Raw genomic sequence first — 55,037 nt, 5'->3', positions numbered from 1 at the left:
GCGCTGGTAGGCGCCGATGGCGCGGCGGGCGCGCGGGCCGAACGCATAGAAGTACAGGACCACCAGCCACACCACCGGCGCCACCGCGCGGCGGCCGACCCGGCGCGCGGCCCAGGCGGTCAGTCGCATCAGCACGGGGCTGCCGCGTTCGGGTTGGTCGGCCCAGTGGGAGTCGGCCGCGCTCATGGGCGCCCGCCAGCGGTGAGGCGGCGCAGCAACAGCGCCGGCGAGCGCGCCAGCATGCCGAAGAACAGGCGCGCGTGCATGCGGCTGATCAGCAGGTTGTCGCGCAGGGCCTTGAAGTGCGAGACGCCGCCTTCCGGGTAGACCACGCGCGTGGGCAGCCAGGCCATGGGCACGCCGCGCCAGTGCAGGCGCACCAGGATGGCGATGTCGAAGTCCATGCGGCGGCCGACCTGCGTGGCGTCGATCACCCGCAGCACGGGGGCGAGCGGATAGACGCGGAAGCCGCACATGGCGTCCGGAATGTCGAGCGACAGGGTGTTGATCCAGACCCACACGCGCGTCAGCCAGCGGCCGTAGAGGCGGCTGCGCGGCACGTCGTCGCCGTATAGCGGCGCGCCGCAGATGACCGCGTCGGGCCGCGCCCGCGAGGCCTGCGCGAAGCTGGCGGCGTCATCCAGGGCATGCTGGCCGTCGGCGTCCACCTGCAGCGCGTGGCTGTAGCCCAGGTCGCGCGCGGCGCGCAGCCCGTCCTGCACCGCCGCGCCCTTGCCGCCGTTGGCGGCGCGGCGCACCAGGTGCGTATGCGGCAGCGCCGCCAGCCTGTCCAGGACGGCGGCGCAATCCGCGGCCGAGCCGTCGTCGACCAGCACGCAGGGCAGGCCCAGGGCCGCCAGCCGCGCATGCACCGCGGCCACGGTGGCGCCGTGGTTGTAGACGGGGATGACCGCGCACAGCCTATGCGGCGTCATGGCGGTCTCCGTGCAGCACGCGTCCGGATGAGCAGGGCGCCTCACCGAGGGTGTAGGTGAAATACAGCTTGCGCTTGCCGGCATCCCAGCGCAGCGCCAGTTCGGCCACGTCGCCGGGACGCAGCAGGCGCTGGAACTTCAGCGCCTCCATGCCGGCAAAGCGCAGGTCGGGCAGCAGGTCGCGTTGCGCCAGCGCCAGCGCCCAGCCGATCTGCGCCACGCCGGGCACCACCGGGGCGGTGGGGAAATGGCCGCCGAAATAGGCCAGGTCGCACGGGATTTCCATGCGGTAGCGGCGCTCGTCGGCGCCGGCGGCCGGCAGCGGTTCGGCCATGGGCTGCAGCGGGCGCGGGCCGGCGGCCGCCTCGAAATCGGCCTGGGTCATCTTGCCCTGGCTGTTCCAGGGCAACTGCCGCGCCAGCCGCCAGCCGCGCGGAATCGCCAGCGATTCGAAGCCGGCCGCCAGGTGCTGGCGCAGCGCATCCACCACGGCGCGCCGGCCCTGGTTGCGCAGCGCGTGCAGGCCGGCGGGGTTCAGCGCCACCAGCGCGGTCAGGCGGGTGGCGCCGGCGGCGCGGCCGACGCGGGCCTCGGCCACATGGGCATGGCGCGCCAGCGCCTGTTCCAGCATGGGCAGCGCGATGCGCTTTTCCTCGATCTTGACGATGCGGTCCTGCCGGCCCAGCAACTGGAAGCGGCCGCCGGACAGCTCGGCGCCGTCGGCGGTCTGCGCGTCGGCGGCCTCGACCCAGGGCGAATCCACCCGCAGCGCGCCGTGCGCGTCCAGGCCGACCGTCACGCCGGGCAGGGGTTGCCACGGGTCGGCCCCGCCGCGCCAGGCCACGGCGCCGGTCTCGGAACTGCCGTAGATCTCGGTGGGGCGCAGGCCGAGCTGGCGCGCGATGGCGTCGGACACGTCGGGCGGCAGCGCGCCGCCCGATGAATAGATGCGGCCGAGCCTGCCGCGCAGTTGCGCCCAGTCCAGCCGGTCGCCCAGGCGGCGCAGCAGCGCCGGGCTGGCGATCCAGGTGAAGGCCGGATGGCGCAGGCTGGCCTGCTGCAAGTCTTCGGGGTAGAGCCGCTGGCGCCGGTCGAGCGCACGGCCGGCGCACAGCGGCCACAGCACGCGGAAGGGCAGGCCGTACATGTGTTGGGCCGAGACGCTGCCCAGCACCGGGCCGGTGGCGTCGGGCCATTGCGCCTGCAGGGCCTGGACCTCGCGCGCCAATTGGCCCCAGCGCTTGGCGATGCGCTTGGGCGTGCCGCTGGAGCCGGATGTGCACAGCACCAGCGCCTGGTCCGGATCGAGCGCCGCGGGCGCCAGCGGCGGCGCGTCGCGCAGCGCTTCCAGGCGCCAGCGCGGGCGGGCGGTGGGCGGCAGGTCGGTGTCGGAGAGCCAGGCGTCGACGTCGGCGTCGAGCAGGGCGCAGGTGTCGGGGCGCGCGTCGCCTGGCAGGATCGCGGTCACGCCGGCGCGCCAGCAGGCAAACAGGGCGATGGCGAGCGCGGCGGCGTCGTCGAACCAGAGCGCGGCGCGGCGAGTGGCGCGCGCCTGGAGCGCGCCGGCGGCGGCCAGGCAGTGCGCGGCGAAATCGGCGTGCGCCAGCGCGGGCTCGACGGCGACGGGCGCGTCGTTGGCGCTCGCGGCGCGCGGCAGCAGCAGATGCGTCAGGTCTGTCCAGGTCACCGCTCAGGCCGCCTTTGCCGCGGCCGGCCGCAGCAGCCATTCGCCGCCCATCAACAGGCCCATCAGCGCGTAGCTGATGGCGCCGTTGTAGGCGGTCCACCAGCTCCAGGGGCCCCACGCGGCCAGCGCCGCCGCGACGGCGCCGTTGACGGCGAAGAAGCCGCACCAGACGCGCGTGACGTTGCGCGTGTAGCGCACGCCGGCGGCCGGCAGGTCGGGGTGGCGCAGGCGCGCCAGCCGTTCGACCACGGGGCGGCCGCGCCGCAGGCTGGCGCCGAAGATGGCCAGCAGCATGGCGTTGACCATCACGGGGTACCAGCGCAGCCACTCGCTTGAATTGGAGACAGCAAGCACCAGGCAGAACGCCACCGCGGCCAGCGGCAGCAGGCGCGCGCCGGGCTGCGTGTCGCGGCCGGCCAGCCCGCGGGCCAGCCCGCGGGCCAGCCACAGCACGGCCAGCGGCAGCGCCAGCCAGGCCGCGCTGACCCGGCCCAGCGTCGCGTACACGACGAAGGGGTAGGCCAGGCCGGCCACGGCCAGCGCGGGCGCCAGGCCGCGTTTCATGCGCCGGCGTCCTGCTGCTTCTGGCACATGGCCTGCACCACGTCTTCGACGGTGCGCACGCTGCGGAAATCGTTGGCGTCGAGCTTGCGCCCGGTTTGGCGGCGCACGTGGTCGATCAGGTCGATGGCGTCGATGCTGTCGATTTCCAGGTCGGTGTAGAGGTTGGCCTCGGGGGTGATGCGTTCGGGCTCGATCTCGAACAATTCGCTCAGCGTGTCGCGCAGCGTATTGAAGATTTCATCGCGGGTCTGCATGGTCAACTCCATTGCCTCAGTTGCGGCGCTGGGCCGCGACGAATTCGGCCAGGTTGGCGATGCTGGCGAAGTGCTCGCGCATGTTGCGCGTTTCGGGGTCGATGGCGATGCCATAGCGCTTTTGCAGCGCCAGGCCGAGTTCCAGGGCGTCGACCGAGTCCAGGCCCAGTCCGTCGCCGAACAGGCTGGCCTCGCGATCGATGTCGTCGGGGGCGATGTCTTCCAGGCCCAGGGATTCGATGACGAGCGTCTTGAGCTCAGTTTCCAGTTGATTCATCCAGCTTGGACTCCACTTGCGGCGCGATTCGCGCTTGTTCGTTGTCGGGGCCGGCGGCGGGCGCCGGGGCGCCGGCCGGCGCGTGGCGCGTCAGCTCGGCATCGAAATAGGCATGCAGGTAATCGTTCATGCGGCGGCCGGCAATCGGCAGCGGGTGCGCATTGGACCATGTGGCGGGATCGATGTCCTCGCCGACCTGGATCACGTAGCGCATGCGGCACGGCGGAATGCGGTACCAGGGCTCGCCTTTGGTCAGGCTGCGCGGGTTCATGCGGATGACCACCGGGGTCACCACCCGGGCGCCGCGCAGCGCAATGGCGCAGGCGCCGCGATGAAAGCGCGGCAGGCTGTCCTGGGGGGTGCGCGTGCCTTCCGGGAACACGATCAGGGTTTCGCCGTTGCGCAGCACGTCGGCGGCGCGATCGAACATGTCGAAGCTTTCGTCGTTGGTGATGTAGCCGGCGTTGCTGACCGGCCCGCGCGTGAACGGATTGCGCGCCAGGCCGTGCTTGACGATGCAGTTGGCGTTCTTGACGTGGCCCACCAGGAACACCACGTCCAGCAGTGACGGGTGGTTGGCCAGGATCATCTGGCCGGGCCGGCCCAGGCGTTCGGCGCCCTTGAAATCCACCGTGAGGATGCCGACGCGCACCATGAAGCGGATGAAGAAGCGGAAGGTGCGGTTCAGCGCCCAGCGCGCGCGGCGCTGGCGGTCGGCGGCATTGCCGGGAATCAGGCGCTGCGGCGGGAACACCAGCAGGCGCAGCAGCAGCCCGCCGACGCCGAACATGGTGAAGGCCATGCCGGTGGCGACCAGGCGCCACAGCCAGAAATCCTGGCGGGGCGGGGGGGCGGCGGAGTGGGTGCTGGAAGGGGTCATGCCGAGCGGGTCCAGAGCCATTGGCGGGCGTGGTTGGCATGCCGCCAGCTGGGCGTTTGCAGGTTCAGGTGACGCAACAGGTTCAGCGCGTTGGGCCAGGGCCGCGGCGCGGCGCCGGCGCCAGGGGAGGCCTCGAGCCGCCAGTCGGCGCCGGCGCGCAGGCGGAACGCCGCCGCGTAGGAAAAGGGCACGTCGTCGATCCAGGGCGAGTAGGGCGCGGGCGGCCGCTCCTCGGCCAGCACCACCAGCACGTTGTCGTGGCCGTCGGCCAGCAGCAGCCCCGCTTCCAGGAAGGCGTGCTCCAGACCGTCGTCCTCGGCCGAGAGCGCGATCGATTCGGTGGTTTCGCGGCGTATGATCGACCACTGGCCGGCCAGGGCGTTGTGCACCGACAGGCCGAACGCGGTGGGCGACAGCGGTTCGCCGGCGGCCAGCGATTGCAGCAGGTCGAAATTGCGGGTGGTTTCGCCATGGCGCGAGGCGTAGACCAGCGGCATGGGCGGCTGGCCTTGGGCGACCGGCCAGGCGCATTCGAACACCGCGCGCGCCATCGGGCTGAGGCGGCGGCGCTGCATCGGGGGCAGGAATTCGAGGCGCGGCGGGCTGGGTTCTCCAACGGGACAATAAGGATGTTCAGCCCAGTACGACCAGCTGCTCGCGTCTTGCATACCCGATGTCCAACCCTGCCATTGCGCAATGGAAAAGGTCAGCATAGCGCGCGATCTTACACTGATCGCAAATTCATTAATTGTTTTTAGACGTTACTAAAGCAGTGAAAACGCCCGATATTTTACATTTTGTTTTACCAAATTGTGACGTGAAGCCGTGATTCCTGGGGAACTTTCCTTGTGGTGGGCAGACCAAGGCGCGGCCGCTGATTATCAGCCAGATCTGCTTTCGGCGGCGGACGCGCGACGCGCGTCGGCGCTGCGCTCGGCCAAGGCGCGCGATGACTGGCAGGTCAGCCGCGCCTTGCTGCAGCGGGTGCGGGCGGACGCGCACCCGGCCCATGCCCTGTCGCTCAGCCATAGTGGCGGCCACGCCCTGTGCGCCCAGGCGCCGCGGGACTGGGCCGTGGGCGTGGACCTGGAGCGGGTGCGGGCGCGCGATACCGCCGCGCTGGCCGCCTGGGTCTGCAGCGAACCGGAACGGGCCTGGCTGGCGCAGGCCGCCGATACGGCCGCGCGGCTGGAGCGGTTCTATATGTTGTGGACACTCAAGGAAGCCTTCGTCAAGGCGGCCGGGCTGGATTTTCCGGCGGACATGGCGTCGATCGGCCTGGCGCCGGCGGCCTCGGGCCGGCTGGCGCTGCGTCCGCCGGCGGGCCGCTGGCAGGCGATGTGCTGGGGGCTCGGCGGCGACTGGGTGATGGCGGCGGCCTGGCGCGGCGCGGACCCGGCGCCGGTCCGCATCGGCTGGCGCGCGGCGGCGGGATGTGCCTGGCCAGCGCGCCGCCTGCTGGGCGAATGGACGGGGCAGGCCGGTTGAGGGCAAGGATGGTTTTGTGCGCCGCACTTAAACATGTATTATTAATGCATGTTTAAAAAAGGGATGGCGCCGGCGCCGTCCGCAGCACAAGGAGCAGTCGATGTTGAGCCCGCAAATCCGCGCCATGGTCAAGGCCACGGCCCCGGTCCTGAAAACCCATGGCGTGGCCCTGACCCGCCACTTCTACACCCGCATGTTCCAGCACAATCCGGAACTCAAGCACGTGTTCAACCAGGGCCACCAGGCGGGCGGCGAACAGCAGCAGGCGCTGGCCGGCGCGGTCGCGGCCTATGCCGAACACATCGACAATCCCTCGGTGCTGGCGCCGGTGGTGACCCGCATTGTCCACAAGCACGTCAGCCTGGGCATTCGCCCCGAGCACTATCCGATCGTGGGCAAGCATCTCTTGGCGTCGATCCGCGAGGTGCTGGGCGAGGCCGCCACCGACGCCCTGGTGGATGCCTGGGCCGCCGCCTATGGCCAGCTGGCCGACATGCTGATCGCCGAAGAGGCCCGGCTGTACCGGGATTCGGCCGCCAAGCCGGGCGGCTGGACTGGCTGGCGCGCCTTCCGCGTGGTCGGCAAGCAGCCCGAAAGCGCCGAGATCACCTCGTTCTACCTGGCGCCGGCCGATGGCGGCGCGGTGCCGGCCTATCTCCCCGGCCAGTATGTGTCGGTGCGCGTGTACGTGCCGGAGCTGGGCCTGATGCAGCCGCGTCAGTACAGCCTGTCGGACGCGCCGGGCCAGGACCGCCTGCGGATCTCGGTCAAGCGCGAAGCGGGCGGCGCGCACGGGCCAGCCGGACGCGTGTCCAATGCGCTGCACGAGCGCCTGGAGGAAGGCGGCGTGCTGGATGTGGCGCCGCCGCAGGGCGACTTCCACCTGCGCCAAGACAGCGCCGCGCCGGTGGTGCTGCTGAGCGGCGGGGTTGGGCTGACGCCCATGGTGTCGATCCTGAATCATCTGGTGGCGACCGACGATCCGCGCCAGATCCGCTTCGTGCATGGCTGTCGCAGCCAGGCGGTGCACGCCATGAAAGACCACGTCAATGCCATCGTCGCGAGCCGCGGCAACGTGCGCAAGGCGGTGTTCTACGAGGAAGTCGGCGGCGGCGACCGCCCGGGCCGCGACTACGACCATCATGGCCGGGTCGACCTGCGCGCCATCCGCGACGAGGCCATCGTGCCGGATGCCGATTACTACCTGTGCGGCCCGTCCGGTTTCATGCGGGCGCAGCGCGAAACGCTTTTGGAGCTGGGCGTGGCGCCGGACCGCATTCACGCCGAGGCCTTCGGCAGCGGCGGCGCGCCGGCCTGACCGGTGTATCCTGGCGCCCATGCAACTGACCCGATTCACCGACTTCGGCCTGCGCGTCCTGATGTACCTGACGCAGTGCCGCGACCGGCCCGCGGCGGTCACCATTCCGGAGATCGCCACGCGCTTCGACCTGTCGCGCAACCACCTGGTCAAGGTGGTGCACTTCATGTCGCAGCGCGGCTGGGTCAGCACGGCGCGCGGCAAGGGCGGCGGCCTGGCGCTGGCGCGCCCGGCCGCCGAGTACCGGCTGGGCGACCTGGTGCGCGAACTGGAACAGCAGGGCCCGCTGATCGACTGCGGCGAGCCGCCCTGTGCGCTGGACGGCGCCTGCCGCCTGGCTGGGGTGCTGGCGCAGACCCTGCAGGCGTTCTACGACGCGCTCAATGGCTATACCCTGGCGGACCTGGTGCGCGATCCGACCGCCGCGGCCATCATCAGGCTGCATCGCGCCGCCTGATTCCCGCGCCGATCGCCCGCGCCGGTTGCGCGGGGCTGGTGGTCCAAGTCGGTCGTCCGGACGGGGACCATGAGGCCGGGTTATGGGTGCTGGGGTTTTGGTGATTTGCGGTCATCCGTCCCCCGCTTCAGAATAAGACCGTTGCCATTTTCTTATTTGGAAGCAGGGTATGCGCGTTTGCGTAATCGGTGCCGGCGTGGTGGGCGTGACCTCCGCTTACTTCCTGGCGCGCCAGGGCCATGACGTCGTGTTGGTCGACAGCCACGCCCATCCGGCCGAGGTTTCCAGCTACGCCAACGGCGGCCAGCTCAGCTACAGCTACGTCGCGCCGCTGGCGGGGCCGGGCGTGTTGCCGAGCGTGCCGGGCTGGCTGCTGCGCGAGGATTCGCCGCTGCGTTTCCGGCCGCGAATGGACCCGCACCAGTGGCGCTGGTGCCTGCGCTTCGCGCTGGCCTGCCGCGCCTCGGTGGCGCGCGAGTCCACCGCGCAATTGCAGGCGCTGTCGTTTCTCAGCCGCGACGCCATGCATGCCTTGCTGGAACAGGAAAACCTGGAATTCGGCCATCTGCGCAACGGCAAGCTGATCGCCTACCGCAGCGCGGCCCTGCTGGACAAGGCGCGCGCGCTGGTCGCCTACCAGGCGGCCCACGGCGCCGAGCAGCAGGTGCTGGACGCCGCCCAGACGTTGCAGCGCGAGCCGGCGCTGGCCGGCATGGGCGCCAGCCTGGCCGGCGCCATCTACACCCCGAGCGAAGAGGCGGGCGACTGCCGCCAATTCACGCAGGCGCTGTTCGAGCGGCTGCAAGCGCTGCCCAACGTGCAGTGCGCCATGTCCAATCCCGTCGCCGGCCTGCAGCGCGAGGGCAGGCGCATCGTCGCGGTGCGCGCCCAGGACGGCGACATTGGCGCGGACGCGGTGGTGCTGGCCACGGGCATCGGCACGCGCGCCTTGCTGCGACCGCTGGGCCACGATGTGCCGCTGTATCCGCTCAAGGGCTACAGCCTGACCGTGCCGCTGGCGGACGACGATACCGTGGCGCCGCGCATCAGCGTCACCGACTACGAGCGCCGCATCGTCTATGCGCGGGTCGGCGGGGTGCTGCGGATCGCGGCCATGGTGGACATCGGCAGCGCCAATGCCGACATCGATCCGGCTCGCATCGCGCTGCTCAAGCGCCAGGTGCGCGAGGCGTTTCCGGCGCTGGACCTGGCGCAGGCGATTCCCTGGGCCGGGTTGCGTCCGGCCACGCCCACCGGCAAGCCGCTGATCGGACGCAGTTCCGCCGCCGACAACCTGTGGCTGAACATCGGCCAGGGCGCGCTTGGCTTCACCCTGGCCTGCGGCAGCGCGGCGCTGCTGACGGCGCAGATGGGGGGGCTGGATACGCCGCTGGATCCGCTGCCGTTCAGACCCTGAGGGTGGGGCTGCGCCGCGGGGGGCTGCGCTTCGCGGGCCGGCACTTCGCGGGCCGGTATTTCCCGGACCTCCGCTGCCTGGGTCTCTGCTCCCCAGGCATGCATTCGCCGCCCACGACGGCCTGGGATATGGCGGCCTCGGGAATGTCCATTTCAAGATAGTCCCTGCCTGTTCATCGGCAGACGGGCGCTCGCACGCTCAATAGGATACCGGTCATCCGCCACCTGCGCGGCGCCGCGCGCCGCGGCGGAGAGCCGAATCCCCTTCCGCGAGTGAACCCATCATGTCCTACCTGTTTCCATTGTTCGCCATTCTGTTCTGGGCGGGCAATGTCATCGTCTCGAAGATGGCGGCCAGCGCCATTTCGCCCACCGCCATCACGTTCTACCGGCTGATCCTGGCGCTGGCGATCATGGGCCTGTTCACGGCCGTGCCGGCCTGGCGCAACCGCCATGTGATCCTGCGCCACTGGCCCAAGCTGGCGCTGTACGGCGGACTGTCGTCGGCGCTGTTCCAGGCGCTGTCGTACCGCGCCGCCGAGACCACCACCGCCACCAACATGGCGATCCTGACCGCGTTGATCCCGCTGCTGAGCATGCTGCTGAGCGTGGTCATCCTGCGCGATCCGCTGACCCTGGGCATGGCGGCCGGCGGGGCGCTGTCATTCCTGGGCCTGCTGTACCTGGTGGGGCAGGGCGAGATGCTGAGCGTGTTTCAGCACGGCATCCACGTGGGCGACGGCCTGATGCTGATGGCGGCGTTTTCCTACGCGCTGTACGGCGTGCTGCTGCGCCACTGGAAAGTGCCGCTGCCGGCGTGGCAGTCGACCTTCGTGCAGTCGATTTTCGCGCTGCTGTACATGCTGCCGCTGTACCTGCGGGTGCCGGCCGCGCAGGCGGCGCTGGACATGAAGACGATTCCGCTGATCCTGTATGCCGGCATTTTCTCTTCGGTGCTGCTGTCGTTCCTGTGGATCGAGGGCGTGCACCGCCTGGGGCCGAACCGCTGCAGCATCTTCATCAACCTGCTGCCGTTGTTCACCGCGCTGGCCGCATTCGTGTTGCTGCGCGAGCAGCTGCATTCCTACCACTTGCTGGGCGGCGCGGTGACCTTGCTGGGCGTGCTGCTGGCGCAGACGGTGCAGCGGCCGCTGTTCGGCCGCGCCCGGGCCGCCGCGCTGGCTGCCGGCAAGGCGTGACGCGCGCCGGCGCGGTTCACTCCCGTTCAAGACGGGACGAGGCCGGCGCCGCATAGTGGCTCTCTTTGAACGGAGAGCCCATGAGTCTTTTCCAGAAAACCGCCATCGCCCTGGCGCGCAGCCCGGGTGCCGGGCGCGCCATGCGCGCATTGGCCGCGCGCACCTCGCTGGCGCGCCGCTTTGTCGGCGGCGCCGATGTCGAGGCGGCGGTGCGCACCGCCGCGCGGCTGCGCGAGGCGCACGGCATCCGCGCTTCGCTGTTCTACCTGGGCGAATACGTGGCCGACCCGGCGGCGATCGAACACAACACGCAACAGGCCATGCAGGCCTGCGCCGCGCTGGGCCGGGCGGGGCTGGACGTGCACGTGTCGATCGATCCCACCGCCATTGGCTACATGCGCGACGATGCGCTGGGGCGCGGCAATGCCCGGCGCATCGCGGCGGCGGCGCGCCAGGCCGCGGGTGGCGGGCGCGACTGGGTGGTGCTGGACATGGAGGACTCGGGCCTGCGCGAACGCACCTGCGCCTTGCACGCGGAACTGCTGGGCGCCGGACTGCCCGCCGGCCTGACGCTGCAGGCGCGCCGGCGCCGCACGCCGGTCGACCTGGCCTGGGCCATCGGCCAGCGCACCTCGCTGCGGCTGGTCAAGGGGGCGTTCCCGGAACGCGCGCTGGATCATGCCGGCCGCGCCCATATCGACCAGGCCTATCTGGACGCGGCCGCCATCATGCTGTCGCCCCAGGCGCGCGCGGCCGGCTTCCTTCCGGTCTTCGGCACCCATGACGACCGCCTGGCCGGCGCCATCATGGCCTTGGCGCGCGAGCGCGGGTGGGGGGCGGACGAGTTCGAGTTCGAGATGCTCTATGGCGTGCGGCCCGATTGGCAATTGGCGCTGCGGCGCCTGGGCTACGCCGTCCGGGTGTACCTGCCATTCGGGGCGGACTGGTGGCCCTATGCGGTCCGGCGGGTGGGCGAGCATCCGCGCAATGCGTGGCTGCTGGCGCGGTCGCTGGCCGCGGAAGGGGACTATTTCGGGTAGCCTGTCGCCAGTGGCCGGGCTTGCCGAGGCCGCGCCCGAGCGTTTTTCACTGGCGGTTTTCCGATGGCGGTTTCCCAACATATCTGGCATTGCGGCGCCGGCCTGCCCGGCGATGTGCTGATCGCCGACCTGCGCGCCTACCGGTACGATGCGCATTTCCACGACGCCTGGTCGATCGGCGCCATCGCGCGCGGGCGCTGCGCCTTCACGGTGCACGGCCGCCCCTTCGAGGCGGGCGAGGGCGATCTGGTGGTGATCGCGCCGGGCCAGGTGCATACCGGCGGCACGTCGGCCGGCCTGCTCGCCTACCGCATGGCGTACATCGAGCCGGCCTGGTTCCAGCAGCACGCCCTGGCGCTGCGCGAGGGCGGATTGGACCTGCCCGGGCCGGTGATTCGCGACGCGTCCCTGTGCGCGCAATGGCTGGCCGCGCTGGCGCCTGACCATACCGATGACGCGGCGCGCCGCGGCGACCTGTCGGCGGCGCTGTTCCGGCTGTTGGCGGCGCATGGGCGAGCGCCCGCCGAGGCGGCGCGAGATGGCGCCGACGTGTGCGAACTGCTGTGGCAAAGGATGCGGGCCGATCCCGCCTGCGCGCCCGACCTGGAGGCGCTGGCGCGGGCCGATGGCCGCCACCGCAGCACCCTGGTCAAGCAGTTCGCGCGCCGCTACGGTCTGCCGCCGCAGGCCTGGCTGCGCAATTGGCGGGTGGCGCGCGCCCGCGCGCTGCTGCGCGGCGGGCTGCCGCTGGCGGAGGCGGCGCTGGCGGTGGGCTTTGCCGACCAGGCGCACCTGACGCGGGTGTTCAAGCAGGTCTATGGCAGTCCGCCCGGCGTGCTGCGTCGATCGGCGGCCCGCAAACCGGCCGAATGACATTCCTATAGATCATGTAATGAGCGATGAATGATCGGTTGAATCAGGAGTTTTTACCGGATTTAATCGCTTCATGTGGCGTCCGTTGATGCCGTATTGATTGATTCATGGGAATGTGAAGATGGACTCGCAACGCATCACGCTGCGCGCCGCGGACGGCGTGCCGCTGGGAGGCTACGTGTGGCGCCACGCCGACCCCGATCCGGCCGGCCCGCGTCCGGTGGTGGTCATCAATGCCGCCACCTCGGTGCGCTGCCGCTATTACGCGCGCTTCGCGGCCTACCTGCACCAACACGGTTTCGATGTGCTGACCTACGACTATCGCGGCATCGGCGAGTCGCGTCCGGCGTCGCTGCGCGGTTTCCGGGCGTCCTGGATGGATTGGGGCGAAAAGGATTTCGAGGCGGTGCTGGGGTATGTGCGCCACCATTTTCCGGGCCAGCCGGTGGACGTGGTGGCGCACAGCATCGGCGGCTTCGTCACCGGGCTGGCGCCGTCGGCCAGCGGGTTGCGGCGGATTTTCACCATGGGGGCGCAATATGCCTACTGGCGCGATTACGCCGCCGGCCAGCGCCTGCGCATGCTTGCCAAGTGGCATGTGGTGATGCCGCTGCTGGCCGCCTGCCTGGGTTACTTCCCCGGGCGTCGGCTGGGCTGGCTGGAGGACACGCCGCGCGGGGTGGTGCGTGACTGGAGTTTCATGGGCGCGCGCTTCGAGGGGCGCGGCGGGCCGGATCGCCGCGTCGCCGCGATGGCGGCGGTGACCGCCCCGATTCTGGCGCTCAGCGTCACCGATGACGAATTCGGCACCGAGGCCGCCATCGCCCGGCTGCTGGCGTATTTCACCGGCAGCGCCCGCACTCACCTGCGCCTGGCGCCGGCCTCGCTGGGGTTGGACGCGATCGGCCATTTCGCTTTTTTCCATGACCGCTTTCGCGACACGCTGTGGCCGATCGCCCTGGGCTGGCTCAGCCGCGGGGAGCGGCGGCTGGCGGGGGCGACGCCCATACGTTGTGACTGCGTGGCGTCTCTAGCCGATAGTCCGAGTATTTCCGCGTGAAGAACTCCGCGCCCAGCGTTTCGGCCGCCAGCAACGGATTGCGGGGATCCGCCGCGATCTCGCCGCGGCTGTTGCCGGCGCCGTGAACCACCCCGACGAAATCGGTGTGGGTGTAGCGCGCGAATTCCTGCACCTGGTGCACCACGCCCAGGATCGCGCCGGGATAGGTTTCCTCGGACGCCACCGCCAGGGCCAGGCGCTTGCCGGCCATACGCGCCTTGACCGCCTCGGGTTCGGGGCCGGTGCCGGCGTAATGCGTGAACGAGCGGTCGAAGAATGCCTTGGTCTGCGCCGACATGCCGTACCAGTAGAGCGGGGTGCAGAACAGCACGCCGTCGGCGGGCAGGAAGTGTTCCAGGAACAGCTCGGCGTAGCGGTCGTCCGGCGCCGAGGCATGGCGCAGGTCCGGCAGGAAACCCTTGATGTAGTCCTCCAGGAACAGCAGGCTGGCGTGGCTGCCGGCGGCCTGCGCGCCGCGTTGCGCCGCGGCACCGAGCGCGGCGCTGTTGCCGTCGCGGCGAGGGCTGCCGGCCAGGATCAGCAGGCGCTTGGATTGATGAGCTGGATTCATGTTTGGATGCCTCGATGAACGAAACGAAAAGGGAAGATACAAAGCAAAATTTACGCAGCGGCGCGTATCGGGACAAACGAGGATTTCTTGGCTAAGATGAGTTGAATTCATCTGGATGGCACGCCATGTTTGCTTCCCTGCCGGTCACCGCCCTGCGCGCCTTCGAGGCCGCCGCGCGCTTGCGCAGCTTCAAGGCGGCCGCGGCCGAGCTGGCCGTGACGCCCACGGCGGTTTCGCATCAGATCAAGGCGCTGGAGCGCCACGCCGGCGTGGCCTTGTTCGACCGGGTGCCGCAGGGCGTGCGCCTGACCGACGCCGGCGCGCGGCTGTTCGCCAGCGCGCACGGCGCCTTGTTGGACATCGCCCAGACGCTGGATGCGCTGCGGCCGGCCAGCGCGGCCGGCGCGCTGACGCTGTCCACCACGCATTCGTTCGCGGCGCTCTGGCTGGTGCCGCGGCTGGGCCGCTTCTACCAGGCCTATCCGCAGTACCAATTGCGCCTGCAGGCGCAGGCCGAGACGATCGACCTGCTGCAGGACGCCAGCGTCGACGTGGCGATCCGCTACAGCCGCCAGCGCTATCCCCTGCTGCACGCGTCGTGCACGCTGCAGGAGCGGTTCGGGGTCTACGGCGCGCCCGCGGTGGTGGCGCAGGCGCGGCGGGCGCGCCCCGCGCTGGTGACCGTGCGTTGGCGCGATTCGGCGCTGTATGACGAGGGCTGGCTGCAGTGGTGCGAGGCGGCCGGGCTGCCGGCCTGGCGCAAACCGGCGGCGCTGCACGCCTATGCGGAAGAGCACTACGCGTTGCAGGCGGCCATCGCGGGGCAGGGACTGGTGCTGGCCAGTTCGGTCATGGTTTCGGATAGTGTCGCGGCCGGCACGCTGGTGCCGCTGCGTCCCGAGGTCAGCGTGGCCGGCGCGGCCTACACCGCGCTGTGCGCGCCGGGGCGCGAGCGCCATCCGCCGGTCAAGGCGTTCCTGGCGTGGCTGCGGCAGGAATTCAAGGACTAGCGGCGGCGTTGGTCGATGCGTGCCGGTCGACGCGCATTCACGGCCGTGCCGGTCGCGGCAACAGCGGCAAGATTGCCAGCATGGCGCCGCCGGCGGCCAGCCAGGCCAGCGGCCAGGACGTGGCCGCCACCAGCCGCGGCAGCGCCAGCGGCGTCAGGAACAATCCCAGGTAGCCGCAGGTGTTGGCCAGCCCCAGCGCGGTGCCGGCGCGGGCGGCGCCGGCCAGCGTGACCAGTTCGGTGTAGGCCACGCCGTGCCAGGCCGAGGCGCAGATGCCGGCGGCGGCCAGCAGCACGGGCACGGCCAGCAGCGCCGCGCGGTTGCCGGGGACCGCGCCCTGGAGCCAGGCCGCGGCCGCCAGCGCCACGAACAACGCACAGCCCAGCCAGACGCAGCCGCGCAGGTAGGCGCGGCGATTGCCGTGGCGGTCGGTCCAGCGGCCGCTGGCGATGCGCGCCACCATGGCGCCCAGTTGCACCGCCACCATCACGGCGGTCAGCGTGGCGATGCCGGCGCCGCTGAAGTCATGCAGGAATACGGTGGCGAACGTCAGCACCGCGAATTGCGGGCAGCAGAGCAGGCCGATCGCCACCGCCGCGCGCCATACCCTGGCGTCGCGCAGGGGGCTCGACGCGGCGGCGATCGGCGTGTGGGTTGCGGCTCGGGAGCGCGGGGAGGTTGTCGGGGTGTTGTCGCCGGCGTGGGAGGCGGCGGTGGAGCCGGCCGCCGTGGCGGGGTGCGCCCGATCCGGCTCGCGCAGCCATCCCAGCGTCAGCAGCGCGGCGCCCGCGCACAGGCCGGCCAGCAGGCCGAAGACCGCGCCGAAACCGGCCCGCGACGCCAGCCAGGGCAGCACCAGCGCGCCCAGTCCGCCGCCCAGCGGCACGGCGGTCTGGCGGATGCTCATCGCCAGGCCGCGCTCGCCTTCGTCGAACCACGCCATCACCGCGCGACCGCTGGCGCCGTTGACGCTGCCGCCCATCACGCCCACCAGCAGCAGGCCCAGCGCCAGCAGCCACAAGGCGGGCGCGACGCCGTGGGCCGGCGCGGCGAACAGACTCATCCAGGCCAGCGCCGCGGCCGTCGCGCCCAGGCCGCCCAGCAGCACCGGCCGGTCGCCCCAGCGGTCGGCCAGCAGGCCCCAGGGCAGCTCGAACAACGCCACGCCCAGGCCGAGCACGCCGAGCGCCAGGCCCAGGGCGTCGTTGTCCAGTTGATAGTCCGCGCGCAGGAAGACGGCGGTGGCGGGCAGGCCGGCCGCCGCCGCGGAGAAGGCAGCATTGGCGACCACCCCCACCGACAGCACCTTCCAGCGGTGGGCGGGGCGCGCGGCAGGGGTTGGGGCGGAAAGCACGGAGGCGGGCAGGGACATGACGGTTCCAGATGGGATTGACGCGGCAAAGTCTGCGCCCGTAACATCATTCTGAAAATCGGGAAATTTTTAATTAAAGGTTTTGAAAAACAGGATGATCAGGCCTGTCACCTTTGACCTGGACGTGCTGCGCAGCTTCGTCGCGGGGGTGGAGCTGGGCAGCTTCGGCCGCGCGGCCGACCGCCTCGGGCGCTCGACTTCGGCCGTCAGCGCGCAGTTGAAAAAACTCGAGGAACAGGCCGGCGTGCCGCTGCTGCGCAAGGCCGGTCGCGGCCTGGCGCTGACCGACGCGGGCGAGACCATGCTGGCGTACGCGCGCCGGCTGCTGGATCTGAACGATCAGGCTTCGGTGGCGGTGCGCGGCACGCGCCTGCAGGGGCGGGTGCGCCTGGGGCTGCAGGAGGATTTCGGCGAGATCCTGCTGCCGCGCGTGCTGGGCCAGTTCGCCCGCGCCCATCCGCAGGTGCGGATCGAAGCGAGGGTGGCGCGCAATGCCGAGCTGCTCGAACGCGTGGAGGCGGGCGAACTGGACCTGGCGCTGGCCTGGGACCATGACGCGGCGCGGCCGCATGGCCAGCGGCTGGCTGAACTGCCGCTGTGCTGGATCGGTCCGGCCGCGACGGGCCCGGCGCGCGATGCCGACGGCGCCTGGCCGCTGGTGGCGTTCGAGGCGCCCTGCCTGTTCCGCAGCCGCGCCACCGATGCCCTGGACCGCGCCGGCATCGCCTGGACCTCGGCATTCATCAGCCCCAGCCTGGCGGGCCTGTGGGCGGCGGTCAGCGCGGGGCTGGGGCTGATGGTGCGCACGCCGCTGGGGCTGCCCGCCGGGTTGCGGGTGATGGCGCCGGGCGAGCAGGGCCTGCCGTCGTTGCCGCCGTTGTCGCTGTCGCTGTATCACGCGCAAGGCCGGCCCGGTCCGGTGGCCGCGGCCCTGGCCGATATCGTGCGGCGCTGCGTGCGCGACAGCGTCGCGGCGCTGCCGGCCATGCCGGGCCTGCCGGCGCGCGTCCCTTCCGAGGAGGCCGAGCGCCTTGAACCGATTCCATGAAATGACTGTTTTCCTGGCGGTGGCCGAGGCCCAGAGCTTCGCCGCCGCCGCGCGCCGGCTGGCGATGTCGGCGCCGAGCGTGACGCGCAGCGTCGCGGCGCTGGAGCGCCGGCTGGGCACGCTGCTGCTGGTGCGCACCACCCGCAGCCTGCGCCTGACCGAAGCCGGCCAGCGCTACGCGGCCGACTGCCGCGCCATTCTTGAAGCCGTGGAGCAGGCCGACGACGCCGCCGCCGGGGCGATGGCGGCGCCGCGCGGATCGCTGCACATCACCGCGCCGGCGCGCTTCGGTGAACTGCACGTGATGCCGGCGGTGCTGGGCTACCTGCGCCAGCACCGCGAGGTATCGGTGAACGCCCTGCTGGTGGACCGCGTGGTGAACCTGCTGGACGAGGGCGTGGACGTGGCGGTGCGCATCGGCGCCTTGCCCGACTCCACCCTGACGGCGGTGCCGGTGGGGCAGGTGCGGCGGGTGGTGTGCGCCTCGCCAGAGTTCCTGCGACGCCATGGCACGCCCGACAGCCCTGACGCGCTGGCGCGCTTTTGCACCATCACGGCGGCGATGGAAGGGCGCGGCGCGCAATGGCGTTTCCTGCAGGACGGCCAGCCGCGGCGCCTGCCGCTGGCATCGCAGTTGACGGTGACCTCGTTCCAGGCCGCGGTGGCGGCGGCCTGCGAGGGCTGGGGGCTGACCCAGGTGGTGTCCTACCAGGTGGCGCGCGACCTGGCCAGCGGCGCCTTGCAGGTGGTGCTGCGCGATTACGAAATGGCGCCGCTGCCGGTGCACGTGGTGTATCCGGAAGGGCGCAAGAGTTCGGCCAAGGTGCGCAGCTTCGTCGACTTCTGCGTCGACGCGCTGCGCCGCGACCTGGCGGCCCTGCCGGCTTGATCCTTTCACTGGCGGCAATGGTGTCTTGCGCGCCATGGCCGTTCCCCGGCGGGCGCGGGCGGTTCAAGATGGAGGCCTGTTTCCGCTATCCGAGATGCCCCATGTCCGCCGCTCCCCTGACGTTCTACAGTTTTCCCCTGTCCGGCCATTCGCACCGCGTGGCCCTGATGCTGTCGCTGCTGGATGTGCCGCACCGCAATGTCGAAGTCGATCTGCGCAGCGGCGCGCAGAAGCGGCCCGAGTTCCTGGCGCTGAACGCGTTCGGCCAGGTGCCGGTGATCGACGACAACGGTGTGGTGGTGGCCGATTCCACCGCGATCCTGGTGTACCTGTGCAAGCGCTACAACGGCCAGGCCTGGCTGCCCGAGGACGCGGTGGGCGCGGCGGCGGTGCAGCGCTGGCTGTCGGCCGCCTCCGGCCCGCTGGCGGCCGGCCCGGCCGCGGCGCGGCTGGTGACGGTGTTCGGCGCCCCGTATGACGTGCCGGCCACGCTGGCGCGCGCGCATGCCTTGCTGGCGGTGATGGAGCGGGAGCTTGCGGCCACCGGCTACCTGGCCGGCGCCGCGCCGACGCTGGCCGACGTGGCCTGCTACACCTACGTGGCGCATGCGCCGGAAGGCAACGTGTCGCTGGCGGATTATCCGCGGGTGCGCGACTGGCTGGCGCGGATCGAGGCGCTGCCGCGCTTCGTGCCGATGGTGGCGTCTCCCGTGGGATTGCGGGCGGCGTGAACGCAAGCGCCCGCGCGCAAGGAGCCTGACATGAATACGACCACGACGAGTCCGCTTGGCGCCGCGCCGGCCGGCGGTTCGACGGCTGCCACGACGGCGACCGGCCAGCCGGCCGCGGCCGCGCCCGCGACGCCCTGGCACGCGGGCGAACTGCGGTTGCAGGCGCATATCGGCATGGCCGAGCGCATGGCGCAGGTGGGCGCCAAAGTGATCCGGCCGTACATGCCGGACCAGCACCGCGCTTTCTTCGCGCAACTGCCGTTCCTGGTGGCGGGCGCGGTCGATGGCCAGGGCGATCCCTGGGCCGGCGTGCTGGAGGGCGAGCCGGGCTTCGCCGTGTCGCCCGACCCGCAGACCCTGCAGGTGGCCGCGCTGCCGGATGCCGATGATCCGCTGCGCGCCGGCCTGGGGCCGGACCAGCCGGTGGGCCTGCTGGGCATCGAACTGCACACGCGCCGCCGCAACCGCATGAACGGCCGCATCACCGCCTGGGACGGCAGGCGTTTCGCGGTCACGGTGGCCGAGTCGTTCGGCAACTGCCCACAGTACATCCAGGCGCGCGATTTCCATTTCTCGCGCTCGCCGGCCTTGCGTTTTCCGGGGGCGGCGCGCGAGCGGGCGGGGCTGGCCGAGGCCGACCGGGCGCTGATCGCGCGCGCCGACACGCTGTTCGTGGCGACCTATGCCGACACCGACGAGGCCGGCCGCCGGATCGACGTCTCGCACCGTGGCGGCATGCCGGGGTTCGTGCGCGTCGACGGCGACACGCTGACGATCCCGGATTTCTCCGGCAACCGCTTTTTCAATACGCTGGGCAACATGGTGCTCAATCCGCGCGCCGGGCTGCTGTTCATCGATTTCGAGCGCGGCGACGTGTTGCAGGTGTCGGGGCGCGCCGAGGTGATCCTGGACAGTCCGGAGATCGCCACCTTCGCGGGGGCCGAGCGGTTGTGGCGCGTCCACGTGCGGCGGGTGCGGGCCAGGCCGGGCGCGCTGGCGCTGCGTTGGCGCTTTGGCGGCTATTCGCCGACCGCGTTGGCCACGGGGCAGTGGCCGCAGGCCGCCACGGCCTGACGCGGGACCGCTCGCCGGGCGCCGCGCGCGGCGACTGCCTGAGCGGCCAATGGCGGGGGGGCGCTAGGGTCAGGCGCGGTCGGCGCCGACCTTGCGCACCACGGTGTCGTCCGGCGCCAGCACGCGGCCGTCCTGGGCGCGGATCTCCAGGCGCCGCACCGGCTGGCCGCGCTTGCGGTCGATGAGTGTGGAGTGCGGCTCGGCGGGGCCGTAGTAATGGTCTTGGCCCCATTGGCGCAGGCCGACGATGACGGGAAACAGCGCCTGGCCTTTTTCCGTCAGCACGTATTCCTGGTAGGCGCTGCCGTCGGACGCCGGCACGGCCGCCAGGATGTCGTGCGCGACCAGGGTGCGCAGGCGGTCGCTGAGGATGTTCTTGGCCACGCCGAGGCTTTTCTGGAATTCGCCGAAGCGGCGCACGCCGTCGAAGGCGTCGCGCACGATCAATAGTGACCACCAGTCGCCGATGGCGTCCAGCGCGCGCGCCACCGGGCAGGCGGCGCCTTCGAGACTGGTGCGTTTCACCATGTCGTCCTGACCTTTGCCGCGCATCGCGGCGGGGAGAGATGTCGAATGTTTGGTTGCATTATAAAACCTTGAGGTCTAGCATTCTGGTTTTGTAATGAAACTACTTGAGGCCATCATGCCAGATCAGACCGATCCTGCCCCTGCTGCTCCGCCATCTCCTTCATCTCCTTCATCGCCGGCATCCACGGCGTCTAAGGAATCCACAGCATCCGCGGCATTCGCGGCCTCTGCGGCATCCACGGCACCCGCTGCATCCACGGCATCCGCTGCATACATGGCATCCGCTGCATCTGCGCCCGCCACGCCATCCGCCGATCGCCTGCCCGCCGCCCTGGTGCTGCTGCTGGCCGTGGCCTGCGCCTTGAGCGTGGCCAACGTCTACTACGCGCAACCGCTACTGGACGCCATGGGCCGCGAGTTCCGCCTGGACGAGGGCGCGGTGGGCATCGTCGTCACCGCGACGCAGCTGGGCTGCGCGCTGGCGCTGGTGCTGGTGGTGCCGCTGGGCGACCTGCTCGACCGGCGCCGCCTGATGCTGGCGCAACTGGGGCTGCTGGTGCTGGCGCTGGCCGCGGTGGCGCTGGCGTCCGCCGCTCCCTGGCTGCTGGCCGGGATGCTGGCGCTGGGCCTGCTCGGCACCGCCATGACGCAGGGCCTGCTGGCGCTGTCGGCGGCGCTGGCCGCGCCGGGCGAACGCGGGCGGGTGGTGGGCGCGGTGCAGGGGGGCGTGGTGATCGGCCTGCTGCTGGCGCGGACCCTGGCGGGCGCCGTGGCCGACCTGTGGGAATGGCGCGCGGTCTACCTGGTGTCCGCCGGCCTGGCCGCGTTGCTGGCCCTGGCGCTGGCTCGCTGGCTGCCGCGCCGCGCCTTGCCGACCGCGGGGCTGGGCTACGGCGCGCTGCTGCGCTCGATGTTCACGCTGCTGGCGCACGAGCGGGTGCTGCGGGTGCGCGGCATGATCGCGCTGTTGATGTTCGCCGTCTTCAGCGCGTTCTGGACGGCGCTGGTGCTGCCGTTGAGCGCGCCGCCGTATTCGCTGACGCACACCGCGGTGGGCGCGTTCGGGCTGGTGGGCGTGGCCGGGGTGCTGGTGGCGGCGCGGGCCGGCCGGCTGGCCGATCGCGGCCATGCGCAACTGACCACCGGCGCGGGCCTGGCGCTGCTGTGCCTGGCCTGGGTGCCGATCGCCTTCCTGGACCGCAGCCTGTGGGCGCTGGCGCTGGGCGTGCTGGTGCTGGACATCGCGGCGCAGGCGCTGCACGTGACCAACCAGGCCATGATCTTTTCCATCAGCGCGCAGGCGCACAGCCGGCTGGTCGGCGGCTACATGATGTTCTATGCGGTGGGCAGCGGACTCGGGGCGATCGCCTCGACCTTCGTCTATGCGCGCGCGGGCTGGCTGGGCGTGTGCGCGCTGGGCCTGGGACTGAGCCTGGCGGCGACGCTGTTCTGGGCGCTGACGCTGCCGCGCAAGGCGGCGCCGGCGCCGGACTGCGCGGTTGCGCGGCGGGCGTGAGGCCACGCCGGCGCGGTCGGCTCAGTGATGTTCGAGCGTATGGGCGATGGCCGCCACCTGCCGCGCGAACGCCGGATCGGCGCGGTCGCGCGGCCGCGGCAGGTCGATGTCGTAGTGGCCCGCGATGTTGGCCGGGCGGCCGCCCAGCACCACCACCTTGTCGGCCAGGAACACCGCTTCCTCGATGTCGTGGGTGACGAACAGCACCGCCGCGCCGGAGGCCTGCCACACGCGGATCAGCTCCTGCTGCAGGTTGCGGCGGGTGATGGCGTCGACCGCGCTGAAGGGTTCGTCCATCAGCAGCAGGTCGGGCTTGACGGCCAAGGCGCGGGCGATGCCGACGCGCTGCGCCTGGCCGCCGGACAACTGATGCGGCCAGCGGCGGCCGTAGTCGCCCAGGCCGGTCAGTTGCAGCGCGGCATCGATGCGCTGTTGGCGTTCCTGGCGGTCCAGTCCCAATCCTTCCAGGCCATAGCCGACGTTGCCGCCGACCGTGCGCCACGGCATCAGGCGGCTGTCCTGGAATACCACCGCGCGGCTGCGGCGCCCGGGGCGCGCGGGCGCCTGGAAGCGCACTTCGCCGCCGGCGGGGTCGGCCAGGCCGGCCGCCGCGCGCAGCAGCGTGGATTTGCCCACGCCCGAGCCGCCCACCACGGCCACGAAGCTGCCCGCCTCGATCGCCAGCGACAGGCCCTGGATCACCGGCGCGTCGGCGCCCGGATGTTGGTACGAGAGTTTCGAGAATTCGATCACGGACGCCATTGCAGCACCTTGCTTTCGACCATCGAGAACGCCAGGTCGCACAGCGTGTAGACCAGCGAGATGATCAGCATGTAGACCACCACCGCGTCGTAGGCGCCAACGCCGGCGGCGGCATTCATTTCCTGGCCCATGCCGGGCACGCCCAGCAGTTCGGCGGCGATCAGTGTCATCCAGGCCTGGCCGATGCCGGTGCGCACGCCCGACAGCGCGCCGGGCGCGATGGCCGGCAGCGTCACGCCCAGCGCGCGCGCCAGGTAGCCGCCGTGGCCGAAGGCGCGCGCCAGTTCGTAGTAGCGCGGATCGACGTTGCGCACCGCGCTGTAGGTGGCGAAGTAGTTGACCCAGAACACGCCGATGGCGATGACGAAGGCGGCGCCGGCATGGCTGACCTTGAACCAGGCGATGGCGAACACCACCCAGGCCAGCGGCGGGATCGGCCGCAGGATGCGCGCCAGGTAGGCTTGCGCCAGGTCGAAGCGCGGCAGCGTCGCGGCCGCCAGGCCCACGCCGAAGCCGAGCGCGGTGCCGGCGGCCAGGCCCCAGAAGTAATGCACCAGGCTGGAGCCGATGGCCGGCAGCAGCCGGCCCGACTGCCATTCCTGGACCAGCGTGGCGGGCAGCGCGAAGGGATCGGGCAGGGTGCCCGCGGGCGCCCATTGCCAGATCAGCGCGGCCTTCCAGATGGCGATGAAGAGGGCCAGTCCGCCGATGCCGTAAGCCGCGCGGCGCACGGCGGCAAACCCCGGCGGCGCGCCCTTGCGGGCTTGCGGCGCGGGCGCGGCCAAGGCGGGGGCGGTCTGGCTCATGGCTTCCCGGCCTTGTCGTAGAAGCGGGTGTCGAACAGCTGCTTGACGTCGACCTTGGCGGCCTCGACCGTGCCCAGGCTGGCCTGGAAGGTCTGCAGCTCGGCGGTGGCGTCGACGATGGCGTGCGGATCGGCCACGAACTGGTCATGCGAATTGCGGATGGCCTTTTCGACCAGCGCGCGGTCCAGGCGGCCGCCGCCGACGTATTTCTGCACGTGGCCCGCGGCGCGGGCCGGATCGTTCTTGAGTAGGGCGGTGGCGGCGAGCTGGGCGTCGACCAGCTGCTGCACGGCCTCGGGGTGCTCGGCGATCAGCTTGTCGCGCACCAGCAGTACGGCGCCGGGCTGGTTCGGGAATAGTTGCGAGCCGCGCGCCACCACGCGCGAATCGGGCGCGCGGGTCAGCACGGTGGTGACGGTGGGTTCGAGGATGGCGGCGCCGTCAATGGCGCCGGTCAGCAGCGACTGCTGGATCTGCGCCTCGCCCTGGTAGATCAGCTCCAGGCTGGCCGGGTCGGCCTTGAGGCGGTTGCGCAGCCAGTATTGCAGCGCGGCCTCGGGCACGGCGCCCTTGGGGTAGCTGGCGATGACGGGCTTTCTGCCCTTGTCCTTGGCGAAGCGGGCGAACGCGGTGGCCGCATCGCCCGAGGCGAAATACGGCGCCAGCGTGCCCAGCGCGACCACGTTGACCTGCTCGACGATGTTGGAAGCCACCACCTTGATGCCGGCGCCCTTGGCGCTGGCCACCAGCGCCGGGCCGATGCCGACGTAGGCCACGTCCAACTGGCCGGCCAGCAGCGCCTGCGTCAGCGCGGGGCCGCTCTGGAACTGCACCAGCTTGGGCGCGGGCGCGCCCTTGGCCTGCAAGGTGCCTTCCTCCAGCGCCACGAACAATTGCGCGTCCGGCAGGATCGGCAGGTAGCCGATTTCCAGCGCGGGCGGCGCGGCGTGGGCGGGAGCAACGGCGAAAGCGGTGGCGGTGAGCGCGGCGGAAAGCAGCTTGCGAAGCATGGGGGAAGGGTCCTGAACTACGCCTTGGTACGGCTGGCGTCTTGCCTGCGGGCAGGATTTCCGATGTCCGCTTAATAATTTTAGATATGTTTATTTCTTTTCTTTATTCTTTTTGGTTATATGTTTAACCGCGCCGCCAACCGGGGTTCGACAGCGCAACAGTGTCGCGCGGTCAGGAAAAAAGGATGCGCGGGCCCCCGCCAGGTTCAAGGCGCCAGCGCGCGCCGGTCGATGCTGGCGATTGTCCGCGTCAGCCAATCCCGATGCGTCGGGACGTGGCCCGGCGGGTCTTCGAATGCCTCGCGCGCGGCCAGGTAGGCCTCGACGTGGCGGAATTGCACCGCGCCGGCGGCGGCCCGCAAGTCGTCCAGCGGCGCATCGGTTTCATAGAGAAAGTCGAAGCGGTGCGCCCAGAATCCCTGTTCCGTCAGGGCCAGCACGTCGACGGATTGCGGGTCTTCGATACTGAACCGGATGAACTCGCGGCCGGTCGCCGTGCCTCGCAGGGCGTAGACGTGGTCGCCATCGTCCCACAGCGGCGCCAGCGGCGCCCCTTGCGGCGCGCGGGCGCCGTGATAGGAGTGGAACGGCGGACCCAGGCACGCGCCGCGCAGCAACGGATGCACGCAGTCGCCGCTGGCCAGCCGGACCAGCGGCGCCGACGCGCCCAACGCCACCAGCGCGTCGATGCGCGATCCGGCGTCGACCACGCTCATGGCTGCACGGCGTACTCGTTCGACCCCGCCACCACCGCCGCCAGGCCGGGAGCCTGGGTCAGCTTGTGCAGCGCGTAGGTCTGGGCCGTGGCGATCTTGGCCTGGTGGAAGGCCGGGTCCTCGTCCAGGTGATCCAGCGACGCGAGCAGCGCGCGCGCCATCTGCCAGCCGGCCAGCACCGTGCCGGCCAGCAGCAGGTAGGGCACGGCCGAACCGAACACCGCGTTGGGATGGGCGGCGGCGTTGGCCACCACGAAGTCGACCGTGTTGGCCAGCGCCAGGCGGCCCTGGCGCAGCGGCGTCAGCACCAGGCGCGCGGCCGGTTCGCTGCGCGCCTGCAGCGCTTCCTCGGTCTTGCGGATCTCCTCGATCAGCGCCTGCGCCACCGCGCCGCCATCGCGCAGCGTCTTGCGGCCGACCAGGTCGTTGGCCTGGATCGCGGTGGTGCCTTCGTAGATGGTGAGGATGCGGGCGTCGCGGTAGTACTGGGCGGCGCCGGTTTCCTCGATGAAGCCCATGCCGCCGTGCACCTGCACGCCCAGGCTGGCGACGTCGATGGAGGCTTCGGTGCACCAGCCCTTGACGATCGGCACCAGGAATTCCTGCACCGCCAGGTGGCGGGCGCGCGCCGCCGGATCGGCGCTGGCGTGCGCCAGGTCGGCGTGGCCGGCGGTGTAGTAGGCCAGCGCGCGGCCGGCCTCGGTCAGGGCGCGCATGGTGCCCAGCATGCGGCGCACGTCTGGGTGCTGAATGATGGGCACGGCGTCGCGCGAGGAGCCGTCCACCGGGCGGCTCTGCACGCGTTCGGCGGCGTAGGCCAGCGCGTGCTGGTAGGCGCGGTCGGCCACCGCGATGCCCTGCACGCCGACGGCGAAGCGGGCCGCGTTCATCATGATGAACATGGCGTCCAGGCCGCGGTTTTCCTGGCCCACCAGGTAGCCGATGGCGCCGCCCGCGTCGCCGAACTGCAGCGTGGCGGTGGGGCTGGCCTTGATGCCCAGCTTGTGCTCGATCGACACGCAGGTAACGTCGTTGCGCGCGCCCAGCGAGCCGTCGTCGTTGACCAGGAACTTGGGCACCAGGAACAGCGAGATGCCCTTGACGCCCTCGGGCGCATCGGGCAGGCGCGCCAGCACCAGGTGGATGATGTTCTCGGCCAGGTCGTGCTCGCCGTAGGTGATGAAGATCTTGGTGCCGGAGATGCGGTAGGTGCCGTCGCCGACCGGCTGCGCGCGGGTGCGCAGCAGCGCCAGGTCGGAGCCGGCCTGCGGCTCGGTCAGGTTCATGGTGCCGGTCCACCGGCCCGACAGCATCGGACCGATGAAGCGCTCGCGCAGTTCGGGCGAGCCGGCCGTCAGCAGTGCCTCGACCGCGCCGTTGGTCAAGAGCGGACACAGGGCGAACGACAGGTTGGCGGCGTTGAGCATTTCGGAGCAGGGCGCGCCCAGGAGGCCGGGCAGGCCCTGGCCGCCGTATTCGACCGGGTGCGTCATGCCCTGCCAGCCGGCTTCGGCGTATTGGCGGAAGGCCTGCTTGAAGCCGGGCGAGGTGGTGACGGCACCGTCGCGCCAGGCGCTGGGCTCGCGGTCGGCGGGGTGGTTCAGCGGCGCCAGCACGTCGCCGGCGAAGGTGGCGGCTTCCTCCAGCACGGCCTGGGCGGTGTCGGGCGTGGCTTCGGCATATTGCGGCAGCGCCGCCACCTGCGGCAGGCCGGCCAGGTGGTTCAGCACGAACAGCATGTCTTTCACGGGGGCTTGGTACGTCATGGCGTCGGAGCTCCGGGTAGGAAGGGAATCAGGTGGCGTCGATGGCGCGGGTGGAACCCACCGCGGCGCGCAGTTCGAATTTCTGGATCTTGCCGGTCGAGGTCTTGGGCAGTTCGCCGAAGCGCACCGCGCGCGGCACCTTGAAGCCGGGCAGCAGCAGCTTGCAGTGCGCGATGATCTCTTCGGCGGTGGCGCTGTGGCCGGGCTTGAGCTCGACGAAGGCGCAGGGCGTTTCGCCCCATTTCGGGTCGGGCATGGCCACCACCGCCACGGCGGCCACGGCCGGATGGCGATAGAGGGCGTCCTCGACCTCGATGCTGGAGATGTTCTCGCCGCCGGAGATGATGATGTCCTTGCTGCGGTCCTTGATGCGGATGTAGCCGTCGGGCGTCATCACGCCCAGGTCGCCGGTGTGGAACCAGCCGCCGCTGAAGGCCTCGTCAGTGGCGCGTTCGTTCTTCAGGTAGCCCTTCATGCAGATGTTGCCGCGGAACATGATCTCGCCCACGGTCTGCTCGTCGGCCGGCACTTCCTCCATGGTGTCGGGGTTGCGCACCGAGACGCCGGCCTGCAGGTGGTAGCGCACGCCCTGGCGCGCGGTCAGCAGCGCGCGCTGTTCGTCTTCCAGGTCGTTCCAGGCTTCCTGCGGGGCGCACACGGCGGCCGGGCCGTAGACCTCGGTCAGGCCATAGACGTGGGTCAGCTCGAAGCCGATTTCCTTCATCTTGGCGATCACCGCCGGCGCGGGCGCGGCGCCGGCCACCATGGTGCGCACGGTGTGGCGGATGCCGGCGCGCAGCTCGGCCGGCGCGTTGGCCAGCGCGCTTTGCACGATGGGCGCGCCGCAGTAGTGGGTCACGCCCTCGGCGCGGATCAGGTCGAACACGGTCTTGGGATCGAACTTGCGCAGGCAGACGTTGACGCCGGCGCGCGCCGCCACGGTCCAGGCGAAGCACCAGCCGTTGCAGTGGAACAGCGGCAGCGTCCACAGGTAGACCGGATGCTTGGGCATGTCCCATTCGAGGATGTTGCTGACGGCGTTCAGATACGCGCCGCGGTAGTGGTAGACCACGCCCTTGGGATCGCCGGTGGTGCCGGAGGTGTAGTTCAGCGCGATCGCGTCCCATTCGTCGGCCGGCGGGCGCCAGTCGAACGTGGCGGGGGCGGCGGCCAGGAAGGCCTCGTAGTCGGTGGCGCCGGGCAGGGCGGCCGGGGCGCCGTCCAGGTCGTGCACCGAAATCACTTTCAGGTGCGGGAATTCGGCGCGGGCGCGCTGCGCCAGCTCGGCGTATTCGGTGTCGACGATCAGCGCGCGGGCCTCGCCGTGGCCCAGCATGAACAGGACGCTGGGCGTATCCAGGCGGGTGTTGAGGGTGTTGAGCACCGCGCCCAGCATCGGCACGCCGAAGTGCGCCTCGATCATGGCGGGGATGTTCGGCAGCATCACCGCCACCGTGTCGCCGCGCTGGATGCCGGCGGCGGTCAGCGCGGCGGCCAGGCGTTGCGCGCGCTCGTAGGTCTGGGCCCAGGTGCGGCGCACGGCGCCGTGCACCACGGCCAGGCGGTTGCCATAGACCTGCGCGGCGCGGGCGATGAAGTCGACCGGGGTGAGGGGTTCGTAGTTGGCGTCACGGCGTGCCAGGCCATGGTCGAACAGGCTGCTCATGCTTGTCTCCTGTGGGGCGCGGGGCGCCCGGATATGCTTTTATGCGGGAAACTTGATCTGGATCGCCGGTGTTGATGCTGACGCGAATCCCGCTGCTTGCCAGGGGGTACCAACCTTCAAAGGAGCCTCGCATGAGTGCCAAAATGAGCGACTATCAAGGCGCGAAGCGCAGTCGTGGCGGGACCACGGCGAGCATTCGCAACGTAGAGAGGCGCTCATTTTGGCGCTCACCCTACGGGCAGGCAGGTAATCGGCCGCCAGGCGTCGTTGCGCTCACCTTGCGTGGCAAAGCCACGCGGCGGCGACCACGCCTAGCCTGGCGGCCGATTACCTGCCTGTGCGAGGCTCCTTTGAAGGTTGGTACCCCCTAGCTTATCGGCCGCCGGAAAATGGTGTCTGTCGCCTGCATGACAGACCTTTTTTCGGGCGTCCAACCCGCAGTTTTACACGGTTCTTTCCATGTCCGATGTTTCAAACATTGTTTCCCAGACCGAGCTGGCCGGACTGCTGCGCGGCTGCGCCTGGTTCGCCGCGCTGGACGCGCCGCACCAGGACCTGGTGCTGGCCACGGCGCGCGCCGAACACGTGGCCAGCGGCGCCTGGATCGCGCGCCGCAATGCGCCGTCGGATTACTGGCTGGGGGTGCACAGCGGCCTGCTGAAGCTGGCGATCTACAACGAGTCGGGACGCAGCTGCACGTTCTCGGGAGTGCCGCCGGGCGGCTGGTTCGGCGAGGGCAGCGTCATCAAGCGCGAGCTGCGCAAGTACGACGTGGTGGCGATCCAGCCGTCGCTGGTGCTGCTGGTGCCGGCCGCCACCTTCCATGCGCTGCTGGCGGCCAGCCTGCCGTTCTCGCATTTCGTCATCGGCCAGTTGAACGACCGCATGGGCGAGTTCATCGCCTCGATCCAGAACCATCGCCTGCTGGACGCCGATGCGCGCGTGGCGCAGTCGCTGGCGCAACTGTTCAACCCGCAGCTGTATCCGTCCACCGACCTGACGCTGGCGATTTCACAGGAAGAACTCGGCTACCTGACCGGCCTGTCGCGCCAGCGCGTCAACCAGGCGCTGCAGACGCTCGCGGACCAAGGGGTGCTGGCGCTGTCGTACAACCAGATCAAGGTGCTGGACCTGGATCGCCTGCGCCAGTACGGGCTGGACCAGCTCTGACCGCGGGCGCGGCCGGGAAGGGGGCGGGACGCCAGTTCAGGCGTCAGGCCAGCGCGCGGTCCAGGGCGGCGCGCGCCAGGATGCGGGTCGAGTCCAGCGTCGGCAAGACGCAGTTGGCGTCGTTCAGCACCAGCGGCAGTTCGGTGCAGCCCAGCACCACCGCGTCGCAGCCGGCATCGCGCAGCCGCGCCACCACGCCTTGCAGCAAGGCGACCGATTCGGGCTTGAAGACGCCGTAGACCAGTTCGTCCATGATGACGCGCGCCAGCAGATCGCGGTCGGCCGGCGCGGGACGCACGTAGTCCAGGCCGCGCGCCTGCAGTTTGTCGGGGTAGACCGGACTGTCGACCAGCCAGCGCGTCCCCAGGATGCCGATGCGGCGCAGCCCGCGCGCGGCGGCCTGGGCGGCGACTTCCTCGGCGATGTGCAGCCACGGCAGCGGCGATTGCGGCAGCACGTGGCCCAGGGCCTGGTGGATGGTGTTGTCGGGGCAGATCAGAAAATCCGCGCCGGCGCGCGCCAGCCGATCGGCGGAGGTCAGCATCAGCGCGCCGACGCCGGCCAGGTCATTGCGCTCCAGGCAGGCCACGTAGTCCGCCAGCGACAGGCTGTGCAGCGACACCTCGGGGTGCGCGTGCGGCCCCAGGCGCTGCGCGCCTTCGGCGCAGATCGTGCGGTAGCAGAGCGCGGCGCCCTCGGCCGAGCAGGCGACGATGCCGATGTGCAGGGGCGGACGGACGGGCATGCGGACTCCGTGGCGGTCAGGTCAAGCCGGGGTTCTGGACAAGGCCCGCACATGGCGGGCGATCTGGCGGAACTGCTCGGCCATGGCGTCCTGCTGCGCCGGCGGCAGTTGCGACAGGAACAGTTCGTCAATGGCCGGGCCATACACCTTCCACATCTTGCGGCGCAGCGCCAGGCCTTCCGGCGTGATGCGGGCATAGGTGGCGCGGCGGTCCTCGTCGGAACGGAAGCGCTCGACCAGCCCGGCGGCCTCGATGCGGTCCATCAGGCGCGTCAGGTTGTAGCGCGCGATGACCATGCGCTCGGCCATCTCGAACATGCGCGCGGTGCCGTCGGGCGCGCGTTCCAGCGCCCACAGCGCGTCGTACCACGCCAGCGGCGGCAGGCCGGCGGCGGACAGTCGTTTTTCGATCTCTTCCACCACCAGCGCATGCGCGGTGAGAAAGAGGCTCCACGCGTCGGGCTTGCCCGTGGCCATGCGGTCGCTTCCTTTTTTCAGGGATTTCGTTGTCCCGGATTGTAGAGGCCCGGCGGCCATGGCGCGCGGCGGGCGGGCCGTCACGCGCATTCATGCCGCGCGCGAGCCGCCATTTTCCTTAATGGTTGCACTTGCAATTGTTCGAAAACCTCCCTACGATTGCAATTGCACATTATGCAAATGCAATTCACGATGTGAAATGATGGCGCCGGCCTTTCCGTGTCCAGGCGCCGCTTGCGCACCACAAGGAGGATGCCCATGGAACCCGAGATCGACTGCGTCGACATCGACCCCGAAGAAACCAGCGAGTGGCTGGACGCGATGCAGGCGGTGCTGGCGCACGAAGGCCTGCCGCGCACGCACTACCTGCTGGACCGCCTGATCGAGCAGGACCGCGCCCGCAGCGGCGGCTATGCCGCGGCCGGCGTCACGCCCTACGTCAACACCATCGGCCTGCCGGCCCAGGCGCCGTTCCCCGGCGACACCCGCATCGAGGCGCGGCTGGATGCCTACCTACGCTGGAACGCCATGGCCATGGTGCTGCGCGCCGGCAAGCATTCGGGCGTGGGCGGGCACATCGCCACCTACGCCTCGGCCACCACGCTGTACGAAACCGGCTACCGCCATTTCTTCCGCGCCGCCACGCCGGACTACCTGGGCGACATGCTCTACATCCAGGGCCATTCGGCGCCCGGCATCTACGCCCGCGCCTACCTGGAAGGGCGCCTGTCCGAAGCGGAGCTGGACCGCTTCCGCCGCGAGATCGGCGGCGGGCTGGCGTCGTATCCGCACCCGCGCACCATGCCCGGCTTCTGGCAGTTCCCGACCGTGTCGATGGGCCTGGGCCCGTTGATGGCGGCCTACCAGGCGCGCTACATGCGCTACCTGGAAGACCGCGGCCTGATCGCGGCACAGGACCGGCGCGTCTGGGGCTTCCTGGGCGACGGCGAGCAGGACCAGCCCGAGACGCTGGCGGCCGTCGCCATGGCCGGCCGCGAAAAACTCGACAACCTGATCTTCGTGGTCAACTGCAACCTGCAGCGCCTGGACGGCCCGGTGCGCGGCAACGCCAAGATCATCCAGGAGCTGGAAAGCGTCTATCGCGGCGCCGGCTGGAACGTTATCAAGGTGATCTGGGGCGGCGGCTGGGACGCGCTGCTGGCGCAGGACCACGACGGCCGCCTGCGGCGCCGCATGATGGAATGCGTGGATGGCGAATACCAGGTCTTCAAGGCGCGCGGCGGCGCCTATGTGCGCGAACACTTCTTCGGCGCCGACCCGGTGCTGCTGGAACGCGTGGCGCACCTGAGCGACGAGGAGATCGGCGCGCTCAATCGCGGCGGCCACGATCCGGTCAAGATGCACGCCGCCTACGCCGCGGCGCTGGCGCATCGCGGCCAGCCCACCGTGATCCTGGCCAAGACGGTCAAGGGCTACGGCATGGGCGCGGCCGGCGAGGCCGCCAACACCAACCACCAGCAGAAGAAGATGGCCGACGCGGCGGTGCGCGCCTACCGCGACCGCTTCGACCTGCCGGTGCCGGACGAGCGCCTGGAGGAAATCCCGTACATCAAGCCGGAACCCGGCAGCCCCGAACAGGCCTACCTGGAAGCCGCCGTCCGCCGCGCCGGCGGCCACCTGCCGCTGCGTCCGGCCGGCCCCGGCCCGCAGGCCACGCCGGGCCTGGAAGCCTTTGCCGCGCACCTGAAGGGCAGCGACGGCCGCGAATTCTCCACCACCATGGCGTTCGTGCGCATCCTGGCGCAACTGCTCAAGGACCCGCAGATCGGCGCGCGCGTGGTGCCCATCGTGCCGGATGAATCGCGCACCTTCGGCATGGACGGCATGTTCCGCCAGGTCGGCATCTATTCGCACGTGGGCCAGCTGTACACGCCGCAGGACGCCGACCAGCTCAGCGTCTACCGCGAGGACCGGCGCGGCCAGATCCTGCAGGAAGGCATCAACGAGTCGGGCGCCATGGCCTCGTGGATCGCCGCCGCCACCGCCTACAGCACCCACGGCGTGGCGACGATTCCGTTCTACATTTTCTATTCGATGTTCGGCTTCCAGCGCGTTGGCGACCTGGCCTGGGCGGCTGGCGACATCCGCGCGCGCGGCTTCCTGCTGGGCGCGACCTCGGGCCGCACCACGCTGGAAGGCGAGGGCCTGCAGCATGACGACGGCCACAGCCACGTGCTGGCCTCGGTGATCCCGTCGTGCATCGCCTACGACCCGGCCTATGCCTACGAGATCGCCGTGATCGTGCAGGATGGCATGCGCCGCATGTACCAGGAGGAAGAAGACATCTTCTACTACCTGACGCTGATCAACGAGAAGACCGCGCATCCGCCGATGCCGGAAGGCGCCCAGGCCGGCATCCTCAAGGGCATGTACCGGCTGCGCGAGGGCGCGCCGGGCGAGCTGCGCGCGCAACTGCTGGGCAGCGGCGCCATCCTGGGCGAGACCCTGGCCGCCGCCGACCTGCTGCAACAGGACTTCGGCGTGGCGGCCGACGTCTGGAGCGTCACCAGCTATTCCGAGCTGCGCCGCGATGGCCAGGAGACCGAGCGCTGGAATCGCCTGCATCCGCTGGACGCGGCGCGCCAGGGCTTCGTCCAGACGAGCCTGGCCGATACGCGGGGGCCGGTGATCGCGGCCACCGACTACATGAAGACGGTGGCCGAGCAGATCCGGCCTTTCGTGGGGCGCCGTTATGTGACGCTGGGCACCGACGGCTTCGGCCGCTCGGACACGCGCCAGGCGCTGCGGGCGTTCTTCGAGGTGGACCGGCACCATATCGTGCTGGCCACGCTCAAGGCCTTGGCGGACGAGGGCGCATTGCCGGCCGAGCGGGCGGCCGAGGCGATCCGGCGTTACGGGCTGGATCCGGAAGCGGCGTCGGCGGCCTTGCCGTAAGGCGGGGCGCCGCAAGCGCCGCCGCCCGCGCCCTGCCGACGTTCAGGCGCGGCGTGCCAGCAGCGCCCAGACTCCGGCGGCCGACAACAGCGCGCCGCCGCCCAGGTTGAAGCCGCGCTGCGCGCGCGGCGATGCCAGCAGGCGGCGCGCCGAGCCGGCGAACAGCGCGTAGGCGGTGGCGTTGATGCCGGCGCAGGTCACGAAGGTGGCCGACAGCATCCACAGCTGGCGCGTGACGTCGCCGGCCGGGTCGATGAACTGCGGCAGGAAGGCCACGAAGAAGATGATGCCCTTGGGGTTCAGCGCCGTCACCAGGTAGGTGTTGGCGAACAGCTTCCAGCGCGATCCGGCCGCGCCGGCCTGCGGCAGCGTGGCGGGCGAAACGCCGGCGCGCAGCAGCTTGAAGCCCAGGTAGAGCAGGTAAAGGCCGCCCACGGTCTTGACCACGGTGAACCAGAAGGCCGACGCCGACAGCAGCGCGCCCAGGCCCAGCAGCGACAGCGCCAGGGCGGTGGAGTCGCCCAGCGCCACCGCCAGCACCAACGGCAGGCGGGCGCGCTTGCCATGGGTGAGGGAATAGCTGATGACGGTCAGGATGGTGGGGCCGGGCAGCATCAGCAGCAGGGCGGATGCGCCGAGGAAGGCCAGCCAGGTTTCAAGCGACATCGGGACGACTCCAGGGAGAGGGAGGGGCGGCGACCGCGCCCCGGCCGATTACTGTAGCCCAAGGTGGCGCGCGCCAGGGAGGATTGCGGCCGCCCGAGCGGGCGCGTCTGCGCAACGTGGGCCCGCTTCCGGCGCTGCCCCACCGGCCGTTGACCTCCGGTTGGCCGTGGGGGCAAGCCGGCGGTCGCCGGCGCACTGGTGCAAAATAGCGCTTCTCCCGACAGTGAACGCGTCCCGGCAGCGGGACGGCGAAGGAAACACCATGGCATTCGATTTCGACCTGTTTGTGATCGGCGCGGGCTCCGGCGGCGTGCGCGCGGCCCGCTTCGCGGCCGGCTTCGGCGCGCGCGTGGCGGTGGCCGAAAGCCGCTATCTGGGCGGCACCTGCGTCAACGTGGGCTGCGTGCCCAAGAAGCTGCTGGTCTACGGCGCGCACTACAGCGAAGACTTCGAGCAGGCCCACGGCTTCGGCTGGAGCGTGGACGAACCCCGCTTCGACTGGCCCACGCTGATCGCCAACAAGAACCGCGAGATCGAGCGTCTTAATGGCATTTACCGCAACTTGCTGGTCAATAGCGGCGTGACGCTGCTGGAAGCCCACGCCCGCATCAAGGATCCGCACACGGTCGAGGTGGACGGCAAATCCTACACCGCCGCGCATATCCTGGTGGCCACCGGCGGCTGGCCGCAGGTGCCGGACATCCCCGGCAAGGAACACGCCATCACCTCGAACGAGGCCTTCTTCCTGAAGGCGCTGCCGCGCCGCGTGCTGGTGGTGGGCGGCGGCTACATCGCGGTCGAATTCGCCTCCATCTTCAACGGCATGGGCGCGCAGACCACCCAGGTCTACCGCGGCCCGCTGTTCCTGCGCGGTTTCGACCAGGCGGTGCGCGAGCACCTGCGCGATGAGCTGGTCAAGAAGGGCATCGACCTGAAGTTCGACGCCGAGGTGGCGCGCATCGACAAGCGCGCCGACGGCACTCTGGCCGCCACCCTCAAGGACGGCAGCGTGATCGAGACCGATTGCGTGTTCTACGCCACCGGCCGCCGGCCGATGCTGGACAACCTGGGGCTGGAGAACACCGGCGTCAAGCTGGATGAGAAGGGCTTCATCGCGGTGGACGACGAATACCGCACCAGCGAACCGTCGATCCTGGCCATTGGCGACGTCATCGGCCGCGTGCCGCTGACGCCGGTGGCGCTGGCCGAGGGCATGGCGGTGGCGCGCCGCCTGTTCCGCCCCGAGGAATACCGCAAGGTCGACTACAAGCTGATCCCGACCGCCGTGTTCAGCCTGCCCAACATCGGCACCGTCGGCATGACGACCGAAGAGGCGCGCGCCGCCGGCCACAGGATCAAGCTGTTCGAAAGCCGCTTCCGCCCCATGAAGCTGACGCTGACCGAATCGCAGGAAAAGACCCTGATGAAGCTGATCGTGGACGCCGACACCGACAAGGTGCTGGGCGTGCACATGGTCGGCCCCGAGGCCGGCGAGATCGTGCAGGGCATCGCCATCGCGCTCAAGGCCGGCGCCACCAAGCGCGTGTTCGACGACACCATCGGCATCCACCCGACCGCCGCCGAAGAGTTCGTGACGCTGCGCACGCCGGTCGCCGATTGAGGCGGTTGCCGGCCCTCTCCCGGGGCCGGCCCTGCCGCCAAAGGCCAGGCCGGCGCGGCGCGTCGGCTACAGGCGTTCGATCATGGCGCGCGCCGCCGCCGGCGCGCGTTCCTTGGCGCCATTGATGAAAAACGCGAACACATCGCGCGGGTGCGTCGCGCCGGCGGGCTTGCGCGGGTCCACCCGCGGCAGGTCGGCCGGGTCGCCGCCGCGCGCCCAGGTGCGTAGCCGGTCGGCCCACGCATCGAGCACCTTGGGCGCATAGCCGGCCTTGAAGGCGGTGCTGGCCCGCATCAGCCGGGCATAGACGAAATCGGCGCTGCGATCGGCCAGCGACGGGAAGTCCTCGCTGTCGGTGTAGACCGTGGCCACGCCGTGGCGCCGCGCCAGGTCCAGGTAGGCCTGGCAGGCGAAACTGGCGTGACGCACGTCCATCACGTGGCGCAGCGGCAGGCCGTCGACCTGGTCCGGCAGCAGCGCCAGGAAGGCGCCGAAGTCCCCGGCGTCGAACGCCTTGGTGGGCGCGAACTGCCACACGATCGGCCCCAGCTTGGGACCCAGTTCGGCGATGCCGCCGTGCACGAAGCGGTGCACGGATTCGCCGGCGCCGGCCAGTTCGCGCCGGTTGGTGGCGTAGCGCGACGCCTTGAGCGAGAACACGAAATCGTCGGGCGTTTCATCGCGCCATTTGGCGAAGGTGGCCGGCTTCTGGCTGCTGTAATAGGTGCCGTTGATCTCGATGGCGGTGAGCTGCCGGCTGGCGTATTCAAGCTCGCGCGCGTGCGGCAGGCCTTCCGGGTAGAAGGGGCCGCGCCACGGCGCGTAGGTCCAGCCGCCGACGCCGACGCGGATGGCGCCGGCGCGGGCGGCGGGCGAGGACGATGATCGTGGCGGCATGGGCGGATCCTCCCTGGATCTGGTCGACATTCAACGGCGCCGCGCGCGCGTCCTGCGGGCGGGGCGATCCGACCACTGTATCCCGCTCCAGCCGCCGCTCCCATCCGGCCACATTTAAAAGTGGCGCGGTTGTTGTATCCCGGCGGCGCGGTCGTTGAACGCGGCCGTCGCTGCCGGCGCGCCCAGGCCTGCGGCGGGCGCGCAACACGCGCGCCGCGGCCACGAAAAATCCCGCTGTTCCGATACAGATTTCAGATAACGTGATGCCTCATTCCCCCACCACCGACCGGCGCGCGCCGGCGCATCATGCCTGACATCGCCAATCTCCTGACGTTCGCCCTGGTCGCCCTGGGCATGGTGCTCACGCCCGGGCCCAACATGATCTACCTGGTGTCGCGCTCGATTTCGCAGGGGCCCAAGGCCGGCCTGATTTCGCTGTCCGGGGTGGCGGTGGGCTTCGTCTTCTACGTGCTGTGCGCGGCCTTCGGCCTGACCGTGCTGCTGATGTCGGTGCCCTATGCCTACGACGCGCTGCGCTTCGGCGGCGCGCTCTACCTGCTGTACCTGGCCTGGCAGGCGGTGCGCCCGGGCGGCCGCTCGCCGTTCCAGGTGCGCGAGCTGCCGGCCAGCAGCCCGCGCACGCTGTTCACCATGGGGCTGGTGACCAACCTGCTCAATCCCAAGATCGCCGTGCTGTACGTGTCGCTGCTGCCGCAGTTCATCCAGCCCGACCATGGCAGCGTGTTCACCCAGTCGATCGCGCTGGGGCTGACGCAGGTGGCCATCAGCCTGTCGGTCAACGCGGTCATCGCCATCATGGCCGGGTCCATTGCCGGTTTCCTGGCCGGCCGGCCGCTGTGGATGGTGATCCAGCGCTGGCTGATGGGCACGGTGCTGGCCGGCCTGGCCGTGCGCATGGCGCTCGATTCGCGCCGCTGATGCGGGGCGCCGCGGCGCCACGCCTGGCCGCGCCCGGTCGACGGACCGCGGCACGATGCGTGCCGCCGGCCGGGGGGCGAATCCGCAATGCCGCCGGCCGCGATTCAGGTCCGCAGCGTCGCGGCCAGCTTGCCCAGTTGCCGGACCAGCGCCGGGAAGCGGTCGGCGCTGGTGTTGCCGTAGCCGATCACCAGGCCGTTGTCCTGCGGTTGCGGGTTGATGGCGAAGGTCGATAGCGCGTTGGGGTTCATGCCCAGCCGGCGCGCCTGTTCGACGATGGCGCGATCGGGCACGTCCGGCGGCAGCCGCACCGTCAGATGCAGGCCGCTGTGGCCGCCCAGGACCTCGTGATCGATGCCCAGGTGCCGCGCCAGCGCGTCGCGCAGGGCGGCCTGGCGGTCGCGGTACAGCCGCCGCATGCGGCCCAGGTGGCGCGAGAATTGGCCATTGTCGATGAAGGCGGCCATGGTCAGCTGTTCCAGCCGGTGCCCGCCGCGCAGCATTTCCGTGATCGACGGCATCGCCGGCCCGGCGATGGACTGCGGCAGCACCAGGAAGCCCAGCCGCAGCGCGGGGAACATGGTCTTGCTGAAGGTCCCCACGTACAGCACCGGCGCGTCCGGCAGCAGGCCCTGCATGGCGGCGATCGGCTCGCCCTGGTGGCGGAATTCGCTGTCGTAGTCGTCCTCGATGATCCAGGCGCCGGCGCGGCGCGCCCGCTCCAGCAGGTCGAGGCGGCGCGCCAGCGACAGCACGGCGCCGGTGGGGTATTGGTGCGTCGGCGTGGTCTGGATCAGGCGCGGCGGCCGGGTGCGCCAGTCTTCGTCGGTGATGGCGACGCCGTCGGCGTCGACCCGCATCGCCACCACGTTCAGGTCGCCCGCGTGGAAGGCCGACTTGGCGCCCCGGTAGCCGGGTTCCTCCAGCCAGGCGGTGTCGCCGGGATTGGTCAGCAGTTGCACGCACAGCGCCAGCGCGCCCTGCGCGCCTTCCGTGATGACGATGCGCGAGGCGTCGCAGTGAACCCCGCGCGACACCCGCAGATACTGGGCGATGGCTTCGCGCAGCGCCGGTTCGCCCACCGGCGGGCCGTAGCCCAGCGTGGCGGCGGGAGCGGCCTGCAGCGCCCGGTCCTGGGCCCGGCGCCAGGCATTGATGGGAAACTGGGTCAGCGCGGGCGTGCCGGGCGTGAGCGGCAGCGAGCCGTCGTTGGGCGCGCGCGTCGAGACGATGCGCGACAGCCGCGTGGCGGTGCGCAAGGCCGGCGCGTCGGCTGTGCCCGACTGTCCGGCCGCTTGCGCAGCGGCTTGTCGCACGGCCTGCCGGGCGGCGCTGGCGGCGGCGGCCGACAACGGCGCCACGCGGGTGCCCTGGCGGTCGGCGATGACGTAGCCTTCGGCGGTCAACTGTTCGTACGCGATCAGCACCGTGTTGCGCGAGATGTCCAGCTCGTCGGCCAGCACGCGCGAGGCTGGCAGCTTGCCGCCAGCGGGCAACTGTCCCGCCAGGATGGCCTGCTTGAGCCGCTGGATCAGCTGGCGTTGACGCGGCGGGGCGCCCGGCCCGCGCGCCAGCGGACTGGAGAGCAGGGCGGCTTGGTCGGTCATGGCTCTATTAAATTCAGGAATCGTGGTGCTTTTTATCATGCCACGGTTTGGCTATCGTGGGAGCATGCCAGGGCCTGTCACGACGAAAAACCCTGGCAGCCGCCCGCTCCGGCGGCGCTTTCCCCAACCCGCTTGCCACCAGGATGAGGCCTCGCAGCATGCAACCCCGCGTCAACGCATTCGAACAACCCATCGGCGCCGACCTGTCCGGCTGGACACCGCGTCCGCGACCGCCGCTGGCCCCCGCGCAGGGCCGCTACTGCCGCCTCGAACCGCTATCGGCCGAGCGCCACGCGGCGGACCTGTACGCCGCCTTCAGCCAGGCGCCCGACGGCCGTGACTGGACCTACATGAGCGTCGGCCCCTTTGCGGACGCCGCCGCCTACCGCCAGTTCGCCGAGCAGGCGCAGGCCCATGCCGCCAGCGACCCGATGCATCATGCCGTCATCGACCTGGCCAGCGGCCGCGCGATCGGCTCGCTGTCGCTGATGCGCATTGACCCGGCCAGCGGCGTGATCGAAGTCGGCTTCGTGGCATTTTCGCCGTTGCTCAAGCGCACCCGCATCGCCACCGAGGCGCAGTTCCTGTTGATGCGCCGCGCCTTCGACGAGCTGGGCTACCGCCGCTACGAATGGAAATGCGACAGCCTGAACGCGCCGTCGCGCGCCGCCGCCGCGCGGCTGGGTTTCCAGTTTGAAGGCATCTTCCGCCAGGCCACGGTCTACAAGGGCCGCAGCCGCGACACCGCCTGGTTCTCGATCATCGACAGTGAATGGCCGGCGTTGCGCGCCGCCTACGAAAGCTGGCTCGATCCCGCCAACTTCGACGCCGAAGGCCGTCAGCGCCAGGGCCTGGCGGACCTGATCGCCCGGGAAAAGGCCGCGTGCGCCTGATCCCGGTTGCGCTGGCGCTGTTCTGGGGCCTGAACTGGCCGGCGGTCAAGATCGTGCTGTCGATCTGCCCGCCGTTCACCCTGCGGCTGCTGGGACTGGGCAGCGGCGCCGCGCTGCTGCTGATCCTGGCGCGCGCCAAGGGATTGGCGCTGTTGCCGCCGCGCGCCTCGTGGCGGGGGATCGTCATCGGCGGCATCCTGGCGGTGGCGGTGTTCAACCTGGCGGTGGCCTGGGCCCAGCTCAGCACCAGCACCTCGCGCGCCGCGGTGCTGACCTTCACCATGCCGATGATGTCGGCGCTGCTGGCCTGGGCCGTGCTGGGCGAACGGCTGGACCGCCGCCGCGGCCTGGCGCTGCTGTTGGGCGGGCTGGGCGTGGCGGTGCTGGCCTGGCCGGTGCTGCGCGCCATCTTCGCCGATCACGACCTGGCCGCCGCGCGCGGCCTGGCGTTTCCGCTCACCGCCGCCTTCGGGTGGGCCGCCGGCACGGTCTACCTGAAGCGCTGGCCGGTGACGGGGCACCGCATCGTGGTGACGGCATGGCAACTGGCGGTGGGCGCGGCCTGCGCGCTGGCCGGCATGCTGCTGGCGGGCGAGACTTTTCCAACGCAGGGCTGGAGCCCGCGGGTGGCGGTGGCTTTGACGTTCCACATCGTGCTGGGCACGGCGGTGGCGTATTGGCTGTGGTTCGTGCTGAGCGAACGGGTCAGCGCCACGGTGGCGGCCCTGACCACGCTGATGGTGCCGGTGGTCGGCGTGCTGGGCGCGATGGCGCTGGTGGGCGATCGCCCCGCCGTGGCCGACTGGTGGGGCTTCGCGCTGGTGCTGGCGGGCGCGGCGCTGATCGTCTTGAACCTGGGCGGCGCGCGCCGGGCCTGAAGGGCCGGCGCCTCGAACGCGCGCCGGTGACGGCAAGCACTGGCGTGCCAGGCGGCGGGTCAGCCCTCGACCCGGCCCGCGCCTGCCATCCCACTACGGTCACCCCGCGCCGCTCAGGCGCGCCGGCCGCGCCGCAGTTTCTCGCGCAGCAGGCCGGCGCCGCTCACCAGCGAGATGCCGGCCAGCACCATCAGCGCGCCCAGGACGAAGGCGCCGTCCAGCGGCTCGTCCAGGATCAGCACGCCGAACGACACCCCGAACAGCGGCGTCATGAACGACAGGATCGACAGGCGCGAGGCCAGGTAGCGCCGCAGCAGCCAGAACCAGGCCAGGTAGCTCGACAACGCCACCACCACCGACTGGAACGCCACGCTCAGCATCGCCGACGGGGTGTAGCGGATGCCGGCGTTGCCGGTGGCCGCGGCATAGACCAGCAGCACCAGCGCGGCGATCGCCATTTGGTAGAACAGGGTCTTGGACGGCGCCGCTTCCGACAGCGCGGTGCGGCGGATCGCCACCGTGGTGGCGCCCCACAGCAGCCCGCCCAGCAGCCCGAGGCTGTCGCCCAGCAGCATGTTGCTGGCAGCCGCGGCCTGCGGCTGTCCGTTGCCCAGGAAGGCCACGGCGATGCCGCCGAAGGCCACCGCCACGCCCAGCCATTGCAGCGGCGCCATGCGTTCTTCCGGCACGCGCCAGTGCAGGCCCAGCGCGGTGAAGATCGGCGCGGTGTACAGGAACACCGACATGTGCGAGGCCGTGGTGTAGACCAGCCCCTGCGCGATCGCCAGGAACTCGACGCCGAACAGCAGGCCCACCAGCACGCCCGCGCCCAGCGTGCCATCGCGCAGCGCGCGCGAGCCTTCGGCGCGCCACACCACCGCGCCCAGCACCAGCGCCGCGAAGGCCGAGCGCAGGCCGACCTGCATGATGGGCGAGATGTCGGCCGCCACCAGCTTGATGGCGATCTGCTGGAAACCCCAGCAGACGCACAGCAGCAGCATCACGCCGGTGGCCAGCGAGTCCAGCGGACGGCGGGCAGGGGCCGGGAGGGCGGCGACGGCGCTCACGGCAGTTCGGCCGGGTAGCTGTCCAGCGCCAGTCCGATCTGCTGGCGCAGATCCCATTCGGCCAGGCTGGCCTGCACCGGGCCGAAGAAGGCGCCGTCGCGGGTCACGAACATGGCCGGCAGGTGAAAGACCTCGTAGCGTTCCACCAGGCCGCCGTTCTCGCCCGCATCGACCCAGCACACGCGTTCCACCGGCAGGTCCAGCTTGGGCAACTGTTCGCGCGCGATGCGGCAAGTGCCGCAGGTGCGGCTGTGGAACACCAGCAGCGTCAGGCCGGGGGTGTCCAGCAGGTAGCGGTCGGCGGTGCTGTCGTTCAGTTCTATCTGTTCCATGGCGGCATCAGGGTGGGGTTATCGGGACAGCCGGCGATCCAGTTCCAGCACGGTCTGATACAGCACACGGGTGCCGTCCAGCAACTGCGCCGGCTCGATCCACTCCTCGGGGCAGTGGCTGCGCCCGTTCAGGCAGGGGATGAAGATCATGCCGATGGGGCCGGTGGGCGCCATGTAGACGGCGTCGTGGCCGGCGCCGCTGGGCAGGCGCATGCTGGCGTAGCCGAGCTGGTCGGCGGCGGCCTGCGCCGCGTCCATCACCAGCGGCGTGCAGTCGGTGGGCTGGGCGCGGCTCAACTGGACGAAGCCGGCGGTCAGGCGCAGCGCCTTCAGGTCGGCGGCCACGCTGGCCATCAGGGTTTCGGGGAAGGCGTCCAGCACCGCGTTGCTGTCGCTGCGCATTTCCAGCGTCAGTTCGACGCGGCCGGGCACGGCGTTGGCGGCGTTGGGCGTCATGGCGAGCTTGCCGACGGTGGCGACCACGTAATGCGGCTTGCCGCTGGCGGCGCTGGCCTGGCGGCTGGCGGCGTCGATGATGCGGGCCGCGCCGACCAGCGCGTCGCGGCGGATGTCCATGGGCGTGGTGCCGGCGTGGTCGGGCTGGCCTTCGACCGTGATCAGCACGCGGCGGATGCCGACGATGTTGGTGACCACGCCGATGGGCAGCTGGCGGCTTTCCAGCACGGGACCTTGTTCGATGTGCAGTTCGACGAAGGCGGCGGTGCCGTCCGGGCCGCGCAGGGGCGCGGTCAGCGCGCCGGGATCGCCGCCGATGCGGGCGATGCCCTGCGCCAGCGTCTCGCCATCGGCGTTGCGCGCAGCCAGCATGTCGGCCGAGAGCTGGCCGCTCAGGGCGCGGCTGCCGACGCAGGAGATGCCGTAGTCGCTGGGTTCTTCCGACAGGAAGTCGATGACTTCGAAGGGGTGTTCCAGTTCGATGCCCTGTTCATGCAGGGTGTGGGCGACTTCGATGCCGGCCAGCACGCCGATGATGCCGTCGAAGCGGCCGCCGCTCATCACGGTGTCGCAGTGCGAGCCGGTGGCGATGGGCTTGCGGTGCGCGTTGCGGCCGGCGCGGGTGCCGATCAGGTTGCCGCCGGCGTCCAGGCGCGTGGCCAGGCCGGCGGCTTCGAATTCACCGCGCAGCCACTCGCGCGCTTGCAGGAACAGCGGCGAAAAGGCGCGCCGGGTCCAGGGCTGGTCGGGCAGGGTGTAGCGCGACAGGGTCTCGACGCGCGACCACAGGCGTTCGGGGTTCAACGGGGGAAAAACGGGCAAGGCGGTGGGCATGGACGTTCCAGAAAATGCATCGCCGATTATGGCATGTGGGACACGCGCCGCCCCACCAGCCCCAGCCCCGTGCGCCGGCTCCAGCGCTGCATCATCAGCACCGCCACCACCGCCAGGCCGATGGCCAGCCCGCTCCAGATGCCGACGCCGCGCCAGCCGGCCCGGAACGCCAGCCAGGCGCCGCACGGCAAACCCACACCCCAATAGCCGATCGCCGCGTAGATCATCGGCACACGCGTGTCGTGCAGGCCACGCAGCATGCCCGCGCCCAGCACCTGCGCGCCGTCGACGATCTGGAACACCGCCGCCACCGCCAGGTAGCTGACCGCGAAGGCCAGCACCTTGGCGTTGGCCGGGTCGTGCACGTCCATGAACACTGACACCAGCGTGTACGGCGCCGTCACCATCAGCGCCGCGGCGATCACCATCGAGCCGATGCCCAGGCCGAAGGCGCTCCAGCCGGCGCGCGTCACGCCCACGCCGTCGCCCGCGCCCTGGGCGTAGCCGACCCGCACCGTGGCCGCCTGCGCCACGCCGTAGGGAATCATGAAGGTCACGCTGGCGATCTGGATGGCGATGGCATGCGCCGCCAGTTCGGCCTCGCCCAGCCAGCCGATGAGGAAAGCGGCGGCGTTGAAGATGGTGACCTCGAAGGCGGTTGCGACGGCGATCGGCAGGCCCAGTTTCCAGAAGGCGCGCAAGCGCTGCCAATCGGGTTGCAGCAGGTCGCCGAACAACCGGTAGCGGCGAAAGCGCCGGTCACGCAGCACCACCACGACCATGCCCACGAACAGCGACAGGCTGGCCAGGGCGCTGGCCACGCCCGCGCCGATCAAACCCATGGCGGGAAAGCCGAGATTGCCGAAGACCAGCACCCAATTGCCGAACACATTGAACAGGATCGCGCCCACCGCCACGATGAAGGCCCAGCGCGGCTGCTGCAGCGCGGCCACGAACGAGCGCAGCACCAGGAAACCCAGGAATGGCGGCATGGCCCACAGCAGCGCGCGCAGGTACTGGCCGGCCGGCGCGGCCAGCTCGGGCGGTTGGCGCAGCAACAGCAGGATGTGTTCGCCGAACCACAGCGCCAGGCAGCCCGGCACCGAGATCAGCAGCGCGCTCCAGAACCCCTGGCGCACCGTGCGGCGCACTTCCCGCACCGAGTTGCGGCGCGCGCCCTCGGCACGCGCCGCCATGGGCGCGGTGGCGCTGACCAGGCCGAGTGCGAAGAAAGCAATCGCCGAATACAGGTTGGCGCCCAGCGCGCTGGCCGCCAGCGCTTGCGAGCCCAGGTGGCCGATGAACATCACATCGGTCACCGTCATCGCGATCTGCGCCAGGTTGGTCAGCACCAGCGGCAGGCTCAGCAGCAGGGTGGCGACGATTTCACGTTTCCAGGCGGCGCGGCGTAGGGCGGGCATGCGGCTTCTCTTGTGGACGAAGTCCGCATCTTAAACGTCGTTCCGGGTTAACCCGGATATTCCCCTGGCCTGGGCGGGGCATCTTGCTTGCCATGTTCGCCGCGGCGCGTCCGCGCCGCGGCGCCTTGCCTCAGAACGCGCGCCAGGCCGGCGGGCGCTTTTCCAGGAACGCGCTGACGCCTTCCCGCGCTTCATCCGACGCACGCACCGCCGCGATGCGTTCGACCGAATCGGCCACCAGCGCGTCATCCAGCGGGCGGCCGGCGAAGTCGCGCACCAGCCGCTTGCTGGCCTGCACTGCCTGCGGGCCGTTGTCGCACAGCGCGCGGCAGACGGTGTCGGCTTCGTTCTGCAGCCGCGCCAGCGGCACGACGCCATGCAGCAGCCCCATGCGGTACGCGGCGGCGGCGTCGAAGCGTTCGGCGGTCAGGAAGTAACGATTGGCGGCGCGTTCGCCCATGGCGCGGATCACGTAGGGGCTGATGGTGGCCGGCAGCAGCCCCAGGCGCGTTTCCGACAGGCAGAACTGCGCGTGATCGGCGGCGATGGCGACGTCGCAGGCCGCCACCAGGCCCATGCCGCCCGCATAGGCGTCGCCGTTGACCGCCGCCACCACGGGTTTGGGGCAGGACCAGATGGCGCGCAGCATCCGCGCCAGGCGGTCGGCGTCGGTGCGATTGTCGGCGTCGGTCAGCGTGGCCATCCTGCGCATCCAGTTCAGGTCGCCGCCCGCGCAGAACGCCTTGCCCGCGCCGGTCAGCAGCAGCACCCGCACGGCCGGGTCGTCCGCCGCCTCGCGCACCGCCGTGGTCAGCGCCGCGATCAGCGTCTCGTCGAAGGCATTGCGCATGTCCGGGCGGTTCAGCGTCAGGCGGGCGACGGGGCCGTCGCGGTCCACCAGCAGCGGGGTCGGCGTGCTCATGCGGGTCTCCGAATTATTGATAAAGGCTCAATTAATAGCCTGAATCGACGCATTGTTTCCATAGGGTTATACGCCTACTTGATGTATTTTTTCGTCAAGTAATTGAGTTATCCTCAAAAAAACAATGGAGCGAGACATGAACCCATCCCCCGACGGCGCCGCCGCGGCGGCGCGCTACGCGTCGGTCTTCCGGCCGGGCCTGTTCGACGGCAAGACCGTCATGGTCACCGGCGGCGGCAGCGGCCTGGGGCGCTGCACCGCGCACGAGCTGGCTTCGCTCGGCGCGCGTCTGGCGCTGGTGGGCCGCAAGCCGGAAAAACTGGAGGCCGCGCGCGATGAACTGGCGCGCATCTACCCCGAGGCCGCCGACCGCATCACGCTGCACGCCTGCGACATCCGCGGCGAAACCGGCGTGCGCGGCTCGGTGGCCGACGCGCTGGCCGCGCATGGCGCCATCGACGGCCTGTTCAACTGCGCCGGGGGCCAGTTCCCCGCGCCGCTGGACCAGATCAGCTTCAATGGCTGGAACGCGGTGGTGCAGAACAACCTGCATGGCACGTTCCTGATGGCGCGCGAGGTCTACACCCAGCACATGCGCCAGCATGGCGGCGCCATCGTCAACATGCTGGCCGACATCTGGGGCGGCATGCCCGGCATGGGTCATTCCGGCGCGGCCCGCGCCGGCGTCTGGAACCTGACCGAAACGGCGGCCTGCGAATGGGCCCACGCCGGCGTGCGGGTGAACGCGGTGGCGCCGGGCTGGATCGCCTCCAGCGGCATGGACAGCTACGACGAGGACTACCGCGCGGTGCTGCGCGGCCTGGCCGCCAAGGTGCCGTTGCAGCGCTTCGGCACCGAGGCCGAGCTGGCGGCGGCGGTGGTGTTCCTGCTGTCGCCGGCGGCGGCCTTCATCAACGGCAGCGTCATCCGTGTGGATGGCGGCGTGCCCAACGCGCGCCATTCCTGGACGCTGGCGCCGGCCGCGCGCGGCGAGACCTACGACGGCTTTCCTCAGTACGCGCCGCCGTCCTTGTTCTCGGCGGACTGAAGCCGATGCAGGGCGTCTTGCACCTCGCCCCGGAATCGCGCCAGCGCCAGCGCGTCGCGGCGCGGCGGCTGCAGCGCCTGCCACAGGAAGTCGACCAGCTGGTCGGCGGTGGCCGCCACGTCGACCCGCGTGCCGCGCAGGATGGCGTCCCACAGCACGTGTTCCATCGGGCCATAGATGGCCGAGCGCAGCAGGCGCAGCGGCATGTCCTGGCGGATGTGGCCGTCGGCCTGGCCTTGCGCGAGGATGCGCATCAACGGCGCGGTGTAGCGCCGCTGCAGGCCGGCATAGATCTCGCCGAAATCGTCGTTGCGGGCCCGGCCTTCGGACAGGATGAAGGCGCACAGCCCGGTGCCCTCGGCCAGCAGGTGGCGCAGGTGCGCATGCACCAGGTAGTGCAGCTGGGCCCGCGCGCCCTGCACGTGCGGCAGGTAGTCCTCGACCTTGGCGATGATCTCGTCGTACCAGTCGCTGATGACGCGCACGCACAGCTCGCGCTTGCCGCCGAAGTAGGTGAACACCGTGCCTTCGGACACGCCCAGCCGCTGCGCGATCTCGGTGGTGGTGGCGGCCTGGAAGCCGGCCTCGGAAAACACCTGCCGCGCGACCCGCAGGATGTCCCGTATCCGTTGCTCGGACTTGGCGCTGGCCGGCGGGCGGCGCATCGGGACGGCGGCGGTTTTTTCCATGGGGGCGGCGGGGCGATGGGAAGTGGCCAGGGCTTACTATCATAACGACCCGCGGCGCCGCGCCTCAAAGCCCCCGCCACGAATACAAAAGAACAGCGAACACAAGAACCGCGACACGGAGACCCGAGCATCATGCTGTCCAGAACCGAAACCTACGCGCAGTTGGCGTCTTCCTTCCAATGGCGCGTGCCGGCGGCCTACAACATTGGCGTGGACGCCTGCGACAAGTGGGCCGACGGCAGCGGCCGCCTGGCGCTGATCCACGAGAAAAGCGACGGCAGCCAGACGCGCTACAGCTTCGACGACATCAAGGCGCGCGCCAACCAGCTGGCCAACGCGCTGCGGCGCCAGGGCGTGCGGCGCGGCGACCGGGTGGCGGTGTACCTGCCGCAGGCGCCCGAGACCGCCGTGACCCACATCGCCGTGTACAAGCTGGGCGCGGTGGCGGTGCCGCTGTTCACCTTGTTCGGCGTCGACGCGATCCAGTACCGGCTGGCCGACAGCGGCGCCGCCGCGCTGGTCACCGACGCCGAGGGCTGCCGCCGCCTGCGCGAGATCCGCGCCACGCTGCCGGCCCTGCGGACGGTCTATTGCATCGACGGCCCGGGCGAGGGCGGGGCGCTGCCGTTTCACGCCTCGCTCGACGCCGAATCCGCGCAGTTCGAAGCCGAACCCACCGCGGCCGACGACCCGGCCGTCATCATCTACACGTCGGGCACCACCGGCAAGCCCAAGGGCGCGCTGCACGCCCACCGCGTGCTGCTGGGCCACCTGCCGGGCGTGGAGATGTCGCACGAATTCTTTCCCGAGCACGCCACGCTGATGTGGACGCCGGCCGACTGGGCCTGGATCGGCGGCCTGCTGGACGTGCTGCTGCCGGCCTGGCACCACGGCGTGCCGGTGCTGGCGCGGCGCTTCGAGAAATTCGACGGCGCCGCGGCCTTCGACCTGATGGCGCGCCATGGCGTCACGCACACCTTCCTGCCGCCCACCGCGCTCAAGATGATGCGCGGCGTAGCCCATCCGCCGGCGCCCGGCGCGCTGGCGCTGCGCTCGGTGGCCAGCGGCGGCGAATCGCTCGGCGCCGAACTGATCGACTGGGGCCGCCGCGTGCTGGGCGTGACCATCAACGAGTTCTACGGCCAGACCGAATGCAACATGCTGGTGTCGTCGTGCTCATCCCTGTTCGCGCCGCGCATCGGCAGCATCGGCCGCGCCGCGCCCGGCCACCGGGTCGCCATCGTGGACGAGCAGGGCGCCGAAATGGCCGATGGGCAGGAAGGCAATATCGGCGTATTGCGGCCCGATCCGGTGATGTTCCTGGGCTACTGGAACAACCCGCAGGCCACCGCCGAGAAATTCGCCGGCGATTACCTGCTGACCGGCGACATGGGCGTGCGCGACGCCGACGGCTTCATCCGCTTCGTCGGCCGCAACGACGACGTCATCACCAGCGCCGGCTACCGCATCGGCCCCGGGCCGATCGAGGACTGCCTGCTGGGCCACCCCGCGGTGCGCATGGCCGCCGTGGTGGGCGTGCCCGACGCCGAGCGCACAGAGGTGGTGATGGCCTACGTGGTGCTGCACGATGGCGTGGCCGGCGACGAGGCGCTGGTCAAGACCTTGCAGGCGCACGTACGCAACCGCCTGGCGGCCCATGAATACCCGCGCCGCATCCGCTTTGTAACGAGTTTGCCGACCACCGCCACCGGCAAGATCATCCGCCGTTCCCTGCGCGACGGCAGCTATGCCTGAGTCCTGGCGGCGCGGCGAAAACCGGGTGACAAACCCGGTGACAAACTCGTCCGTTTGGTCGGGTTGACGGCCTGCCCGGCGCTGCAAGTATGATGGGGCAAACATGTATACGGCCCCAGTCAAACGGGGCCGTATCGCCATTAGCCTTAGTATGGAGATAACCCTGATGAATAAACCCTTGGACGGGGGCCTGGCGGCCTTGAACGTACCCGCGTACGTCAAGCATCGCGGCCTGATCGACTGGGTCGCCAGCGTCGTGGCGCTGGCCAAGCCGGACCGCGTCGAATGGTGCGATGGTTCGCAGGAGGAATACGACCGCCTCTGCGAACAGATGGTCCAGGCCGGCACCATGCGCCGCCTCAACCCGGCCAAGCGGCCCAATTCCTTCCTGGCCTGTTCCGACCCGTCGGACGTGGCGCGCGTCGAAGACCGCACCTTCATCTGCTCCGACCGTCCCGAGGACGCCGGCCCGACCAACAACTGGGCCGACCCGGCCGAGATGCGCGCCACCCTCAACGGCCTGTTCGACGGCGCCATGCGCGGCCGCACGCTGTACGTGGTGCCGTTCTCGATGGGTCCGCTGGGTTCGGACATCGCCCACATCGGCGTCGAGCTGTCGGACAGCCCGTATGTCGTGGTCAACATGCGCATCATGACGCGCATGGGCAAGCAGGTCTACGACGTGCTCGGCGCCGACGGCGACTTCGTGCCGTGCGTGCACTCGGTCGGCAAGCCGCTGGCCGCCGGCGAGGCCGACGTGGCCTGGCCCTGCAACGCCACCAAATACATCGTTCACTTCCCCAAGAGTCGCGAGATCTGGAGCTTCGGCTCGGGCTACGGCGGCAATGCGCTGCTGGGCAAGAAGTGCTTCGCGCTGCGCATCGCCTCCACCATGGGCCGCGACCAGGGCTGGCTGGCCGAACACATGCTGATCCTGGGCGTGACCTCGCCCAAGGGCCGCAAGTACCACGTCGCCGCCGCGTTCCCGTCGGCCTGCGGCAAGACCAACTTCGCCATGCTGATCCCGCCGCAGGGCATGGACGGCTGGAAGGTCACCACCATCGGCGACGACATCGCCTGGATCAAGCCGGGCGCCGACGGCCGCCTGCACGCCATCAACCCCGAGGCCGGCTATTTCGGCGTGGCCCCGGGCACCAGCGAGCAGACCAACTTCAACGCCATGGCCACGCTCAAGGCCAACGTCATCTTCACCAACGTCGCCCTGACCGACGACGGCGACGTCTGGTGGGAAGGCATGACCGACACGCCGCCGACGCACCTGATCGACTGGCAGGGCCAGGACTGGACGCCCGCCATCGCCCGCGAAACCGGCCGCAAGGCCGCCCACCCCAACGCGCGCTTCACCGCCCCGGCGGCGCAGTGCCCGTCGATCGACCCCGAGTGGGAAAACCCGCAGGGCGTGGTGATCGACGCCTTCATCTTCGGCGGCCGCCGCTCCACCACCGTGCCGCTGGTGACCGAGGCGCGCAACTGGGTCGAAGGCGTCTACATGGCCGCCACCATGGGCTCGGAAACCACCGCCGCCGCCGTCGGCCAGCAGGGCGTGGTGCGGCGCGATCCGTTCGCCATGCTGCCTTTCTGCGGCTACAACATGAGCGACTACTTCACGCACTGGCTCAAGCTGGGCAAGCAGCTCGAAGCCGCCGGCGCCACGCTGCCGCGCATCTACTGCGTCAACTGGTTCCGCAAGGGCCCCGACGGCAAGTTCGTCTGGCCCGGCTTCGGCGAGAACATGCGCGTGCTGCGCTGGATGCTGGGCCGCATCGACGGCCAGGCCGGCGGCGTCGACCAGGTGTTCGGCATCTCGCCCAGCTACCAGGACATCGACTGGACCGGCCTGGAATTCAGCCCCGACAAATTCGAACAGGTCATGTCGGTCGACGACGGCGCCTGGCGCGACGAACTGGCCCTGCACGACGAGCTGTTCGGCCAACTGGCCCAGGGCTTGCCCGAGGACCTGCCCGCCGCCAAGGCCCGGATCGAAGGCCGTCTGGCCGCCTGAGCCTGCCGCGCCGCGGGCGGCCGCAGGTCAGCCGCCCGCGTCTGCGCCGGTCGCGCTGATATCGGCCGCGCCTAAGCCGACCGCGCCTAAGCCGGCCGCACCTCAGCCGGCCACGCCTAAGCCGGCCGCGCCTCAGCCGGCCGCGCCCGACCCCAAACCCGCGCAGGGTGACGTGCGCGGGTTTTTTTACGGCACAATCGTTCCATGAAACTCGACGCCGAAGACCTCGCCAAGATCACCGAACTGACCCTGGCCCACTACGAAGAAAGCGCCCAGTCCTTCGAGGCCGGCACGCGCGACCACGACGTCAGCCAGAACATCGCCGCGCTGCTGCGCCATATCGACGGCGAGCCGCCCTACGACATCCTCGACCTCGGCTGCGGCCCCGGCCGCGACCTCAAGACTTTCGCCGCCCTCGGCCACCGCCCCGTCGGCCTGGACGGCACCCCCAGCTTCGTCGCCATGGCCCGCGCCGCCAGCGGCCGCGAAGTCTGGCTCCAGGACTTCCTGCGCCTGCAACTGCCCCCCGCCCGCTTCGACGGCATCTTCGCCAACGCCGTCCTGTTCCACGTCCCCACCCAGGAACTGCCCCGCGTCCTGCGCGACCTGCGCGCCACCCTCAAGCCCCGCGGCGTCCTCTTCAGCTCCAACCCGCGCGGCGGCAATCAGGAAGGCTGGAACCGCGGCCGCTACGGCGCCTACCACGACCTGGACGGCTGGCGCACCCTGCTGCAAGGGGCAGGCTTCGAAGAACTCGAACACTACTACCGCCCCGACGGCCTGCCACGCGAACAACAACCCTGGCTCGCCAGCGTGTGGAGAAGGGTGGACTGACCGCACGACGCGATACACACGTCACCTTCCGCTCCCCGCATCGGTGAAATGGCCAACCCCGCTCTATCTCCCAGCAAGTTGCGGAAGATGGATATGCATCGATCACCGGCGCGCAGCGCATTCGCCACCCCCTCAAACGCCTGGACGCCAATCTTGGCCGCCCGCGCGGCCAAGATTGGCAGCCCTGAAAATTCCATACCCCGATCACAGGTCCAGCAGCGCGACAAGCCAAGACGGACGTAGCCCCTCGGGCGGGCGCAGTCGGTGGCGGGCAACCTCGATGCGCCCGAGGGAATCTGAAGCCCAATAGTCGTCATTCACGACGCCCGTGACGAAGAAACTGTCTTCGTGGCTGCACCTGTGGCAAGGTGGAATGCCGCTCAGGTAAAGACCGACCTTCCAATGGTGCGTGTTTGCCCACGCCCGTACTGAAGCATGGCCCCGGGTGACGTCACCGACATTGGTGAGCACATGCTTAGCGCGTGCATCCCGTTTGAGAGAGTGAGTACAACGACGTACCCATGCCTGGCGGCATTCCGTTAGCGATGATGGAGCAAGCCATGTCACCTCGCAAGTCCGATGCAACCCTAAGCCTGGCCCATCCCGATGCCGCGGGCATCGACATCGGGTCGGCCAGCCACTTCGTCGCCGTGCCTCATGACCGCGACGACCAACCTGTCCGCGAGTTCAAGAGCTTTACGGCCGATTTGTATCGCCTAGCGCAATGGCTCAAGGACTGCGGCGTTACCGCCGTGGCCATGGAGTCCACCGGCGTTTACTGGATCCCGCTTTATGAGCTGCTCGATAGCCAGGGTTTCACCGTTTACCTGGTCAACGCCCGTCACGTGAAGAACGTCTCGGGCCGCAAGTCCGATGTCCTGGACTGCCAGTGGCTGCAACAGCTCATGAGCTATGGCCTGTTGGCCGGCGCCTTCCGTCCCTCTGACGAGATTTGCGTCTTGCGCGAGTTCTCGCGCCAGCGCGAGATGCTGCTTGCTTCGCAGGTGCGCCACGTGCAGCACATGCAGAAGGCACTTGCCCAGATGAACATTCAGCTCACGCAAGTGCTGTCGGACGTGGTCGGGGTCACCGGTCAGGCCATCATCCGCGCCATCGTCGGTGGCGAGCGCGACCCGCATGCACTGGCCCGCCTGAAGAAGCGCCAGGTCAAGGCCAGCGAGGACGATATCGCTGCCGCGCTGCAAGGCAACTGGCGTCACGAGCACTTGTTCGCGTTGCGGCAAGCGCTGGCCCTGTACGACACCTATCAACAACTGCTCAACGATTGCGATCAGCACATCCAAGCCGAACTGCACAAACTGCACCGCCATGACGGCGATCCGGGCAAGTCGCAGCGCCGCTGGCCCAAAAAGGCCATGGCCTTCGATCTGCGCACGCATCTATTTGCCATGTGCGGCGTGGACCTGACCCGCATCAACGGCATCGACGAGATGACTGCCTTTACCGTTCTGGCCGAGGTCGGTCCGGACATGAACCGCTTCCCTTCGGCCAAGCACTTCGCTTCGTGGTTAGGCTTGTGCCCGGGCACACGCATCTCCGGAGGCAAGGTTCTGAACGGCGCCACCAAACGCTCACCCAACCGCGCCGCACAGGCCCTGCGTCTGGCGGCAATGGCGCTACGTCACAGCCAGTCCGCTTTAGGCGCCTACTACCGAAGGCTGTGCGCTCGCCTGGACAAGCGGCGCGCCATCACCGCAGCCGCGCACAAACTGGCTCGACTGATTTACACCCTACTGACCAAAGGGTCCGAATACGTCGACCAAGGTGAGCTGTACTACGAAGAACGCCACCGCCAACGCGTCCTGCATCACCTGACAAAACGTGCAGAGACCATGGGCTACAGCTTGGTGCCGTTAACCGCCTCAGGAGAAACCAACGAGGTATCAATGACTTAAGTGGAGTTTCTTGAGAGG

The 55,037-nt window shown here is 70.2% G+C and carries 53 protein-coding genes (1 of these 53 running past the window's edge); 25 read left to right on the top strand and 28 right to left on the bottom strand.

Annotation, left to right across the window (positions count from 1 at the left end; translation table 11 throughout):
* The 8 genes in view from AruCF_RS17665 to AruCF_RS17630 are tightly spaced (at most 16 nt apart) and all read right to left on the bottom strand, a layout consistent with a single transcriptional unit that may run on beyond the window.
* On the bottom strand, positions 1–186 hold the beginning of the coding sequence (locus tag AruCF_RS17665; RefSeq protein ID WP_049074892.1) for a lysophospholipid acyltransferase family protein. It extends 738 nt beyond the left edge of the window; only the first 186 of its 924 coding nucleotides appear in the window; it begins with the start codon at positions 184–186; its stop codon lies beyond the left edge, outside the window.
* Positions 183–935, bottom strand: coding sequence for a glycosyltransferase family 2 protein (locus AruCF_RS17660; protein WP_049074889.1), 753 nt, complete (start codon positions 933–935; stop codon positions 183–185). Before AruCF_RS17660 ends, AruCF_RS17665 begins: the two co-directional genes overlap by 4 nt.
* On the bottom strand, positions 922–2,622 hold the full coding sequence (locus tag AruCF_RS17655) for an ApeI family dehydratase (RefSeq protein ID WP_080977457.1): 1,701 nt from the start codon (positions 2,620–2,622) through the stop codon (positions 922–924). The genes AruCF_RS17660 and AruCF_RS17655 overlap by 14 nt, the downstream gene beginning before the upstream one ends.
* Before the next feature lie 3 nt (positions 2,623–2,625).
* Positions 2,626–3,186 carry a COG4648 family protein gene (locus AruCF_RS17650; protein ID WP_083036818.1) on the bottom strand — a complete coding sequence of 187 codons (561 nt, stop codon included), beginning with the start codon at positions 3,184–3,186 and terminating at the stop codon, positions 2,626–2,628.
* On the bottom strand, positions 3,183–3,440 hold the full coding sequence (locus AruCF_RS17645; RefSeq protein WP_049077956.1) for an acyl carrier protein: 258 nt from the start codon (positions 3,438–3,440) through the stop codon (positions 3,183–3,185). The genes AruCF_RS17650 and AruCF_RS17645 overlap by 4 nt, the downstream gene beginning before the upstream one ends.
* Before the next feature lie 16 nt (positions 3,441–3,456).
* Entirely contained in the window at positions 3,457–3,717 is a 261-nt protein-coding gene (locus AruCF_RS17640; protein WP_049074885.1) for a phosphopantetheine-binding protein, read from the bottom strand.
* Entirely contained in the window at positions 3,698–4,597 is a 900-nt protein-coding gene (locus AruCF_RS17635) for a lysophospholipid acyltransferase family protein (RefSeq protein ID WP_049077954.1), read from the bottom strand. Before AruCF_RS17635 ends, AruCF_RS17640 begins: the two co-directional genes overlap by 20 nt.
* Complete coding sequence (locus AruCF_RS17630) at positions 4,594–5,265, bottom strand: beta-ketoacyl synthase chain length factor (RefSeq protein ID WP_235432677.1); 672 nt, start codon at positions 5,263–5,265, stop codon at positions 4,594–4,596. The genes AruCF_RS17635 and AruCF_RS17630 overlap by 4 nt, the downstream gene beginning before the upstream one ends.
* A 178-nt stretch (positions 5,266–5,443) precedes the next feature.
* Between AruCF_RS17630 and AruCF_RS17625 the strand changes: the two genes are divergently transcribed.
* From AruCF_RS17625 to AruCF_RS17590, 8 genes are all read left to right on the top strand, one after another.
* Entirely contained in the window at positions 5,444–6,085 is a 642-nt protein-coding gene (locus AruCF_RS17625) for a 4'-phosphopantetheinyl transferase family protein (RefSeq protein ID WP_235432676.1), read from the top strand.
* 100 nt (positions 6,086–6,185) lie between these two features.
* Positions 6,186–7,403 (top strand): NO-inducible flavohemoprotein, encoded by a 1,218-nt coding sequence (gene hmpA, locus AruCF_RS17620; protein WP_049074878.1) that lies wholly within the window; start codon positions 6,186–6,188, stop codon positions 7,401–7,403.
* Between the two features lie 19 nt (positions 7,404–7,422).
* On the top strand, positions 7,423–7,860 hold the full coding sequence (locus AruCF_RS17615) for an Rrf2 family transcriptional regulator (protein WP_049074876.1): 438 nt from the start codon (positions 7,423–7,425) through the stop codon (positions 7,858–7,860).
* 169 nt (positions 7,861–8,029) lie between these two features.
* The gene (locus AruCF_RS17610; protein ID WP_049074874.1) at positions 8,030–9,277 is read left to right on the top strand and encodes a D-amino acid dehydrogenase; all 1,248 of its coding nucleotides are present in this window, start codon (positions 8,030–8,032) and stop codon (positions 9,275–9,277) included.
* 283 nt (positions 9,278–9,560) lie between these two features.
* Entirely contained in the window at positions 9,561–10,475 is a 915-nt protein-coding gene (locus AruCF_RS17605; RefSeq protein ID WP_049074872.1) for a DMT family transporter, read from the top strand.
* 80 nt (positions 10,476–10,555) lie between these two features.
* Positions 10,556–11,515 (top strand): proline dehydrogenase family protein, encoded by a 960-nt coding sequence (locus AruCF_RS17600; protein ID WP_049074869.1) that lies wholly within the window; start codon positions 10,556–10,558, stop codon positions 11,513–11,515.
* A 63-nt stretch (positions 11,516–11,578) separates the two neighbouring features.
* On the top strand, positions 11,579–12,388 hold the full coding sequence (locus AruCF_RS17595) for a helix-turn-helix transcriptional regulator (protein ID WP_049074868.1): 810 nt from the start codon (positions 11,579–11,581) through the stop codon (positions 12,386–12,388).
* 121 nt (positions 12,389–12,509) lie between these two features.
* Positions 12,510–13,448 (top strand): alpha/beta hydrolase family protein, encoded by a 939-nt coding sequence (locus AruCF_RS17590; RefSeq protein ID WP_049074866.1) that lies wholly within the window; start codon positions 12,510–12,512, stop codon positions 13,446–13,448.
* Here AruCF_RS17590 and AruCF_RS17585 read toward each other — a convergent pair.
* The gene (locus tag AruCF_RS17585) at positions 13,357–14,019 is read right to left on the bottom strand and encodes a flavodoxin family protein (RefSeq protein WP_049074864.1); all 663 of its coding nucleotides are present in this window, start codon (positions 14,017–14,019) and stop codon (positions 13,357–13,359) included. The genes AruCF_RS17590 and AruCF_RS17585 overlap by 92 nt on opposite strands.
* Positions 14,020–14,144: 125 nt before the next feature.
* On the opposite strand from AruCF_RS17585, the gene AruCF_RS17580 reads away from it, so the two are divergent.
* On the top strand, positions 14,145–15,029 hold the full coding sequence (locus tag AruCF_RS17580; protein ID WP_049074862.1) for a LysR substrate-binding domain-containing protein: 885 nt from the start codon (positions 14,145–14,147) through the stop codon (positions 15,027–15,029).
* Positions 15,030–15,066: 37 nt separating this feature from the next.
* On the opposite strand, the gene AruCF_RS17575 is transcribed toward AruCF_RS17580, so the two are convergent.
* Positions 15,067–16,395, bottom strand: a complete 1,329-nt coding sequence (locus AruCF_RS17575; protein WP_372364239.1) for an MFS transporter — start codon at positions 16,393–16,395, stop codon at positions 15,067–15,069.
* A 103-nt stretch (positions 16,396–16,498) separates the two neighbouring features.
* Between AruCF_RS17575 and AruCF_RS17570 the strand changes: the two genes are divergently transcribed.
* From AruCF_RS17570 to AruCF_RS17555, 4 genes are all read left to right on the top strand, one after another.
* Positions 16,499–17,449, top strand: coding sequence for a LysR substrate-binding domain-containing protein (locus AruCF_RS17570; protein ID WP_049077952.1), 951 nt, complete (start codon positions 16,499–16,501; stop codon positions 17,447–17,449).
* Between the two features lies 1 nt (position 17,450).
* Positions 17,451–18,338: a LysR family transcriptional regulator gene (locus AruCF_RS17565; protein ID WP_080977455.1), complete on the top strand. Its 888-nt coding sequence runs from the start codon at positions 17,451–17,453 to the stop codon at positions 18,336–18,338.
* Positions 18,339–18,439: 101 nt separating this feature from the next.
* The gene (locus AruCF_RS17560; RefSeq protein ID WP_020927112.1) at positions 18,440–19,069 is read left to right on the top strand and encodes a glutathione S-transferase family protein; all 630 of its coding nucleotides are present in this window, start codon (positions 18,440–18,442) and stop codon (positions 19,067–19,069) included.
* 30 nt (positions 19,070–19,099) lie between these two features.
* Positions 19,100–20,143, top strand: a complete 1,044-nt coding sequence (locus AruCF_RS17555) for a pyridoxamine 5'-phosphate oxidase family protein (protein WP_235432675.1) — start codon at positions 19,100–19,102, stop codon at positions 20,141–20,143.
* A gap of 69 nt (positions 20,144–20,212) precedes the next feature.
* Here AruCF_RS17555 and AruCF_RS17550 read toward each other — a convergent pair whose 3' ends face one another.
* A complete protein-coding gene (locus AruCF_RS17550; protein WP_049077948.1) occupies positions 20,213–20,671 on the bottom strand; it encodes a winged helix-turn-helix transcriptional regulator in 459 nt (152 codons plus the stop codon).
* A gap of 274 nt (positions 20,672–20,945) precedes the next feature.
* Between AruCF_RS17550 and AruCF_RS17545 the strand changes: the two genes are divergently transcribed.
* Entirely contained in the window at positions 20,946–22,187 is a 1,242-nt protein-coding gene (locus AruCF_RS17545; RefSeq protein WP_049074856.1) for an MFS transporter, read from the top strand.
* A gap of 21 nt (positions 22,188–22,208) precedes the next feature.
* On the opposite strand, the gene AruCF_RS17540 is transcribed toward AruCF_RS17545, so the two are convergent.
* From AruCF_RS17540 to AruCF_RS17515, 6 genes are all read right to left on the bottom strand, one after another.
* Positions 22,209–22,949: an ABC transporter ATP-binding protein gene (locus tag AruCF_RS17540; RefSeq protein WP_049074853.1), complete on the bottom strand. Its 741-nt coding sequence runs from the start codon at positions 22,947–22,949 to the stop codon at positions 22,209–22,211.
* Complete coding sequence (locus AruCF_RS17535; protein WP_231891719.1) at positions 22,937–23,755, bottom strand: ABC transporter permease; 819 nt, start codon at positions 23,753–23,755, stop codon at positions 22,937–22,939. Before AruCF_RS17535 ends, AruCF_RS17540 begins: the two co-directional genes overlap by 13 nt.
* Positions 23,752–24,765: an ABC transporter substrate-binding protein gene (locus tag AruCF_RS17530; RefSeq protein WP_049074850.1), complete on the bottom strand. Its 1,014-nt coding sequence runs from the start codon at positions 24,763–24,765 to the stop codon at positions 23,752–23,754. The genes AruCF_RS17535 and AruCF_RS17530 overlap by 4 nt, the downstream gene beginning before the upstream one ends.
* Before the next feature lie 206 nt (positions 24,766–24,971).
* Complete coding sequence (locus tag AruCF_RS17525; protein ID WP_049074848.1) at positions 24,972–25,481, bottom strand: hypothetical protein; 510 nt, start codon at positions 25,479–25,481, stop codon at positions 24,972–24,974.
* Entirely contained in the window at positions 25,478–27,247 is a 1,770-nt protein-coding gene (locus AruCF_RS17520; protein WP_049074846.1) for an acyl-CoA dehydrogenase, read from the bottom strand. Before AruCF_RS17520 ends, AruCF_RS17525 begins: the two co-directional genes overlap by 4 nt.
* A 28-nt stretch (positions 27,248–27,275) precedes the next feature.
* Entirely contained in the window at positions 27,276–28,913 is a 1,638-nt protein-coding gene (locus tag AruCF_RS17515) for an acyl-CoA synthetase (protein ID WP_083036816.1), read from the bottom strand.
* Positions 28,914–29,372: 459 nt separating this feature from the next.
* On the opposite strand from AruCF_RS17515, the gene AruCF_RS17510 reads away from it, so the two are divergent.
* Positions 29,373–30,083: a Crp/Fnr family transcriptional regulator gene (locus AruCF_RS17510; RefSeq protein WP_049074844.1), complete on the top strand. Its 711-nt coding sequence runs from the start codon at positions 29,373–29,375 to the stop codon at positions 30,081–30,083.
* 43 nt (positions 30,084–30,126) lie between these two features.
* Here the strand turns inward: AruCF_RS17510 and AruCF_RS17505 are convergent, their stop codons facing one another.
* Both AruCF_RS17505 and AruCF_RS17500 read right to left on the bottom strand, forming a co-directional pair.
* Positions 30,127–30,828 carry an aspartate/glutamate racemase family protein gene (locus AruCF_RS17505; RefSeq protein WP_049074840.1) on the bottom strand — a complete coding sequence of 234 codons (702 nt, stop codon included), beginning with the start codon at positions 30,826–30,828 and terminating at the stop codon, positions 30,127–30,129.
* A gap of 21 nt (positions 30,829–30,849) precedes the next feature.
* On the bottom strand, positions 30,850–31,305 hold the full coding sequence (locus AruCF_RS17500; RefSeq protein WP_049074838.1) for a MarR family winged helix-turn-helix transcriptional regulator: 456 nt from the start codon (positions 31,303–31,305) through the stop codon (positions 30,850–30,852).
* 258 nt (positions 31,306–31,563) lie between these two features.
* Here AruCF_RS17500 and aceE point away from each other — a divergent pair, with 258 nt between their 5' ends.
* A complete protein-coding gene (gene aceE, locus AruCF_RS17495; RefSeq protein ID WP_049074836.1) occupies positions 31,564–34,221 on the top strand; it encodes a pyruvate dehydrogenase (acetyl-transferring), homodimeric type in 2,658 nt (885 codons plus the stop codon).
* A gap of 42 nt (positions 34,222–34,263) precedes the next feature.
* Here the strand turns inward: aceE and AruCF_RS17490 are convergent, their stop codons facing one another.
* Positions 34,264–34,887: a LysE family translocator gene (locus AruCF_RS17490; RefSeq protein ID WP_049074834.1), complete on the bottom strand. Its 624-nt coding sequence runs from the start codon at positions 34,885–34,887 to the stop codon at positions 34,264–34,266.
* Positions 34,888–35,149: 262 nt separating this feature from the next.
* Here AruCF_RS17490 and gorA point away from each other — a divergent pair, with 262 nt between their 5' ends.
* The gene (gene gorA / locus AruCF_RS17485; protein ID WP_049074833.1) at positions 35,150–36,508 is read left to right on the top strand and encodes a glutathione-disulfide reductase; all 1,359 of its coding nucleotides are present in this window, start codon (positions 35,150–35,152) and stop codon (positions 36,506–36,508) included.
* A 66-nt stretch (positions 36,509–36,574) separates the two neighbouring features.
* Here the strand turns inward: gorA and AruCF_RS17480 are convergent, their stop codons facing one another.
* Entirely contained in the window at positions 36,575–37,405 is an 831-nt protein-coding gene (locus AruCF_RS17480; RefSeq protein ID WP_049074832.1) for a DUF72 domain-containing protein, read from the bottom strand.
* A 306-nt stretch (positions 37,406–37,711) separates the two neighbouring features.
* Here AruCF_RS17480 and AruCF_RS17475 point away from each other — a divergent pair, with 306 nt between their 5' ends.
* On the top strand, positions 37,712–38,344 hold the full coding sequence (locus tag AruCF_RS17475; RefSeq protein WP_049074829.1) for a LysE family translocator: 633 nt from the start codon (positions 37,712–37,714) through the stop codon (positions 38,342–38,344).
* A gap of 104 nt (positions 38,345–38,448) precedes the next feature.
* On the opposite strand, the gene pdxR is transcribed toward AruCF_RS17475, so the two are convergent.
* Positions 38,449–39,990, bottom strand: coding sequence for a MocR-like pyridoxine biosynthesis transcription factor PdxR (pdxR, locus tag AruCF_RS17470; RefSeq protein ID WP_174655159.1), 1,542 nt, complete (start codon positions 39,988–39,990; stop codon positions 38,449–38,451).
* A 119-nt stretch (positions 39,991–40,109) separates the two neighbouring features.
* Between pdxR and AruCF_RS17465 the strand changes: the two genes are divergently transcribed.
* On the top strand, positions 40,110–40,844 hold the full coding sequence (locus tag AruCF_RS17465) for a GNAT family N-acetyltransferase (RefSeq protein WP_049074824.1): 735 nt from the start codon (positions 40,110–40,112) through the stop codon (positions 40,842–40,844).
* Positions 40,835–41,722: a DMT family transporter gene (locus AruCF_RS17460; RefSeq protein WP_049074822.1), complete on the top strand. Its 888-nt coding sequence runs from the start codon at positions 40,835–40,837 to the stop codon at positions 41,720–41,722. Before AruCF_RS17465 ends, AruCF_RS17460 begins: the two co-directional genes overlap by 10 nt.
* 113 nt (positions 41,723–41,835) lie before the next feature.
* On the opposite strand, the gene AruCF_RS17455 is transcribed toward AruCF_RS17460, so the two are convergent.
* From AruCF_RS17455 to AruCF_RS17435, 5 genes are all read right to left on the bottom strand, one after another.
* A complete protein-coding gene (locus AruCF_RS17455; RefSeq protein WP_049077945.1) occupies positions 41,836–42,723 on the bottom strand; it encodes a DMT family transporter in 888 nt (295 codons plus the stop codon).
* Between the two features lie 62 nt (positions 42,724–42,785).
* The gene (locus AruCF_RS17450; RefSeq protein WP_049074821.1) at positions 42,786–43,121 is read right to left on the bottom strand and encodes a thioredoxin family protein; all 336 of its coding nucleotides are present in this window, start codon (positions 43,119–43,121) and stop codon (positions 42,786–42,788) included.
* Positions 43,122–43,139: 18 nt separating this feature from the next.
* Positions 43,140–44,411, bottom strand: coding sequence for an N-carbamyl-l-glutamate amidohydrolase ErtE (gene ertE, locus AruCF_RS17445; RefSeq protein WP_049074819.1), 1,272 nt, complete (start codon positions 44,409–44,411; stop codon positions 43,140–43,142).
* A 26-nt stretch (positions 44,412–44,437) separates the two neighbouring features.
* Positions 44,438–45,832 carry an MATE family efflux transporter gene (locus AruCF_RS17440; protein ID WP_049074817.1) on the bottom strand — a complete coding sequence of 465 codons (1,395 nt, stop codon included), beginning with the start codon at positions 45,830–45,832 and terminating at the stop codon, positions 44,438–44,440.
* Between the two features lie 130 nt (positions 45,833–45,962).
* Positions 45,963–46,754: an enoyl-CoA hydratase/isomerase family protein gene (locus AruCF_RS17435; RefSeq protein WP_049074815.1), complete on the bottom strand. Its 792-nt coding sequence runs from the start codon at positions 46,752–46,754 to the stop codon at positions 45,963–45,965.
* Positions 46,755–46,890: 136 nt separating this feature from the next.
* Here AruCF_RS17435 and AruCF_RS17430 point away from each other — a divergent pair, with 136 nt between their 5' ends.
* Complete coding sequence (locus tag AruCF_RS17430) at positions 46,891–47,802, top strand: SDR family oxidoreductase (RefSeq protein ID WP_049074813.1); 912 nt, start codon at positions 46,891–46,893, stop codon at positions 47,800–47,802.
* Here the strand turns inward: AruCF_RS17430 and AruCF_RS17425 are convergent.
* Positions 47,766–48,491 (bottom strand): TetR/AcrR family transcriptional regulator, encoded by a 726-nt coding sequence (locus tag AruCF_RS17425; protein WP_049074811.1) that lies wholly within the window; start codon positions 48,489–48,491, stop codon positions 47,766–47,768. The two genes, AruCF_RS17430 and AruCF_RS17425, sit on opposite strands and share 37 nt — an antisense overlap.
* A gap of 132 nt (positions 48,492–48,623) precedes the next feature.
* Here AruCF_RS17425 and AruCF_RS17420 point away from each other — a divergent pair, with 132 nt between their 5' ends.
* From AruCF_RS17420 to AruCF_RS17405, 4 genes are all read left to right on the top strand, one after another.
* The gene (locus AruCF_RS17420) at positions 48,624–50,246 is read left to right on the top strand and encodes an acyl-CoA synthetase (RefSeq protein WP_049074808.1); all 1,623 of its coding nucleotides are present in this window, start codon (positions 48,624–48,626) and stop codon (positions 50,244–50,246) included.
* 166 nt (positions 50,247–50,412) lie between these two features.
* Complete coding sequence (locus AruCF_RS17415; RefSeq protein ID WP_049074805.1) at positions 50,413–52,269, top strand: phosphoenolpyruvate carboxykinase (GTP); 1,857 nt, start codon at positions 50,413–50,415, stop codon at positions 52,267–52,269.
* A 204-nt stretch (positions 52,270–52,473) separates the two neighbouring features.
* Positions 52,474–53,103, top strand: a complete 630-nt coding sequence (locus tag AruCF_RS17410; RefSeq protein ID WP_049074803.1) for a class I SAM-dependent DNA methyltransferase — start codon at positions 52,474–52,476, stop codon at positions 53,101–53,103.
* A gap of 560 nt (positions 53,104–53,663) precedes the next feature.
* Positions 53,664–55,019, top strand: coding sequence for an IS110 family RNA-guided transposase (locus AruCF_RS17405; RefSeq protein ID WP_049073553.1), 1,356 nt, complete (start codon positions 53,664–53,666; stop codon positions 55,017–55,019).
* Positions 55,020–55,037: the final 18 nt, after the last annotated feature.

Source organism: Achromobacter ruhlandii (assembly GCF_002082135.1).
In the GTDB taxonomy this organism is placed as follows: Bacteria; Pseudomonadota; Gammaproteobacteria; order Burkholderiales; family Burkholderiaceae_B; genus Achromobacter; species Achromobacter ruhlandii.
The sequence above is the reverse complement of the archived record's forward strand: the minus strand, read 5'-3'. Positions and strand labels throughout refer to the sequence as shown.

Excerpts from the sequence above, each read along its gene's own strand:
- AruCF_RS17660 (WP_049074889.1), bottom strand. The coding sequence starts at position 935 with ATGACGCCGCATAGGCTGTGCGCGGTCATCCCCGTCTACAACCACGGC.
- AruCF_RS17650 (WP_083036818.1), bottom strand. The coding sequence starts at position 3,186 with ATGAAACGCGGCCTGGCGCCCGCGCTGGCCGTGGCCGGCCTGGCCTAC.
- AruCF_RS17645 (WP_049077956.1), bottom strand. The coding sequence starts at position 3,440 with ATGCAGACCCGCGATGAAATCTTCAATACGCTGCGCGACACGCTGAGC.
- AruCF_RS17640 (WP_049074885.1), bottom strand. The coding sequence starts at position 3,717 with ATGAATCAACTGGAAACTGAGCTCAAGACGCTCGTCATCGAATCCCTG.
- AruCF_RS17635 (WP_049077954.1), bottom strand. The coding sequence starts at position 4,597 with ATGACCCCTTCCAGCACCCACTCCGCCGCCCCCCCGCCCCGCCAGGAT.
- AruCF_RS17630 (WP_235432677.1), bottom strand. The coding sequence starts at position 5,265 with ATGCAAGACGCGAGCAGCTGGTCGTACTGGGCTGAACATCCTTATTGT.
- hmpA (WP_049074878.1), top strand. The coding sequence starts at position 6,186 with ATGTTGAGCCCGCAAATCCGCGCCATGGTCAAGGCCACGGCCCCGGTC.
- AruCF_RS17615 (WP_049074876.1), top strand. The coding sequence starts at position 7,423 with ATGCAACTGACCCGATTCACCGACTTCGGCCTGCGCGTCCTGATGTAC.
- AruCF_RS17610 (WP_049074874.1), top strand. The coding sequence starts at position 8,030 with ATGCGCGTTTGCGTAATCGGTGCCGGCGTGGTGGGCGTGACCTCCGCT.
- AruCF_RS17605 (WP_049074872.1), top strand. The coding sequence starts at position 9,561 with ATGTCCTACCTGTTTCCATTGTTCGCCATTCTGTTCTGGGCGGGCAAT.
- AruCF_RS17600 (WP_049074869.1), top strand. The coding sequence starts at position 10,556 with ATGAGTCTTTTCCAGAAAACCGCCATCGCCCTGGCGCGCAGCCCGGGT.
- AruCF_RS17595 (WP_049074868.1), top strand. The coding sequence starts at position 11,579 with ATGGCGGTTTCCCAACATATCTGGCATTGCGGCGCCGGCCTGCCCGGC.
- AruCF_RS17590 (WP_049074866.1), top strand. The coding sequence starts at position 12,510 with ATGGACTCGCAACGCATCACGCTGCGCGCCGCGGACGGCGTGCCGCTG.
- AruCF_RS17585 (WP_049074864.1), bottom strand. The coding sequence starts at position 14,019 with ATGAATCCAGCTCATCAATCCAAGCGCCTGCTGATCCTGGCCGGCAGC.
- AruCF_RS17580 (WP_049074862.1), top strand. The coding sequence starts at position 14,145 with ATGTTTGCTTCCCTGCCGGTCACCGCCCTGCGCGCCTTCGAGGCCGCC.
- AruCF_RS17565 (WP_080977455.1), top strand. The coding sequence starts at position 17,451 with ATGACTGTTTTCCTGGCGGTGGCCGAGGCCCAGAGCTTCGCCGCCGCC.
- AruCF_RS17560 (WP_020927112.1), top strand. The coding sequence starts at position 18,440 with ATGTCCGCCGCTCCCCTGACGTTCTACAGTTTTCCCCTGTCCGGCCAT.
- AruCF_RS17555 (WP_235432675.1), top strand. The coding sequence starts at position 19,100 with ATGAATACGACCACGACGAGTCCGCTTGGCGCCGCGCCGGCCGGCGGT.
- AruCF_RS17550 (WP_049077948.1), bottom strand. The coding sequence starts at position 20,671 with ATGGTGAAACGCACCAGTCTCGAAGGCGCCGCCTGCCCGGTGGCGCGC.
- AruCF_RS17545 (WP_049074856.1), top strand. The coding sequence starts at position 20,946 with ATGGCATCCGCTGCATCTGCGCCCGCCACGCCATCCGCCGATCGCCTG.
- AruCF_RS17540 (WP_049074853.1), bottom strand. The coding sequence starts at position 22,949 with ATGGCGTCCGTGATCGAATTCTCGAAACTCTCGTACCAACATCCGGGC.
- AruCF_RS17535 (WP_231891719.1), bottom strand. The coding sequence starts at position 23,755 with ATGAGCCAGACCGCCCCCGCCTTGGCCGCGCCCGCGCCGCAAGCCCGC.
- AruCF_RS17530 (WP_049074850.1), bottom strand. The coding sequence starts at position 24,765 with ATGCTTCGCAAGCTGCTTTCCGCCGCGCTCACCGCCACCGCTTTCGCC.
- AruCF_RS17525 (WP_049074848.1), bottom strand. The coding sequence starts at position 25,481 with ATGAGCGTGGTCGACGCCGGATCGCGCATCGACGCGCTGGTGGCGTTG.
- AruCF_RS17520 (WP_049074846.1), bottom strand. The coding sequence starts at position 27,247 with ATGACGTACCAAGCCCCCGTGAAAGACATGCTGTTCGTGCTGAACCAC.
- AruCF_RS17515 (WP_083036816.1), bottom strand. The coding sequence starts at position 28,913 with ATGAGCAGCCTGTTCGACCATGGCCTGGCACGCCGTGACGCCAACTAC.
- AruCF_RS17510 (WP_049074844.1), top strand. The coding sequence starts at position 29,373 with ATGTCCGATGTTTCAAACATTGTTTCCCAGACCGAGCTGGCCGGACTG.
- AruCF_RS17505 (WP_049074840.1), bottom strand. The coding sequence starts at position 30,828 with ATGCCCGTCCGTCCGCCCCTGCACATCGGCATCGTCGCCTGCTCGGCC.
- AruCF_RS17500 (WP_049074838.1), bottom strand. The coding sequence starts at position 31,305 with ATGGCCACGGGCAAGCCCGACGCGTGGAGCCTCTTTCTCACCGCGCAT.
- aceE (WP_049074836.1), top strand. The coding sequence starts at position 31,564 with ATGGAACCCGAGATCGACTGCGTCGACATCGACCCCGAAGAAACCAGC.
- AruCF_RS17490 (WP_049074834.1), bottom strand. The coding sequence starts at position 34,887 with ATGTCGCTTGAAACCTGGCTGGCCTTCCTCGGCGCATCCGCCCTGCTG.
- gorA (WP_049074833.1), top strand. The coding sequence starts at position 35,150 with ATGGCATTCGATTTCGACCTGTTTGTGATCGGCGCGGGCTCCGGCGGC.
- AruCF_RS17480 (WP_049074832.1), bottom strand. The coding sequence starts at position 37,405 with ATGCCGCCACGATCATCGTCCTCGCCCGCCGCCCGCGCCGGCGCCATC.
- AruCF_RS17475 (WP_049074829.1), top strand. The coding sequence starts at position 37,712 with ATGCCTGACATCGCCAATCTCCTGACGTTCGCCCTGGTCGCCCTGGGC.
- pdxR (WP_174655159.1), bottom strand. The coding sequence starts at position 39,990 with ATGATAAAAAGCACCACGATTCCTGAATTTAATAGAGCCATGACCGAC.
- AruCF_RS17465 (WP_049074824.1), top strand. The coding sequence starts at position 40,110 with ATGCAACCCCGCGTCAACGCATTCGAACAACCCATCGGCGCCGACCTG.
- AruCF_RS17455 (WP_049077945.1), bottom strand. The coding sequence starts at position 42,723 with ATGCTGCTGCTGTGCGTCTGCTGGGGTTTCCAGCAGATCGCCATCAAG.
- AruCF_RS17450 (WP_049074821.1), bottom strand. The coding sequence starts at position 43,121 with ATGGAACAGATAGAACTGAACGACAGCACCGCCGACCGCTACCTGCTG.
- ertE (WP_049074819.1), bottom strand. The coding sequence starts at position 44,411 with ATGCCCACCGCCTTGCCCGTTTTTCCCCCGTTGAACCCCGAACGCCTG.
- AruCF_RS17440 (WP_049074817.1), bottom strand. The coding sequence starts at position 45,832 with ATGCCCGCCCTACGCCGCGCCGCCTGGAAACGTGAAATCGTCGCCACC.
- AruCF_RS17435 (WP_049074815.1), bottom strand. The coding sequence starts at position 46,754 with ATGAGCACGCCGACCCCGCTGCTGGTGGACCGCGACGGCCCCGTCGCC.
- AruCF_RS17430 (WP_049074813.1), top strand. The coding sequence starts at position 46,891 with ATGAACCCATCCCCCGACGGCGCCGCCGCGGCGGCGCGCTACGCGTCG.
- AruCF_RS17425 (WP_049074811.1), bottom strand. The coding sequence starts at position 48,491 with ATGGAAAAAACCGCCGCCGTCCCGATGCGCCGCCCGCCGGCCAGCGCC.
- AruCF_RS17420 (WP_049074808.1), top strand. The coding sequence starts at position 48,624 with ATGCTGTCCAGAACCGAAACCTACGCGCAGTTGGCGTCTTCCTTCCAA.
- AruCF_RS17415 (WP_049074805.1), top strand. The coding sequence starts at position 50,413 with ATGAATAAACCCTTGGACGGGGGCCTGGCGGCCTTGAACGTACCCGCG.
- AruCF_RS17410 (WP_049074803.1), top strand. The coding sequence starts at position 52,474 with ATGAAACTCGACGCCGAAGACCTCGCCAAGATCACCGAACTGACCCTG.
- AruCF_RS17405 (WP_049073553.1), top strand. The coding sequence starts at position 53,664 with ATGTCACCTCGCAAGTCCGATGCAACCCTAAGCCTGGCCCATCCCGAT.